Annotated in this window: 49 protein-coding genes and 3 pseudogenes (2 of these 52 cut by a window edge); 22 read left to right on the forward strand and 30 right to left on the reverse strand. The window is 68.2% G+C overall.

From position 1 onward, the window contains the following. The 3 genes and pseudogenes from ACWTPI_RS27245 to ACWTPI_RS27255 form a co-directional block, all read left to right on the forward strand. Positions 1-3124 (forward strand): annotated as a pseudogene (locus tag ACWTPI_RS27245) (efflux RND transporter permease subunit); it begins 40 nt to the left of the window's first position. Next, positions 3121-3468 (forward strand): copper-binding protein, encoded by a 348-nt coding sequence (locus tag ACWTPI_RS27250; protein ID WP_454731557.1) that lies wholly within the window; start codon positions 3121-3123, stop codon positions 3466-3468. Before ACWTPI_RS27245 ends, ACWTPI_RS27250 begins: the two are co-directional and overlap by 4 nt. Positions 3469-3891: 423 nt before the next feature. Beyond that, a complete protein-coding gene (locus tag ACWTPI_RS27255) occupies positions 3892-4056 on the forward strand; it encodes a hypothetical protein (protein ID WP_454731556.1) in 165 nt (54 codons plus the stop codon). 64 nt (positions 4057-4120) lie between these two features. On the opposite strand, the gene merA is transcribed toward ACWTPI_RS27255, so the two are convergent. From merA to merT, 4 genes are read right to left on the reverse strand one after another with little or no spacing between them, the layout of a single operon-like run. Next, entirely contained in the window at positions 4121-5806 is a 1686-nt protein-coding gene (gene merA, locus ACWTPI_RS27260) for a mercury(II) reductase (RefSeq protein WP_454731555.1), read from the reverse strand. Between the two features lie 32 nt (positions 5807-5838). After that, positions 5839-6258 (reverse strand): organomercurial transporter MerC, encoded by a 420-nt coding sequence (merC, locus tag ACWTPI_RS27265; protein WP_454731554.1) that lies wholly within the window; start codon positions 6256-6258, stop codon positions 5839-5841. 25 nt (positions 6259-6283) lie between these two features. Continuing rightward, a complete protein-coding gene (gene merP / locus ACWTPI_RS27270; RefSeq protein WP_454731553.1) occupies positions 6284-6559 on the reverse strand; it encodes a mercury resistance system periplasmic binding protein MerP in 276 nt (91 codons plus the stop codon). A 13-nt stretch (positions 6560-6572) separates the two neighbouring features. Next, a complete protein-coding gene (merT, locus tag ACWTPI_RS27275; protein ID WP_454731552.1) occupies positions 6573-6923 on the reverse strand; it encodes a mercuric ion transporter MerT in 351 nt (116 codons plus the stop codon). Between the two features lie 72 nt (positions 6924-6995). Between merT and merR the strand changes: the two genes are divergently transcribed. Continuing rightward, positions 6996-7421, forward strand: coding sequence for an Hg(II)-responsive transcriptional regulator (gene merR / locus ACWTPI_RS27280; RefSeq protein ID WP_454731551.1), 426 nt, complete (start codon positions 6996-6998; stop codon positions 7419-7421). Positions 7422-7525: 104 nt separating this feature from the next. Here the strand turns inward: merR and tnpC are convergent, their stop codons facing one another. From tnpC to ACWTPI_RS27320, 8 genes and pseudogenes are all read right to left on the reverse strand, one after another. Next, a complete protein-coding gene (gene tnpC / locus ACWTPI_RS27285; protein WP_454731550.1) occupies positions 7526-7870 on the reverse strand; it encodes a Tn3 family transposase post-transcriptional regulator TnpC in 345 nt (114 codons plus the stop codon). Further along, positions 7863-10862, reverse strand: coding sequence for a Tn3 family transposase (locus ACWTPI_RS27290; RefSeq protein ID WP_454731549.1), 3000 nt, complete (start codon positions 10860-10862; stop codon positions 7863-7865). Before ACWTPI_RS27290 ends, tnpC begins: the two co-directional genes overlap by 8 nt. A gap of 146 nt (positions 10863-11008) precedes the next feature. Continuing rightward, a pseudogene (locus ACWTPI_RS27295) lies at positions 11009-11623 on the reverse strand (IS5 family transposase); the annotation flags it as partial. 36 nt (positions 11624-11659) lie between these two features. After that, the gene (locus ACWTPI_RS27300; protein WP_454733286.1) at positions 11660-12874 is read right to left on the reverse strand and encodes a DUF262 domain-containing protein; all 1215 of its coding nucleotides are present in this window, start codon (positions 12872-12874) and stop codon (positions 11660-11662) included. Between the two features lie 211 nt (positions 12875-13085). Next, positions 13086-13806: pseudogene (locus ACWTPI_RS27305) on the reverse strand (epoxide hydrolase N-terminal domain-containing protein). A 106-nt stretch (positions 13807-13912) separates the two neighbouring features. Beyond that, positions 13913-15004 (reverse strand): mechanosensitive ion channel family protein, encoded by a 1092-nt coding sequence (locus tag ACWTPI_RS27310; RefSeq protein WP_454733287.1) that lies wholly within the window; start codon positions 15002-15004, stop codon positions 13913-13915. 178 nt (positions 15005-15182) lie between these two features. Next, the gene (locus ACWTPI_RS27315; RefSeq protein ID WP_020205477.1) at positions 15183-15824 is read right to left on the reverse strand and encodes a DsbA family oxidoreductase; all 642 of its coding nucleotides are present in this window, start codon (positions 15822-15824) and stop codon (positions 15183-15185) included. Positions 15825-15945: 121 nt separating this feature from the next. Then, entirely contained in the window at positions 15946-16878 is a 933-nt protein-coding gene (locus ACWTPI_RS27320) for a dihydrodipicolinate synthase family protein (RefSeq protein ID WP_454733288.1), read from the reverse strand. A gap of 163 nt (positions 16879-17041) precedes the next feature. On the opposite strand from ACWTPI_RS27320, the gene ACWTPI_RS27325 reads away from it, so the two are divergent. Then, positions 17042-17974: a LysR family transcriptional regulator gene (locus ACWTPI_RS27325; protein ID WP_029044139.1), complete on the forward strand. Its 933-nt coding sequence runs from the start codon at positions 17042-17044 to the stop codon at positions 17972-17974. 24 nt (positions 17975-17998) lie between these two features. Here ACWTPI_RS27325 and panE read toward each other — a convergent pair whose 3' ends face one another. Further along, complete coding sequence (gene panE, locus ACWTPI_RS27330; protein ID WP_454733289.1) at positions 17999-18922, reverse strand: 2-dehydropantoate 2-reductase; 924 nt, start codon at positions 18920-18922, stop codon at positions 17999-18001. A 207-nt stretch (positions 18923-19129) separates the two neighbouring features. Between panE and ACWTPI_RS27335 the strand changes: the two genes are divergently transcribed. Continuing rightward, entirely contained in the window at positions 19130-19945 is an 816-nt protein-coding gene (locus ACWTPI_RS27335) for a class II aldolase/adducin family protein (protein ID WP_020205481.1), read from the forward strand. A gap of 13 nt (positions 19946-19958) precedes the next feature. Here ACWTPI_RS27335 and ACWTPI_RS27340 read toward each other — a convergent pair whose 3' ends face one another. Together ACWTPI_RS27340 and ACWTPI_RS27345 are read right to left on the reverse strand one after the other, a co-directional pair. Continuing rightward, entirely contained in the window at positions 19959-20876 is a 918-nt protein-coding gene (locus ACWTPI_RS27340; protein ID WP_059411653.1) for a LysR substrate-binding domain-containing protein, read from the reverse strand. Positions 20877-20984: 108 nt separating this feature from the next. Beyond that, on the reverse strand, positions 20985-22310 hold the full coding sequence (locus tag ACWTPI_RS27345) for an MFS transporter (protein WP_454733290.1): 1326 nt from the start codon (positions 22308-22310) through the stop codon (positions 20985-20987). Positions 22311-22406: 96 nt separating this feature from the next. Between ACWTPI_RS27345 and ACWTPI_RS27350 the strand changes: the two genes are divergently transcribed. Then, entirely contained in the window at positions 22407-22571 is a 165-nt protein-coding gene (locus ACWTPI_RS27350) for a hypothetical protein (protein ID WP_454733291.1), read from the forward strand. A gap of 39 nt (positions 22572-22610) precedes the next feature. On the opposite strand, the gene ACWTPI_RS27355 is transcribed toward ACWTPI_RS27350, so the two are convergent. The 7 genes from ACWTPI_RS27355 to ACWTPI_RS27385 all read right to left on the reverse strand — a co-directional run bounded on the left by ACWTPI_RS27355 (position 22611) and on the right by ACWTPI_RS27385 (position 31905). Next, positions 22611-24212, reverse strand: coding sequence for an acyl-CoA synthetase (locus tag ACWTPI_RS27355; RefSeq protein WP_454733292.1), 1602 nt, complete (start codon positions 24210-24212; stop codon positions 22611-22613). A gap of 114 nt (positions 24213-24326) precedes the next feature. Further along, complete coding sequence (locus ACWTPI_RS27360) at positions 24327-25112, reverse strand: enoyl-CoA hydratase/isomerase family protein (RefSeq protein WP_454733293.1); 786 nt, start codon at positions 25110-25112, stop codon at positions 24327-24329. A gap of 25 nt (positions 25113-25137) precedes the next feature. Continuing rightward, a complete protein-coding gene (locus ACWTPI_RS27365; RefSeq protein ID WP_454733294.1) occupies positions 25138-27114 on the reverse strand; it encodes an acetyl-CoA carboxylase biotin carboxylase subunit in 1977 nt (658 codons plus the stop codon). A 76-nt stretch (positions 27115-27190) separates the two neighbouring features. Beyond that, a complete protein-coding gene (locus tag ACWTPI_RS27370; protein WP_059411648.1) occupies positions 27191-28345 on the reverse strand; it encodes an acyl-CoA dehydrogenase family protein in 1155 nt (384 codons plus the stop codon). A gap of 83 nt (positions 28346-28428) precedes the next feature. Beyond that, positions 28429-30045 carry an acyl-CoA carboxylase subunit beta gene (locus ACWTPI_RS27375; protein ID WP_454733295.1) on the reverse strand — a complete coding sequence of 539 codons (1617 nt, stop codon included), beginning with the start codon at positions 30043-30045 and terminating at the stop codon, positions 28429-28431. A gap of 148 nt (positions 30046-30193) precedes the next feature. Continuing rightward, positions 30194-31096 carry a phosphatidylglycerol lysyltransferase domain-containing protein gene (locus ACWTPI_RS27380; RefSeq protein WP_454733296.1) on the reverse strand — a complete coding sequence of 301 codons (903 nt, stop codon included), beginning with the start codon at positions 31094-31096 and terminating at the stop codon, positions 30194-30196. After that, the gene (locus tag ACWTPI_RS27385; protein WP_454733297.1) at positions 31093-31905 is read right to left on the reverse strand and encodes a TIGR03084 family metal-binding protein; all 813 of its coding nucleotides are present in this window, start codon (positions 31903-31905) and stop codon (positions 31093-31095) included. The genes ACWTPI_RS27380 and ACWTPI_RS27385 overlap by 4 nt, the downstream gene beginning before the upstream one ends. 301 nt (positions 31906-32206) lie before the next feature. Between ACWTPI_RS27385 and ACWTPI_RS27390 the strand changes: the two genes are divergently transcribed. After that, on the forward strand, positions 32207-33775 hold the full coding sequence (locus ACWTPI_RS27390; RefSeq protein WP_454733298.1) for a fatty acid--CoA ligase: 1569 nt from the start codon (positions 32207-32209) through the stop codon (positions 33773-33775). Positions 33776-33857: 82 nt separating this feature from the next. Next, on the forward strand, positions 33858-34388 hold the full coding sequence (locus ACWTPI_RS27395) for an N-acetyltransferase family protein (protein WP_454733299.1): 531 nt from the start codon (positions 33858-33860) through the stop codon (positions 34386-34388). A gap of 276 nt (positions 34389-34664) precedes the next feature. On the opposite strand, the gene ACWTPI_RS27400 is transcribed toward ACWTPI_RS27395, so the two are convergent. Beyond that, positions 34665-35636, reverse strand: coding sequence for a DNA-binding protein (locus tag ACWTPI_RS27400; RefSeq protein ID WP_454733300.1), 972 nt, complete (start codon positions 35634-35636; stop codon positions 34665-34667). 122 nt (positions 35637-35758) lie between these two features. Here ACWTPI_RS27400 and ACWTPI_RS27405 point away from each other — a divergent pair, with 122 nt between their 5' ends. The 4 genes from ACWTPI_RS27405 (at position 35759) to ACWTPI_RS27420 (ending at position 39304) form a co-directional block, all read left to right on the forward strand. Continuing rightward, the gene (locus tag ACWTPI_RS27405) at positions 35759-36949 is read left to right on the forward strand and encodes a tyrosine-type recombinase/integrase (RefSeq protein ID WP_454733301.1); all 1191 of its coding nucleotides are present in this window, start codon (positions 35759-35761) and stop codon (positions 36947-36949) included. A gap of 225 nt (positions 36950-37174) precedes the next feature. Continuing rightward, positions 37175-37594: a hypothetical protein gene (locus tag ACWTPI_RS27410; protein ID WP_454733302.1), complete on the forward strand. Its 420-nt coding sequence runs from the start codon at positions 37175-37177 to the stop codon at positions 37592-37594. A 167-nt stretch (positions 37595-37761) separates the two neighbouring features. Beyond that, complete coding sequence (locus tag ACWTPI_RS27415) at positions 37762-38733, forward strand: sensor domain-containing diguanylate cyclase (protein ID WP_059411639.1); 972 nt, start codon at positions 37762-37764, stop codon at positions 38731-38733. A 151-nt stretch (positions 38734-38884) separates the two neighbouring features. Beyond that, positions 38885-39304, forward strand: coding sequence for a hypothetical protein (locus ACWTPI_RS27420; protein ID WP_059411638.1), 420 nt, complete (start codon positions 38885-38887; stop codon positions 39302-39304). Positions 39305-39328: 24 nt separating this feature from the next. Here ACWTPI_RS27420 and ACWTPI_RS27425 read toward each other — a convergent pair whose 3' ends face one another. Further along, entirely contained in the window at positions 39329-39487 is a 159-nt protein-coding gene (locus ACWTPI_RS27425; protein WP_156173771.1) for a hypothetical protein, read from the reverse strand. 187 nt (positions 39488-39674) lie between these two features. Beyond that, positions 39675-40124 (reverse strand): PA2169 family four-helix-bundle protein, encoded by a 450-nt coding sequence (locus tag ACWTPI_RS27430; protein ID WP_059411637.1) that lies wholly within the window; start codon positions 40122-40124, stop codon positions 39675-39677. A 590-nt stretch (positions 40125-40714) separates the two neighbouring features. Between ACWTPI_RS27430 and cqsA the strand changes: the two genes are divergently transcribed. Further along, entirely contained in the window at positions 40715-42055 is a 1341-nt protein-coding gene (gene cqsA, locus ACWTPI_RS27435; protein WP_454733303.1) for an alpha-hydroxyketone-type quorum-sensing autoinducer synthase, read from the forward strand. Between the two features lie 22 nt (positions 42056-42077). Here cqsA and ACWTPI_RS27440 read toward each other — a convergent pair whose 3' ends face one another. Together ACWTPI_RS27440 and ribA are read right to left on the reverse strand one after the other, a co-directional pair. Continuing rightward, entirely contained in the window at positions 42078-43424 is a 1347-nt protein-coding gene (locus ACWTPI_RS27440; RefSeq protein WP_156173770.1) for a sensor histidine kinase, read from the reverse strand. Positions 43425-43547: 123 nt separating this feature from the next. Further along, positions 43548-44144, reverse strand: coding sequence for a GTP cyclohydrolase II (gene ribA, locus ACWTPI_RS27445; protein ID WP_059411634.1), 597 nt, complete (start codon positions 44142-44144; stop codon positions 43548-43550). 570 nt (positions 44145-44714) lie between these two features. On the opposite strand from ribA, the gene ACWTPI_RS27450 reads away from it, so the two are divergent. From ACWTPI_RS27450 to ACWTPI_RS27465, 4 genes are all read left to right on the forward strand, one after another. Next, the gene (locus ACWTPI_RS27450) at positions 44715-46661 is read left to right on the forward strand and encodes a hybrid sensor histidine kinase/response regulator (protein ID WP_454733304.1); all 1947 of its coding nucleotides are present in this window, start codon (positions 44715-44717) and stop codon (positions 46659-46661) included. A gap of 32 nt (positions 46662-46693) precedes the next feature. Next, positions 46694-46888, forward strand: a complete 195-nt coding sequence (locus tag ACWTPI_RS27455) for a hypothetical protein (RefSeq protein WP_454733305.1) — start codon at positions 46694-46696, stop codon at positions 46886-46888. Between the two features lie 271 nt (positions 46889-47159). Further along, a complete protein-coding gene (locus ACWTPI_RS27460; RefSeq protein ID WP_454733306.1) occupies positions 47160-48131 on the forward strand; it encodes a Bug family tripartite tricarboxylate transporter substrate binding protein in 972 nt (323 codons plus the stop codon). Continuing rightward, positions 48128-48856: an SDR family oxidoreductase gene (locus tag ACWTPI_RS27465; RefSeq protein ID WP_454733307.1), complete on the forward strand. Its 729-nt coding sequence runs from the start codon at positions 48128-48130 to the stop codon at positions 48854-48856. The genes ACWTPI_RS27460 and ACWTPI_RS27465 overlap by 4 nt, the downstream gene beginning before the upstream one ends. Positions 48857-48999: 143 nt before the next feature. Here the strand turns inward: ACWTPI_RS27465 and ACWTPI_RS27470 are convergent, their stop codons facing one another. After that, a complete protein-coding gene (locus ACWTPI_RS27470) occupies positions 49000-49833 on the reverse strand; it encodes a sensor histidine kinase (protein ID WP_454733308.1) in 834 nt (277 codons plus the stop codon). 81 nt (positions 49834-49914) lie between these two features. After that, complete coding sequence (locus tag ACWTPI_RS27475) at positions 49915-51309, reverse strand: sigma-54-dependent transcriptional regulator (RefSeq protein WP_059411628.1); 1395 nt, start codon at positions 51307-51309, stop codon at positions 49915-49917. Positions 51310-51576: 267 nt separating this feature from the next. On the opposite strand from ACWTPI_RS27475, the gene ACWTPI_RS27480 reads away from it, so the two are divergent. The 3 genes from ACWTPI_RS27480 to ACWTPI_RS27490 all read left to right on the forward strand — a co-directional run bounded on the left by ACWTPI_RS27480 (position 51577) and on the right by ACWTPI_RS27490 (position 53713). Further along, complete coding sequence (locus ACWTPI_RS27480) at positions 51577-52611, forward strand: sigma-54 interaction domain-containing protein (protein ID WP_454733309.1); 1035 nt, start codon at positions 51577-51579, stop codon at positions 52609-52611. 203 nt (positions 52612-52814) lie between these two features. Continuing rightward, entirely contained in the window at positions 52815-53087 is a 273-nt protein-coding gene (locus tag ACWTPI_RS27485) for a hypothetical protein (RefSeq protein WP_059411627.1), read from the forward strand. 155 nt (positions 53088-53242) lie between these two features. Further along, positions 53243-53713 carry an ion channel gene (locus ACWTPI_RS27490; RefSeq protein ID WP_454733310.1) on the forward strand — a complete coding sequence of 157 codons (471 nt, stop codon included), beginning with the start codon at positions 53243-53245 and terminating at the stop codon, positions 53711-53713. 38 nt (positions 53714-53751) lie between these two features. Here the strand turns inward: ACWTPI_RS27490 and cls are convergent, their stop codons facing one another. Continuing rightward, entirely contained in the window at positions 53752-55185 is a 1434-nt protein-coding gene (cls, locus tag ACWTPI_RS27495) for a cardiolipin synthase (RefSeq protein ID WP_454733311.1), read from the reverse strand. A gap of 137 nt (positions 55186-55322) precedes the next feature. Between cls and ACWTPI_RS27500 the strand changes: the two genes are divergently transcribed. Then, positions 55323-55450, forward strand: the beginning of a protein-coding gene (locus tag ACWTPI_RS27500; RefSeq protein ID WP_454733312.1) for an aldo/keto reductase. It continues 898 nt past the right edge of the window; 128 of the gene's 1026 nt are visible here — the first part of the coding sequence; it begins with the start codon at positions 55323-55325; the stop codon falls past the right edge of the window.

Consider the following 55450-nt stretch of genomic DNA (forward strand, 5'->3'; position numbering starts at 1 on the left):
TCCTGGTGCTGCTCGCCACCGTCATGGTGACCGCGTGGGGACTTTGGGCGGTACAGAGTACGCCGCTCGACGCCTTGCCAGACCTGTCCGACGTGCAAGTGATCATCCGCACGCCCTTCCCTGGGCAGGCGCCGCAGATCGTGGAAAACCAGGTCACCTATCCGCTCACCACGACCATGCTGTCGGTGCCCGGGGCCAAGACCGTGCGCGGCTACTCGTTCTTCGGTGACTCCTATGTCTATGTGCTGTTCGAAGACGGCACCGACCTGTACTGGGCGCGCTCACGCGTGCTCGAGTACCTGAACCAGGTGCAATCGCGGCTGCCCGCGGCAGCCAAGCCCGCGCTCGGACCCGATGCGACCGGCGTCGGCTGGATCTATGAGTATGCCTTGGTCGACAAGACCGGCCAGCATGACCTCAGCCAGTTACGGGCGCTACAGGACTGGTTCCTGCGCTTCGAGCTCAAATCGCTGCCCAACGTCGCCGAAGTGGCCTCGCTCGGCGGCATGGTCAAGCAATACCAGATCGTGCTGATGCCGGATCGGCTGCGCGCCTATAACCTGTCGCAAGCCAAGGTGCTGGCAGCGCTCAAGGGCGCCAACCAGGAAACCGGCGGCTCGGTGCTGGAGTTGGGTGAAGCCGAGTACATGGTCCGGGCGACCGGCTATCTGAAAACGCTGGACGACTTTCGCCAGATTCCGCTGGTGACGAGCGACGCTGGCATCCCGGTATGGCTGGGCGACGTTGCCACCGTGCAACTCGGCCCCGAGATGCGGCGTGGCATTGCCGAACTGAATGGCCAGGGCGAAGTGGCCGGCGGCGTCATCGTGCTGCGCTCAGGCAAGAATGCCCTGGAGACCATTGAAGCGGTCAAGGCCAAGCTCGCCACCTTACAGAAGAGCCTGCCCAAGGGCGTCGAGATCGTTACGACGTACGACCGCTCGGCACTGATCAAGCGGGCGGTGGCCAATCTCACCACCAAGCTGATCGAGGAATTTGCGGTCGTGGCGCTGGTCTGCCTGGTGTTTCTGTTTCACCTGCGCTCGGCGCTGGTGGCCATCGTCTCGCTGCCGCTGGGCGTGCTGGCCGCCTTCCTGGTGATGCGCTACCAGGGGGTGAATGCCAACATCATGTCGCTGGGTGGCATTGCCATCGCCATCGGCGCGATGGTCGATGCCGCGGTGGTCATGATCGAGAACGCGCACAAGCATCTCGAGCACTGGCATGCCGACAATCCGCAGCGCGAACTCCGCGCCCATGAACACTGGCGCGTCATCGGCAAATCTGCCGCCGAGGTTGGGCCTGCCCTATTCTTCTCGCTGCTGATCATCACGCTGTCGTTTATTCCGGTGTTCACACTGGAGGCGCAGGAGGGCCGGCTCTTCTCGCCGCTCGCCTTTACCAAGACCTATTCCATGGCGGCCGCAGCGGGATTGTCCGTCACCCTGGTACCGGTGCTGATGGGTTACATGATCCGCGGCAAGATCCCGTCGGAGCAGGCCAATCCGCTCAATCGCTGGCTGATTCGCGGCTACCAGCCGCTGCTCGGCAAGGTCCTTGCATATCCGAAGACCACCCTGGCGATCGCCGCCGTGCTGCTCATCGCCACCGCGTGGCCCATTATGCGCATTGGCGGCGAATTCATGCCGCGTCAGGGCGATCTGCTCTACATGCCCTCGGCGTTGCCAGGCCTCTCCGCAGGCAAGGCCTCCCAGCTCCTGCAGCAGACCGATCGGCTCATCAAGACCGTGCCGGAGGTGGCGACCGTGTACGGCAAGGCGGGCCGCGCCGATACCGCCACCGATCCGGCGCCGATCGAGATGTTCGAGACCACCATCCAGTTCAAGCCCAAGGACCAATGGCGTGCCGGCATGACCACCGACAAGCTGGTCGAGGAACTGGATCGGGTCGTCAGTGCCGACGGCTGTCCAACATCTGGGTGCCGCCGATCCGCAACCGCATCGACATGCTCGCCACCGGCATCAAAAGCCCGGTGGGGATCAAGGTCGCCGGTACCGACCTGAAGGAAATCGATCGCCTGGCCACGCGCATCGAGGAGGCCGTCAAGACGGTTCCGGGGGTCACTTCCGCGCTGGCCGAACGGCTCACGGGCGGCCGGTACATTGACGTCGATATCGATCGGGGCGCTGCGGGTCGGTACGGCCTGAACATTGAAGACGTTCAGGCGATCGTCTCATCGGCCATCGGTGGCGAAAACGTCGGCGAAGTGGTCGACGGGCTCGCGCGCTTTCCCATCAATGTCCGGTATCCGCGTGACTATCGGGACTCCATCGAGCAACTGCGCAGCCTGCCCATCGTGACCGACAAGGGGCTGCAAATCACGCTGGCCGACGTTGCGCGCATCCAGGTCGTGCAAGGGCCGCCCATGCTGCGCAGTGAAAACGCGCGACTCTCCGGGTGGATCTACGTCGACATTCGCGGCAGGGACCTGCGCTCTGCCGTGCAGGACATGCAGGCGGCGGTCGCCAAAGCCGTCCCGATGCCAGCCGGATACTCCCTGAGTTGGTCGGGGCAGTTCGAGTATCTCGAGCGCGCCACCGCGAAGCTGAAGGTGGTGGTCCCGTTCACGCTGCTGATCATCTTCGTCCTGCTCTATCTGGTATTCGGCCGTCTGGATGAGGCACTGCTCATCATGGGCACCCTGCCGCTGGCCTTGATCGGCGGCTTCTGGTTACTCTATCTGCTGGGGTACAACCTATCGGTCGCGGGGATTGTCGGCTTCATCGCACTCGCCGGGGTCGCTGCGGAATTCGGCGTCATCATGCTGCTCTACCTGAAACACGCTTGGCAAGCACGGCTCGAGGATGGGCAAAGCAATCTCGCGGCCCTGCTCGATGCCATCGAGGAAGGCGCCGTGCTGCGTGTGCGCCCAAAGGCGATGACCGTCGCTGTGATTCTGGCCGGCCTGCTGCCGATCATGTGGTCGCACGGCACCGGCTCAGAAGTGATGCAGCGCATCGCTGCGCCAATGGTCGGCGGCATGGTGACGGCGCCGCTGCTGTCCATGTTTGTGGTCCCGGCGGTGTATCTGCTGCTACGCCGCCGTCAGATCAAGCAAACTTCCCTTTCCCCCAACCTCACACCTCAGGAGGAATCGCAATGAAACACCTCAAGACCCTCGCCGCCGCCCTGGCCATCATTGCCGCACCGGCTGTGTTCGCCGTGGGTTCGATGGACGGCATGGACATGAAGGCACCCGCTGCACCCGCTGCCTCACAACAAGCGGCTCGGCCGGTGTCCGCAGAAATCAAGAAGATCGATGCGCAGACCGGCAAGGTTACGCTCAAGCACGGCCCGATTGAGAACTTGGGTATGCCCGGCATGACCATGGCGTTTCCGGTCAAGGATCGCGCCTCGCTTAGCAAGTTCAAGGAAGGCGATGCCGTGTCGGTGACCTTCGACAAGGTGGATGGCGCGCCGACGGTCGTTGACATGCAGCGCAAATAATCCGCGCCATGCGCGTACGGCTTGCTGCCAACGGCCGTGCGCGTTCTGACCCGCCGGCAGGGCCTAGCAACGTCAAGCCGGTAGGCATTGGCGCCTTTGCGCAACGATCCTGGCTAGCCAAATCCGAATCGAAATCAGACCGTGCGCCACAACCCTTTTGATCTGCCCCACGATGTCCTCGTCGTCGTCCTGAGCTCACTGGCAATCATCCTTGGTATGCTCGGACTGTTTGCTTGGTATCTGCGACGACAGCACGGCTCTCGCCGGCGAACCCCCAACCAGCATGGCACGGTCTCGCGCAAGCGCACCAGGAGGTCGACGAGACGGCGTAAATAGCGGTCGGAAAGGGGGCGTCCACGGGTTACCTGCTTGCCGCTACGGCGCGCACGGGTGGGGGCTTGGCTTCCATTGAATCATCATGGTATGGGCGACGTCGGTGCCCAGGCCGCCGCTACTTTGCTTGCATCCGGGCTAGCAACAGCTCAGGCCACCCATCATGCGCTGATGCATCAAAAGCATGCCTACCACACCAAGGATGGCAAGCACGCCGATGGCAGCGCACACAATCAAGATGACTTTCCAAATTGACGATTTGTTCACGCTTTGTCTCTCATAATGCCAGCTGATGCCGGCAAAGTGTTTCCCTTTCTCGTCATCCGGCACAACAGGATAGCTGGCTCACGTCTTTACTGAACGTCTGCGCCGCGAGCTTCAGGCCCTCGACCATTGTCAGGTACGGAAACAACTGGTCTGCCAGCTCCTGCACGGTCATCCGCGCCCGGATCGCCAATGCTGCCGTCTGGATCAGTTCGCCTGCTTCCGGCGCCACCGCCTGCACGCCGATCAAGCGGTCCGATCCTGCCTCGGCGACCAGCTTGATGAAGCCGCGCGTGTCGAAATTGGCGAGCGCGCGCGGCACGTTGTCGAGCGTCAGCAGCCGGCTATCGGTCTCCATGCCGTCGTGGTGGGCTTCCGCCTCGCTGTAGCCCACGGTGGCGACCTGCGGGTCGGTGAACACGACCGCCGGCAATGCGCTCAAATCGAACGCGGCATCGCCTCCGGTCATATTGATCGCCGCGCGGGTGCCGGCCGACGCCGCCACGTAGACGAACTGCGGCTGGTTGGTGCAGTCGCCGGCGGCGTAGATATGCGGCGCCGTGGTGCGCATGCCATTGTCGATGACGATGGCGCCCTGCGCGGTGACCCTCACACCCGCCGCCTCCAGTGCCAGCTCACGCGTGTTGGGCGCGCGGCCCGTGGCGACCAGCAACTGGTCGGCGCGGATCTCGCCGTGTCCGGTAGTGAGCACGAATTCGCTGTCGGCGTAGGCCACCTGGCTGGCCTGCGTGTGTTCCCGCACTGTGATGCCCTCGGCGCGGAAGGCGGCCGTGACGGCCTCACCGATCGCCGGGTCCTCGCGGAAGAACAGCGTGCTGCGCGCCAGGATCGTGACCTGGCTGCCGAGCCGAGCGAAGGCCTGCGCCAACTCCACAGCCACCACCGACGAGCCGATCACGGCCAGCCGCTTCGGCAGGGTGTCGCTGGCCAGCGCCTCGTTCGAGGTCCAGTACGGGGTGTCCTTCAGACCGGGGATCGGCGGCACCGCCGGACTGGCGCCAGTGGCGATCAGGCAGCGGTCAAACGCCACCTCGCGCTCCCCGCCTTCGACCACGCGCACGCTCAGGGTGTGCCCGTTCTGGAAGCGGGCCTCGCCGCGCAGCACCGTGATGGCAGGCGTGCCTGCCAGGATGCCCTCATACTTGGCGTGGCGCAGCTCATCGACACGCCCCCGCTGCTGGCCGAGCAGGCGCTCGCGCAGGATCGCCGGTGGCGTGGCCTGGATGCCCCCGTCGAACGGGCTTTCGCGACGCAGATGAGCGATGTGGGCCGCGCGGATCATGATCTTGGACGGCACGCAGCCGACATTGACGCAGGTGCCGCCGATGGTGCCGCGCTCGATCAGCGTCACCCGCGCGCCTCGCTCGACGGCCTTGAGCGCCGCCGCCATCGCGGCGCTGCCGCTACCAATGACGGCAATGCGCAGGGCGCTGGCTTGGTCCCCGCCCTTGTCGCCGCCGCCCAGCCAGCCTAGGGCCTTGTCGAGCGGGCTGCCGCGATTTTCCGCCGGCGGGGCCTCGGCGAGCATGGCCCGGTAGCCGAGTCCGGCCACGGCCGCGGTCAGCGCATCCGGCCACGTGTCGGGCTCGGCAGCGATCCGCGCCGTCCCCTTCGGGTAGGACACGACCGCCGACCGCACGCCCGGCACCTTCTCCAAGGCATCCTTGACGTAGACGGCGCACGCGTCGCAGGTCATGCCAGTGATCTTCAGGTGGGTCATGCCACAGTTCCTTCTATCATGGCCAACGCGCGTCAGCCGCGTTTGGCCAGCAGTTCACAGGCGTCCGGTGCGCCGCAGCGCTTCGCCGGCGAGACGAAGTCCCAGATCGATACCCCGACCATGAAGGCCAGGCCGACATAGAGCAGCGCTTCGCTGCACCAGCCAACCATCAAATACACCGCGGCCAGCACAAGGAGCGGGCCGATCACGCCGAGCGCGGTCCGTTGCCACTGCCGATGGTTAAGCCATCCGATCCCATTGGCGAGCAGCGCGATGCCAGCGAACGCCGGCAGCAGGATACGAATGAACAGTCCCTCGTACTGACGCAAGAAGCCCAGGCTAATGGCCGCGCCCAAGCTGGCGATAGCGGGAAAACAACTCGCACAACCCATCGCCGAGACGACGCTGCCGAGGGCACCGGCCTTGTTGACCATGCGCATGATCAGTCCCATGGCGTCGCTCCCTCGCTCCCGTGGCTTACTGCTTGACGCTGGACAGATAGCCCGCGTTCTCGGTCGCCTTGGTCAGTTTCTGCACGCTGGTCTTGGCATCATCGAAGGTGACGACGGCCTCGCGCTTCTCGAAACTCACGCTGGTCTTACTTACGCCGTCGACCTTGGAGAGCGCTTTCTTGACCGTGATCGGGCAGGTCTCGCAGGTCATGCCCGGCACGGACAATGTGACGGTTTGCATCGCGGCCCATGCGGGAGCGACGGCGGCGGCGAGAGCGAGGGCGGCAAACAGCTTTCTCATGGCGAACTCCTGATCAGTAGAACCATGGCGTGACGTAGGGAAATCCGAGCGCGACCAGAACCAGCAGGGCGACGAGCCAGTACATGAGCTTGTAGGTGGCGTGTACCTGCGGGATGGCGCAGGCCTCCCCCGGGTTGCAGACTTGCGGCGGACGGAAAATGCGCCGCCAGGCGACGAACAGCGCCAGCACTGCGGTGCCGAGGAACAGCGGCCGGTATGGCTCCAGCGCCGTTAAGTTACCGATCCAGGCCCCGCTGAAACCAAGCGCGATCAGGACCAGCGGCCCCAGGCAGCAGGTGGAGGCGAGGATGGCGGCGAGCCCGCCGGCGAAGAGCGCACGGCGCCCGGCTTGCGGTTGCGGCATGCGTTTGTCCTTTCGAAGTAGGAAAGGGATAGCGTAACCTTACTTCCGTACTAATGTACGGAGCAAAGCGATATGTGGAGCGAATTGGAGAACCTGACCATCGGCGCCTTCGCCAAGGCGGCTGGTGTCAACGTGGAGACCATCCGGTTCTACCAGCGCAAGGGGCTGCTGCCAGAGCCAGACAAGCCCGCCGGCGGGATTCGTCGCTATGGCGAAACGGCTGTGGTCCGGGTGCGCTTCATGAAATCGGCCCAGCGGCTGGGATTCAGTCTGGAAGAAATCGGCGAACTGCTTCGCCTGGAGGACGGCACTCATTGCGCGGAAGCCAGCAGCCTGGCCGAGCGCAAGCTCAACGACGTGCGCGCAAAGCTTGCCGACCTGAGACGCATGGAGGCCGTGCTGTCTGAGCTGGTGTGCGCCTGCCATGCCCGCCAGGGCAACGTATCCTGCCCGCTGATCGCATCGCTGCTAGCGGGAAAAGTTCGCCAAAGGGCGTAGTGGATGCGGCTACGCTGCTCCAGCTCGTTCCGGCTTCTGCTTCTGCCGCTTCGTCGCAGCCGGCCTCACATGTGCCGTCTCGACGGGCAAGCGACCTGGCCGAGTCAGACATCGTCGCGGGGGCGCAGCGGCTCTAGTGGGCGCAGCGCATGCACGGCGCGCTTGAGCAGCACGATCCAGTCGTCCAGTTCTTCTATGATGGCCTCGGCTTGGTCCACGAGGGTCGGACCAGTGGTTGGATACGACAATGCGGCGCCGTTGATCAGAGTATGTGCCATGCCGTGCAAGCACAGCAGATCGTCGCGCAGCCCGGCTGGCTCACAGCAACGCGCGCGGATCGCATCGAGTTGGTCCACCACGCGCAGGATGGTGGTCGTGTCGAACGTGTCCCGAAGCGCTTGCAACGCCTCGGCGTCGACCCTGCCGTAAGGGGTATCGGTGTCAGGCATGACGCGGTTTGCGGACGGAATGGGCGGGGCCGGCAAAGAGGCTGTCGCGAATCCAGGCTTCCGGCAACCGCTCCAAATTGAGTTTATAGTCGCCGAAGCGCTTGATGTTGCTGGTGAGGTAGGGACTCAGGAAGCCGATGTCGGCCACGTCGACCTTGATCCCTTCCTTCACCATCGCGCGCAGGGCCTGCATCATGTCCGCCGTGTTCTGAAGAATCACGGCCGAGGCGATCAGGTCGTTGTAGCGCAGGCGCTTCTGCTGTTCGTCGGGGTCGTTTTCGGCCAGCACGTCACCGCCGAATGAGAACCATTTGGCAAAGCCATTGTAGGACTCGATCTTGTTGGTGGTCGCGGTGATCTCCTGGCGCAACTCGCGGCTGCCGATCCATTCGAGCAGGAACGCTGTGCGCACGACCTTGCCGAGTTCCTGCGCCGCCAGAAACAGGCGGTTGCGGCGGCTTTCCGAGCCGAACCGGCGCAGCAGGAGCGGCGAGGAGATTGTTCCGGCCTGAATCGATAGCGCTACCTGCATCAGGTCCTGCCAGTGGAAGGCGATCAGCTCCCAGTCCACGATGTCCGAGAACAGCCGGTCGATGTGCTTGTATTTGGTGTTGGCATCGGCTCGGTAAAGCTTCAGATCCTGCCAGTTGCGGATGCGCGGCATCAGGTTGATGCCCAGCAGATGCGTGAAGGCGAACACCGCGGCCGACTGGCCCTGGGTGTCGGCGTGCACGGTATCGGCCTCGACACTCAAGCCGGCCTTGAGCAGACCCTCGATCACGTAGATGGCTTCCCACACGCCGGGCGGAATGAAATGCCGGAACACCGCGATGTAGTTGTCGGCCACGTGCCGGTAGGCCACCGCGCCCATCTTGCGGTAGCGGAAGTGGTAGCCGGCCAGCAGGTTGTTGTCGTAGAAGTCGTACTGAGTGCCGTCAGCCGCGACGGTCTTGCCATCCCCCCAGTGCTTGGGCAGGTCGAGCCGCAGATACAGTTCGATCAATTCCCGCTGCGCGGTTTCGAGACGCTCCAGGCTCAGATGCCGGCGGTTGACGAACGACATCATGTGCGGCGTGACCCGATCCCCCATATGGCGGGCGGCCTGGGTGGGCCCCAGGTTGCAGCCCATGGCGAAGATAGTCAGCAGGTAGCGCTCGGCGGCATTGCGGATCTTGGGGTCGCTGCCGGAGAGCGGGCCGAAGTGCCGCGTGAAGTGGGTCCAGTGCTCGATGTTGGCCAGCACGTCCAGCAGATTGCGCGTGGGCATGCGCCGGATCAGCGCCTGTTGCAGGGCCACCGCGCTGGCCGGGATCTCCCTGGCGATCGTCCGCTTGAGCACGGGTTCGCCGTCCTGGCCGATGGTGACGTGCTGGCGCTTGTCGGGAAAACTGGCATCCAGCGTACGCGCCGTGTCGGTCAGCCACTGGCGTAGATGCGCCACGAAGTCCTGCGCGTTGGCCGGCATGTCCAGCTTGGCGCAGTATTCGGGCAGGCGCCGTTCGCATTCCCGCCAGGGCAGTAGGTGCGCACGGTAATCGGCAAAGGCATCCGACCCCACCACGCACAGGTCGCCGGAGCGTAGCTCGTTGACCATATGCGAGAGCACGCAGAGTTCCAGGTAGCGCCGATTGGTGGGGGCGCCCTGGTCGTGGGGGCGGCGCACCAGCTTTCGCCAGCGTTCCGAGGCGAAGCTCACATCGACGTCGGCGGCAATCCATTCGCGATGCAGGGATTCGTTGTCCAGCACCACCGCAAGTGCCGCCAGCAGCGTGCGCGACTGGCTGGTCGACTCCCATTCAAGCACCTGCGCCAGGCGCAGCATCACGGAGCGGTGCGCGCGGAAATGCCGCCATAGCAGCGGCAGGTAGTTGTTGCCGCTGAAGGCCCGCACCTCGGCGCAGCTCTCGCGCAGCGGCTCCAGATCGCCGGACGGCGCGAGGAAGCGGCGCACCTGCCGGCCGATCAGCGCGTCGTCCTGGCCATCGGCGACGATATCGACCACGCCGTCGAGCAAGGTGACCAGCTTCTCCATCTGCGCGCGCTGACGGGACTGGATGCGCTCCATCTCATCGCGCGCCCGCTTGTGGATGGTGCCCATGCGACGGATGAACATCTCCGCGAGATCGTCGCGGGTGCGCACGCGCATATGGTTAAGCAAGGCGACGATCAGCGTGTAGCGCTTCTCAGGCAGGATCTCCCGTAGATTGGCCGCGTCCAGGCTCATGGCCTGGCTGGCCAGCGAGCGCAGCTTCGAGGCGGGCACGCCTGCGATTGCGCGAGAGAAATCGCCAAGACCGTCGAGTAAGGTCAGGTGTTCTATGAGTAGGCTGAGATGCTTGCGTGATGGACGGCGCGCGTGGCGCTTGATGTTGTTGTAGGCGGTCAGGCGGTTGGTGAATTCCCGGGTGAGAAGCCGGTCCAGCCGCTGCCGTTCCTCATCCGACAAGCGCCTTGCGACGCGTCGAAACAGCGCGGTCTGCGTGCGGGTGTGAATCTGCTCGGCGATGTTGTCTAGGGTGGAGAACGCTGGCAGCTCGACCTGGCGCAGGATCAGCGCATCGATGGTGGCATTGATGATGTCCACTTGCTGGTCCATCGTTTCCGCGGCTTCGCGCGCGGCGCGGATCGTGACCTCGTTGGCATCCGTGCCAATATAGGGCTGGACGCCGAGAAATTCGCGTACCGCCGTGTAATGCCGGTACAGCGTGGGGGACAGCTTGCGGTCATAGCCAAATGCGGCATCTAGCGCCAGACCAGCGCTGGCGCGCACATGGTCGATCACGACGACGGGAATGCTGTCCAGGTTGGGGAAGTAATGCAGTTGCTGGAAGACCTTCAGCAGCACCAGCAAGCCAAGTCGCGGACCTTGTCCACGGGTTGAGCGGGTGGCCCACTCCAGTTCCTCGGCATCCGGCGTGTAACACGCCTGTAACTCCTTGGTGGAGAAAACCTTCGGGAAACTCGGGTAGGCGGTACGCTCGACGGTGGCCATACAGGATCTCGGCAATCTCTGAAGGGCCAGCCAGTCTAGCCGAGGACGATGGCAAAGTTCCAGACCAGAGTTATAACTAACCGAAATGTTTTTGCTTATCTATATAACCCCAGGGCTTATGATCGCCGATTGGCCGCATCTTGGCATGATCCCTCCGACGCGTTCGCTGCAGTGCCCACCACGCTGTGTACCAGCCCCGAAGCCGCATCCACGCCGACATGCGCCTTCATGCCAAAGTGCCATTCATTACCCTTCTTGGTCTGGTGCATCTCCGGGTCGCGGCTCTTCTCCTTGTTCTTGGTCGAAGGTGGCGCCTCGATGATGGTGGCATCCACAATCGTGCCTTCCTTCATCATCAGCCCACGCTCGCACAGCATGATGCCGATCTCGTCGAACAGCTTTCGCGTCAGCTCATGCTCGACGAGCATGCGGCGAAACTTGAGGAGCGTGGTCGCGTCTGGCACCGCTTCGACTGCCAGGTCGATCCCGGCAAACGCCCGCATCGCCACGCTGTCGTACAGCGCGTCTTCCAGTGCCTCGTCCGACAGCCCGTACCACTGCTGCAGGAAGTAAATGCGCAGCATCCGCTCCAGACCGATCGGCGGCCGTCCGCGTTTGCCTTTGGGGTAGTACGGCTCGACCGCCGCAATCAGGCGCGACCACGGCACCACGCTTTCCATCTCCGTCAGGAAGCGCTGGCGGCGCGTCACCCGCTTCTTACCGTGGCTTTCCGCTTCCGCAAAACTGATCTGTCGCTTCATCTCCGACTCATCTCTTGGGCATGCATATGACAACGCTTACAAGCCACCCAACGATGACTTTCGTTCTGAATAAATCAGTCTTTCCCTAACAATCAACCCCTTAACCGTGTCGATATTTCTTCGCCGTTCAGCAGGAGAAGTCGCACCTCGACTGGTGTCGATGCGATTGTACAATCCGGTAAGGGCTTTCTTTACAGCCAAGGGATCGGACATAACCATTCCGTCTTTCACGGTCAACTCGTGAAAAGCGACAAGGATAATCGCAAATACCGCTGGAAACGCGTTGGTCGTCCCTCTCGTGAAGATAATATTTCGAAGCTTGGATCGGCCATTCGCCTCGCAAACGGTGAGTATCTGATCGAGGCAGAACTTGAATTCTTGAGAAAATTTATCGGCACCATATACTTCAAGGGCGTTGTTCACCCGCTCACTCTCAGCGGTCGCAGAGTCGTATATTGCGTCGAGTGCATCTTTTGAACGTTCAATTAGTTGGCCGCCTACGATGCATGCCGCGATGTCAGCGATGCATTGCTCGTCCATGCTATCCCGCAGGTCTGTTGAGCGAAGCACACCTTGCTCGACCCACACTACCTCGTCCGCCTTGACTTCGTAACCATGCTTTACCATGGGCAGATCAATGCTAATACTTGGCATCGATTTGAGAGGGAGTATATCTGCCGAAGCGTCCCCGCGGACACCGCAAGCTATCAGTCTAACCATCTGAGAAAATTCGTTTTCGACGCCAGCTTGGCGGCGCTCTTGATCGCTGAGACGATGGCCATATGTATTAATTCTACCGAATACATCATTCACCTCCTCATCCGTCGCATTTCTCATGACGGAAAGTGCAAGCGTATAATCAAGAACGGCGCTTACATCCTTTTGACTAATCCAGTTTTGAGTATCTGTGATGGAGAAAAGGCCAGCATCAGCACTCGCCTTCGCTGTCGGGAAGTGTTTGACGTCAAAAAAGTCACCATCCAGTGATGAAAAGCCAGTCTCGATAAAGGAAACAATCGCGTGCAATCGCTGGAGACCGTCAATTATTTCATAGCCATCGCCAGACTTCCTCTCCGCTATCAGGATTGCTGGAATCGGATAGCGTTTCACGATCGATTCGATGAGGCGCTGCTTTTCTTCCAGCGTCCAAACCAGTTTTCGCTGATAGCGACGATTTACGAACAGTTTGTCTTCGCGGTACATTGTGTACACGGACTGGATCGACGTCGGTTGAGATGCGAGTTCTGACATGATGCCTCGACGGAAAAAAGGCCATCTTAAACTATCTCAGGATCCCAGCGAGCCAGATATCACAATGAGCAATGCTGGCCTTTCCAGCGATCGTGCAGGATGTTCACGAATGGTAAACGGCATCCCCCACCCCTCAGAAGTCAGGGATGAGGGATGTGCCAATGACCGAGCGATCCTCCCGCCCCAAGCCCGAAAGAAGCCCAACGCCCTGCTACCGCAACGACCTAAACCCAGCCCGCAAGTCCTCAGTAAGCGCCTCCGGCTGCTCCCAAGCCGCAGAGTGCCCCCCTTCTCCGCCCAGCTGTAGTACAGCAGATTCGGGAACGCTTTCTCCACCCAGCTCCTGGGCGCCTGATAAAGCTCGTCCGGGAACGCGCTGACCGCGACCGGGATCTTTATGCCCTTGGGGACGAAGAACGCAAACTTGTTCTCCCAGTAAAGGCGTGCCGAAGACACCGCGGTGTTGGTGAGCCAGTAGAGCGTGATGTTGTCCGGCACGTCGTCCCGCGTGAGGCCTTCAGGTTTGCCGTCAAAGACGCGCGCGATGTCACGAACTGGGGCAAGGCGTTGAGCTTCGCCTCGGCTTTGCGCCAGTCGTAGTCGGTCGACCAGTATTGCGCGAGCTTGCGCATCGTCTCCAGTTGCACGCCTTGTTTCGCGTCGTTGACCAGTTCGCGGCCTGGCCATTTGGTCGCGGCGATCCGGCGGAGCAGGTCGGCGAGCTCCTTGTCGGAGGCGTGGAACCGGAACGGACGGATGGCGGTGTCGCTGGCATACTGCGCGTCCGAGGATGCTTTTGCTGCGCCTGCCGGGGCTGCCGCCGGCGTTGCGGTTGCGGCGTGGGACGCCACGGGAAAAAGAAGCGCTATCGCGCCAGCCAGCGCTGAAGTGACGAGCAGGCGCCTGTAAGCGGGAGTCTTTACGTAGGTCATCGTGATCCACCTTATGCTGTTGCTGTGCAGGTGGACGGAATACTAGATGGCGGATGTATCTCCGGTGTGTGGCTTTGTATCTCTGTGTAGCCCCCGGGGCGCGGATCTATTGTTCTGCGGGTGACTCTTGCGGTGGCGTGTTTCGCGGCGGTACGCTTTCGTCACCTTCGATGCGCAGCCTCGGCAAAAACTGCGGATACTCCCGCTGCATGAAATCAATCAGCCCTTCCCGCACCACGCAGCGCAAATCCCACGCCAGCCCCGAAGAAGCCGCGGTGCACAGCACCCGCAGCTGCATCGTCCGCTCCGTGGCATCGGCCACCACGAGGTTGAAAAAGCGCTGGTCCCACTGCGGCGCCGCGCGCACGATGCGCTCCAGTTCCGCGCGCAGCGGCGCCAGCGGCATGCCGTAGTCGACATAGAAGAACACGGACCCCATGATCTGGGCGTTGTTGCGGGTCCAGTTCTGGAACGGCTTTTCGATGAAGTACTGCAGCGGGATGATGAGGCGGCGCTCGTCCCAGATGCGCAGCACGACGTAAGTGCCGGTGATTTCTTCCACGCGGCCCCACTCGCCTTCGATGATGAGCACGTCGTCGAGCCGGATCGGCTGGGTCAGCGCGAGTTGCAGGCCGGCGATGAGGTTGCTGAACACGGGCTTGGCGGCGAAGCCGGCGATCAGGCCGAGCACGCCGGCGGAGGCCAGCAGGCTGGCGCCGACCTGGCGGGCGCCGGGGAAGGTCATGAGCAGCATGGCGGCGCCCATGACCACCACCAGCGTCATGGCGGTGCGCGCGAGCACGCGGGTCTGCGTGTGGATGCGGCGCGCGTTCATGTTGTCGGCCACGTCCACGGGGTGGCGGTCCATGATGCCTTGCGCGCAGCCGGCGATGATGCGCGCCACCAGCCAGGTGGTGGCGGCGATCATCAGCAGGCCGTTGAGATGGCGCACGCTGTCGATCCAGCGCAGTTCGTCCGGCGCGGCCTGCCAGACCGTTTGCAGCGCCAGCAGGGGCAGGACCACCGTCGACGGCGCGCGCGCTTTCCTGACGACGGCGTGCAGCAGCGGCGCGTGGCGGGTGATGCGCAACAGCAGCAGGCCGCCGAGGCGGTGCGCCAGCAGCGCAATGGCCACGGCGACCACGGCCGCGGTCCATGTGCCGAACCAGGGATGGGCGAGGAGGATTGCCATGTTCATCGGTCGGTCGTCCTGTGTCGTCGCGACTGCGGCGATTATGCAGGGAAGGACACGGGGATGGCACGGAAGTTTCGCCCGCCCCCTCGGGGCGGGCCGCCGCAGTCACGTGGGTCCGTGCGCGCGGCAATACCGGGGCAGGCCGGCGCGGGCGCCGTGGCAGCCGCGCGCCGCGCCGCGTTCAGCCTTCGGCCAGGATCTGGCGGATGGCCTGCTCGAAGGCTTCCACCGGCTGCGCGCCGGTCAGCAGATAGCGCTTGTTGAAGATGATCGACGGCACGGACTGGATGCCCATGCCCTGGTATTCCTGCTCTTCGGCGCGCACTTCGCCGGCGTAGTCGCCGTGTTGCAGCACCTGGCGCGCCTGCGCGGGGTCGAGCCCCGCCGCCTGCGCGGCCTCGACCAGCACGTCGTGGTTGCTGGGGTCCTTGCCGTCGCTATGGTAAGCGCGCAGCAGCGCGAGCTTGAGCGGCAGTTGCTTGCCGTGCAGGCCGGCCCAGTGCAGCAGGCGGTGCGCGTCGAAGGTGTTGTAGACCTGTTCGCGCGGGCCGAAGGCAAAGCCGACGGCGGCGCCGCGCTCGCGGATCATGGCCTGGGTCTCGGCGATCTGCGCGGGCGTGCGCCCGTATTTCTTGCCGAGATAGTCGACGATGGCTTCGCCGTCCGGTCCCATCTGCGGGTTCAGCTCGAACGGATGGAGCACGATCTCGGCGTCCACGGCGTCGCCAAGCCGCGACAGCGCAAGCTGGAGCGAGGACAGGCCGACGGCGCACCACGGGCAGGCGATGTCGGAGACAAAATCGATTCTGAGCGGCTGTGTCATGGCGGATCTGGTGGCGCGGCCTGCGGTGCGGCCGGCCCGATAGAAGGTCAGGATGGCCCGACAGGGTAGCCCGAATCGCCGATCCTTGCAGGATGGCGATTCGGGCATGTCCGCCGCCCGCTCAACGCCCCCAGCGCAACACCAGCGGGTCCAGCCGGCGCGCGATCTTGAGCAGCCCCGCGCGCGTGGCCGGGTACATCGGCTGGAGCGGATGGCGCACCGCGTCGGAGGCGATCACGCCGCCCTCCTTCATCAGCACCTTGCTGGTGGCCAGCCAGCCCTGGCGGTTCTCGTAGTTGATGAGCGGCAGCCATTGCTGGTAGTGGTCGGCGGCGCCCTCGGCGTCGCCGGCCTGGTAGGCATCGACGATGCGGCGGATGCCGTCCGGGAAGCCCGCGCCGGTCATGGCGCCGGTGGCGCCGGCGTCGAGGTCGGCCATCAGCGTGATGGCTTCCTCGCCGTCCCACGGGCCGACGATGGCGTCGCCGCCGAGCGCGATCAGCTCGCGCAGCTTGGCCGCCGATTGCGGCACCTCGATCTTGAAATACGACACGTTGGCGATTTCCTTCGCCATGCGCGCGAGGAACGGCGCGGACAGCGTGGTGCCGCTGACCGGCGCGTCCTGGATCATGATGGGGATGTCGATGGCGTCGGACACCGTGGCGTAGAACGCATGGATGGCGTGCTCGGGCACGCGGATGGTGGCGCCGTGGTACGGCGGCATCACCATCACCATCGCGGCGCCGGCGTCCTGCGCGGCGCGGCTGCGTTCGGCGCAGATGTGCGAGCTGAAGTGCGTGGTGGTGACGATCACCGGCACGCGCCCCGCCACGTGGTCGAGCACCGTGGCCATCAGCGTGCTGCGCTCGGCGTCGGTCAGCACGAACTGCTCCGAGAAGTTGGCCAGGATGCAGATGCCGTTGGAGCCGGCGTCGATCATGAAGTCGATGCAGCGGCGCTGGCCATCGAGGTCGAGGCCGCCCTGCTCGTCGAAGATGGTCGGCGCGACCGGGAATACGCCCCGGTAGGCGGTTTGGCGGGCTGGCTGGGTCATGTCTGTCTCCTTGTCGTGCGCAGGGGCCGTGTTCTTGTCTCGGGTGCTTGCGCAATATAAGAGCGTCCGGCGTCCGATGTATATTGAAACCTTTCCATCTGGCGATCGCTTTTACGACTCACTGGCCCGCCGGACAAGACCTGACCCTGGACGCCGCACGCCCATGAGAGCCACCCTCGACGTACTGATGTCGCGCCTGCGCATGAAGCAACTGCAGTTGCTGATCGCGCTGGACGACCACAAATCGCTGCACCAGGCGGCATCCGTCATGGCCATGACGCAATCGGCCGCCAGCAAGGCCCTGCAGGAACTGGAGAGCATGCTGGACGCGCCGCTGTTCGAGCGGACCCGGACCGGCATGCAGCCCAACCCGTTCGGCCATTGCGTGATCCGCTATGCGCGGCTGCTGGCCACGGACCTTACCGCGCTGTGCCAGGACATGGCCGAAATCCGCTCGGGCACGGCCGGGCGGCTTGCCGTGGGGGTCATCATGGGCGCCGTCACCGGCGTGCTGGCGCCCGCGCTGGCCAGCCTCCAGGCTGAGCAGCCCAACCTGTCGATCGAGATCGTGGAAGACACCAGCCTGCGCATGCTGGGCCTGCTCGACGACGGCCGGCTGGACCTCGTCATCGGCCGCGCGCTGGTGAGCGACCAACCCGCCCGCTACCGCTACGAGGCGCTGGGCAACGAGCCGATCTCGGTGGTGGTCGGCCACGCCCACGCGGCGCCGCGCGCGCGCGAACTCGCCTTTGCCGACCTGGCGAGATACCGCTGGGTCATCTATCCCGCCCAGATGCCGATGCACGCGCTGCTGCTGCGCGAGCTGGACCTGGCCGGCATGAGCATGCCGGCCAACGCCATCACCACGGCCTCCACGCTGGTCACGGTGGCCTTGCTGCAGGGCAATGCCAACCTCGTGTCGCTGCTGCCGACCAGCGTGGCCGAGCCCTACGCGCGCCAGAAGATGCTGCGCATCCTGCCGGTGAAGATGCAGTCGCGCAACGACACCTTCGGCATCGTCACGCGGCGCGGCGGCACGCTCTCGGCGGCGGCCCGGCGGCTGATCGCGGCGCTGCGGGCCGGCAAGCCGGATTGAGGTGCCGCCCGGCGGGATGGCCGGTCAGCCGCCGCGCGCGCGGCGCGCCTCGTAGGCCTTCAGGCTGGCCAGCGCCATCTGCAGCGTCGGCGCCGGCACCGGGCCGCGGCGCGCCAGCAGGTCGCCCACGATCTGGTCGGATTCGATGGCGCCACCGCGCTCGAGGTCGCGCAGCATCGACGCCGTCATCGGCGAGCCTTCCTTGAACAGCGAGGCCGCCGCCTGTTCCAGCGCCGGCGCGCGCGCGGGATAGCCGTTGGCCGCGGCGATGGCGGTGCACTCGTCGAGCAGGGCCGCGATCACGTCGCGCCCGTGCGGGGCGGCCAGGATGTCGCCCACGGCGGCCCGCATCAGGCAGGTGGACGATGCCAGCGTGGCCAGGAACAGCCATTTCTCCCACATGTCCTGCAGCATGGCCTCGCTGCGCTGCACGTCGAAGCCGGCGCCCCCGAACACGGCGGCCAGGGCCTGCGCGCGGTCGCTGCTGCCGGACGGACGCTCGCCGAAGGACAGCACGTGAAAAGCCGAAAGATGGAGGATGGTGCCCTGCTCGTCCAGCGTGCTGGAAATCAGGCAGCGGCCGCCCATGACCCGTTCGGCGCCGAAGCGGGCATCGAGCTTGTCCAGATGCTGCATGCCGTTGAGCAGCGGGATGATGACCGTGCCCGGGCCCACGGCGGGCGCGAAACCGTCCATCGCGCTGTCGAGGTCGTAGGCCTTGCAACTGAGCAGCACCACGTCATACGGTTGCGCGATCTGCCCGACCTGCACCAGCGGCGGGTTGGGGAAATGCAGGTCGCCGTGCTGGCTCTTGACCTTCAGGCCGTGCTCGGCCAGTTGGGCGGCGCGCCGCGGGCGCACCAGGAACGTCACGTCGCGCCCGACCTGCAACAGCCGCGCGCCGAAATAGCCGCCAGTGGCGCCCGCTCCGACAACCAGAATACGCATCTTCGACTCCAGAATCCGGCCCGGCGGGAGGCCGGGCGATGCGCCATTGTAGTGGCTGGCGGGCGAGGCTGCCGGCACGCCAGCGGCCACCCGGCGGGGCCCGCGGCGCGCTGCTGCCAATCCATCAACAGCCTGTGAGTATTCATCGATAGCGGCGCTTGCCGGTCTCGCCCAGAATGGGATCTGCTCAAGCCATCTGGAACCTTTGTGAACGACATCGCGAATAGCGCCCTGCAGATCCCGACGCCCATCGGCGGCGCCCTGCCCGCACCGAAGGCATTCGATTCCCTCGACGCCACGCGCCGGGACCGCAAGCTGCGGCTGGCCGCCGCGTTCCGCATCTTCGCCCGCTTCGGGCTGGCCGAAGGCATCGCCGGCCACATCACGGTGCGCGACCCGGAGCATGCGGACCGCTTCTGGGTCAATGCCTATGCGCAGCATTTCTCCGCCATCCACCCCGACGACCTGATCTGCATCGACGAGCACGGCAAGGTCCACGCGGGCACCGGCCCGGTGAACGCGGCGGCGGCAGCGATCCATTGCGGCATTCACGGCAGCAATCCCGACGTGGTTGCCGCCGCGCACACGCATTCCGTCTATGGCCGCGCGTTCTCGGCGCGGCACCGGACGCTGCTGCCGATCAACCAGGAGGCCTGCCTGTTCTTCGAGGACCAGGTGGCGTTCCAGGGCGACGTGCTGGTGCTGGCGGCGGACGAAGGGCGGCGCATCGCGCAGTCGATGGGCGACCGGCGGGCGGCGGTGCTGGTCAATCACGGCCTGCTGACGGTCGGCACCTCGGTCGACGCGGCGGCCTTCCGCTTCGTGGCGATGGAACGCTGCTGCCAGATCCAGCTGCTGGCCGAGGCGGCCGGCGAGTTCAGCGTGCTGTCCGATGAGGAAGCGCGCTCCGTGCGCCGCCAGATCGGCTCCGACTACGTGGCGTGGCTGGGTTTCCAGGGCCTGTTCGAACAGTTGCTGCGCGAGAGCCCGGACCTGCGCGCCTACCAGGCGGCCATCCGGTAGCCGCGGGCCCGCTTCAACCGGCGCCCTGCACGCGCCGGACGTAGCTGGCCGCCGCGTCGATCAGCCATGCCTCGAACCGGCGCACGGGCTCCCAGTGGCGCCGCTGCTCGGGAAACGCGAAATAGATGTTGCTCGGGCTCGGCACGAAGTGCGGGTGCGCGATAACCAGCTGCCCGCTGGCCAGTTCGCGGTCGACCAGGCTGCGCGGCAGCAGCGCCAGACCCTGCCCCGCCACCGTGGCGTTGATGGACATGACGAACATGTCGTAGTGGGGCGTCGGCGCGTCGTGCTCCAGCGGCCGCCCGACCAGCGATTCGCCCCAGTCGGTCCAGGCCGCCGGGATGTCGCGCGTGTAGATCCACGGCGCCGCGGCGATGCGCTCGAGCGGCAGCTCGCGCTGCCCGTCGCACCAGACCGGCGCGCACACCAGCACCAGGCGGTCGTCGCTGACCAGCGCGGCGCCGGTCATGCCCGCCCACAGATGCTGGCCGAAATAGATGGTCGCGTCGAAATTGGAGTCGTCGAAGAAGTTCGGCTGGTCCCGCCCGATGATGTGCAGGCGGATGTCCGGGTTCAGGTCATAGAAACTCTGCAGGCGCGGCACCAGCCACTGCGCGGCGAACGAGACGCCGACGGCCACGTCCAGATGCAGTTCGCTCTCCGAGCGGATCAGCTCGATCGTGTCGCGGCGGATCTGGTCCAGGTGCACGCGGATGCGGCGCGCGTATTCGGCGCCGGCCGGCGTCAGCACGAGGCGCTGGCGCACGCGGTGAAACAGGGCCACGCCCAGGTCTTCTTCCAGCTCGTTGACCTTCTTGCAGACGGCCCCGTGGGTCTGGGCCAGTTCCGCGGCGGCCTTCGAAAAGCTCTCGTGCCTGGCGGACGCCTCGAACGCCTGCAACGATCCCAGGCTTGGTACGCCACGACGCATTGTTTACTCCTTGCCCTGGTTGGCGGCCCTTCGGCTTGTCCGGTACGGGCAGATCAAAGGTAAAACGGGCGCGGTCCGCCGGACCGCACCCTTAGGCTGCCGACAAGGTCAGCTTACCGCTTGTGGCCTTGCCGCCGCCCCCGGCGCCCGGCTGCTCTCCAGCGCCACGACCACGCAGGCCGACACCAGCATCAGGGCGGAGACGCCATAGAACGCGATGGCGAAGTGGCCCGAGACGTCCTTGGACCAGCCAATGAAATAGGGCAGCACGAAACCGGCGCAGACTCCCAGGCTGGTGATGAGCGCGATACCCGCCGCGGCGGCGCGCTCGGCCAGGAAGCGGCTGGGCAGTTGCCAGAAGGTCGTCATTGTACAGAAGCAAGCCGCCGTTCCCACCGCGAAGGCGGCGATGGTGCCGTAGGGCGAGCGCATCCACATGGCGACCGTCAGCGCGGCGGCGCACACCAGCAGCGGCCCGGCGATGTGCAGGCTGGTGATGCGGTGCCGCTTCACGATGCGGCCCCACACCAGCATGCTGGCCACCGCGAACGCGAAGGGGATGGCGGTGATCATGCCGATCTGGGGAATCGTGTACTTGACGCCGAGCGTCTTCTCGAACGAGGCGACCACCTGCGGCAGGAAATACAGCAGGGACACGATGCCGGCGTTGATGCCGAAGTACACCACGCCCAGCGCCCAGACCCGCCCGTTGGCGATGACGGCGGCCAGGCCGTGGCCGGCCCGCGTGCTTGCCGAGGCCTGTTCCTGCGCCAGCACCGCGGCGATGGTCGATTGCTCGGACGCGGAGAACCAGCGTGCCTTGGCCGGGCTGTCCGGCAGGTAGAAATACACCACGATGCCGAGGACCACGGACGGCAGGCCTTCGAGGAAGATCATGGCGCGCCAGCCCGACAGCCCGAACACCGTCACGTTCTCCATCAGCCAGGTGGAAACCGGGGCGCCCAGCACGCCGGTCAGCGGGATCGCGGTCACGAACAGGGACATCATCCAGACGCGGTCGCGCGTGGGCAGCCAGAGCGTCAGGTAATAGACCATGCCGGGGAACAGCCCGGCCTCGAACACGCCCAGGCAGAAGCGCGCCACGTAAAGCCACTGGGCATTGGGCACGAGGCTGGTCAGCGACGACGCCACGCCCCAGGTCAGCATGATCCGCGTCATCCACAGGCGCGCGCCGAAGCGGTACATGCACAGGTTGCTGGGCACCTCGAACAGGACATAACCGAGAAAGAACAGGCTTGCCGCGAGGCCGAACTGGGCCGCCGTCATGCCAAGCTCATGGTTCATGGTCAGCGCGGCGTAGCCGATGTTGGCACGGTCGAGCTGGTTCGCCATGTACATCAGGATCATCAGCGGCGCCAGCCGCCAGGCGATCTTTCTTGCAATCTCGGGCGGCATCGCAATGGGGGCAGTCATGTCAATCCATCCTTTTTTCTGTATCTCGGACCACGAGTTGCACCAGAATCTACGTGGTGCGGCCGGGACCCGCTACGGACAAAAGATGAACGGCTTATGACGGACTTTCACAATGCGCCAGCTTGGTTAGGAAAAGCCGGCAACCGGATCTGCATTGGTGCACACGAAGCGATAGAGACGCCATCTGCGGCGGAAAATCCCGGAAATGGGGCGGTTCTGGCCGGGGAAACGCGCTTCGGTATTTACCCGGATATTGCCTGACCGGCGCGGCGAATCAACGAGCCGCGAGCCTCACGGCGGCTAGCCGCCCTGCCCGCCCTGCTCCCGCAGCCGGATCTTCAGCACCTTGCCCGTCGGATTGCGCGGCAGCGCCGCCACCATCCGCAGTTCGCGCGGCAGCTTGTAACGCGCCAGCCGCGGCTCGGCGAACGCCTGCAATGCTTCCAGCGTCAGGCTGGCGCCGGGCTTGAGCGCCACCACGGCCACCACGTGCTCGCCCCATTGCGCATCGGGCGCGCCGATCACGGCGACTTCGGCGATGGCCGGGTGGTCGTACAGCACGCTTTCCACCTCGGCCGGGTAGACGTTCTCGCCGCCGGTGATGACCATGTCCTTGAGGCGGTCGCAGATGTAGTAGAAGCCCTCCTCGTCGGTATAGCCGACGTCGCCGGTGCGGAACCAGCCGCCGGGGTAGAACGCGCCGGCGGTGGCGTCGGGGCGGTTCCAGTAGCCTTTCATGACGTTGCCGCCGCGCACGCAGATCTCGCCGCGCTCCCGCGCGGTGGCAACGGGAGCGCCGTTGAACGCGCGGATGCAGACTTCGGTGAGCATGGCCGGCGTGCCGCACGAGCCGAGCTTGTCCGCGCCGCGCTCGGGCGCGAGGAAGGTGGTGGCGGCGGCGGTCTCGGTCAGGCCGTAGCCCTGGTTGACGGGGATGCCGCGCGCGGAGAACAGGCGCAGCAGCGGCTCGGGCATGGGCGCGCCGCCCACGGAGATGCCGCGCACGCTGGAGAGGTCGGCGCGCGCGAAGTCCGGATGCTGGCTGATGAACAGCAGCATGGCGGGCACGGCGAAGCTGAGCGTCACGCGGTGGGTGGCGATGTCGCGCATCACGGCGGCGGGGTCGAAGCTGCGCTGCAGGACGAGGTGGCCGCCGGCCATCAGGATCGGCAGCGTGATGCAGCACATGCCGCCGACGTGGAACAGCGGCGCGAAGTTGAGCCCGACATCGGTGCTGGCGATGTCGCTCATCATGGTGACGTTGAGGTTGTTGATCCAGAAGTTGCCGTGCGTGAGCATGGCGCCCTTGGGGTTGCCGGTGGTGCCGGAGGTGTACATGATGGCGGCCACGTCGTCGGGGCGGGTGGCGGCCAGCGGCGGCGCGGCGTTGTGGTGCGCATTGCCGTGTGCGTTGCCGCCGCCGGCATCGGCCAGCAGCGCGTCCAGCCCTTCCCAGCCGGGCGCGGCGGCGCGGGCCAGGTAGCGCCGGCACTCCAGCCGGCCGCGCACTTCGTCGATCACGTCGGTGTAGCCGTCGTCGGCGAACAGAGTATGCACGCCGGCGTCGTTGAGGATGAAGGCCAGCTCGGGCCCGGTCAGGCGGAAATTGAGCGGCACGAAGATGGCGCCGAGCCAGCCGCATGCGAACTGCGTGACCAGGAACAGCGGGTCGTTCAGGCCGAGATAGCCCACGCGCTGGCCGGGCCGCACGCCGCCGGCGGCGAGCACGGCGGCCATGCGGCCGGCGCGGGCGACGAGTTCGCCGTAGCTCCAGGTCTGCCCGCCGCTGGTCAGCGCCGGGCGCTGCGGGCCGCGCGCGGCGCGGCGGCACAGCCAGTCGGCCATGCCGAGGGCCAGCATGCCGGCGCTGTCGCCGTCTGGTGAGGATGATGAGGCGGTCATGGTGTCTCCCATACGCGATGTCCCCTGTCTCGCAAGCTGCCGGTCGCCGCCGGCATGGTCATGTCGTCACGCTGTCATACCGCCATGTCGCCAGATCGCTATGCCGCCATGCCGTCACTTGCCGGTCCACACCGGCTTGCGCTTCTCGTTGAAGGCGGCCAGCCCTTCGCGCGCGTCCTCGGTCATGGCCAGCAGCGCGATCTGGCTTTCCGTGTAGGCAATGCCCTCGCCGAAGCTCATCGAGGCCATCGCCTGCATGGCATATTTGCCGCGCCGGATGGCGGTGGGCGATTTGTCGGCCACGCGGGCCACGAGCCAGTCGGTGCGCGCATCCAGCTCAGCGGGCGCGGCGAGGTAATTGAGCAGGCCGGCGGCCCGGGCCTCGGCGGCGGTAAACGGCTCGCCGCCGATGCACCATTCGCGCACCAGCCGCGGCGGCACCAGCGCCTGCAGCAGGCTCAGCACCTGCATGGGGAACACGCCGACCTTGACCTCGGGCAGGCCGAACAGCGCGGTGTCCGCGGCCACGGCCATGTCGGTCATGCACAGCAGGCCCATGCCGCCGGCCATGCAGGTGCCGTTGACGCGGGCGATGGTCGGCAGCGTGGCCTGCTGCGACTCGCGCAGCATGTCGGCGTAGTCCAGGTTGGGCCGGGACAGGTCGAACGCGAAGCCCTTGCCGGGCTGGAGGTCGGCGCCGGCGCAGAAGGCCTTGTCGCCGGCGCCGGTCAGCACGATGGCGCGCACGGCCGGGTCCGCGTGCGCGGCGCGGTAGCCGGCGCGGATGCCGGCGATCACGTCCTGGTTGAGCGCGTTGCGCTTGTCGGGCCGGTTGATGGTGATCCAGAACGCGGCGCCGCGCTTGTCGTGGAGGACGGCCGGGGTGTCGGCTTCGCTCATGGGTGGTCTCCCGGGATGGCGGCGCTCAGGCGGCGCGCGCTTCGAATTCGATCTCGGCGATCACGCGCATGGCGGCGGCCTGGTCGCCGACCTGCACGTGCACCGCGCCCACGCGGCCGGCGGCCGGAGCCACGTGGATGTGCTCCATCTTCATGGCCTCCAGCGTGACCATCGGCTGCCCGGCTTCCACGCGGTCGCCGGCGGCCACCATCACGTTGACCACGCGGCCGTTCATGGAGGCGCGCAGCTTGCCGTCGCCGGCGCCGGCATCGGCGCGCTCGGCGGCGGCGCGGGTGTGGTCCCGCACCCGCGCCGGCTCGCCGTCGTATTGCAGCAGCAGCGTGTCGCCGTCGCGGTGGAAGATGGCGGTCTCGGTCACGCCGTCGCAGGTGAAGCGCACCGAATGCTCGCCCAGCGCGATGGTTTCGAAGGCGTGGCGGGCCTCGCCCAGCGTGACCTCGAAGCGGCTGGCGCCCATGAACGCCAGCCACGCCTGATGCTCCGCCCCGCCGACGCGGTAGCGCAGGCCGATCGGCAGCGCCGGCGCCAGGCTGGCGGCCGGGGCACCCGCCACGCGGCCCGGCGCGGTCTCGTACAGCAGCAGCGCCGCCAGCGCCGCGGTGCGCGCGCGGCGCGCCGGGTCTTCGCGCAGCAGCGCGTCCTGGTGCTGGCCGATGAAGGCCGTGGTGGCCTCGCCCGCCACGAACGCGGGATGCGCGAGGCAGCGGCCCAGGAAGGCCTGGTTCGTCGTTACGCCGAGCGCCACCAGATCCTCCAGCCCGCGCGCCAGCCGGCGGCGCGCTTCGTCGCGGTCGGCGCCGTGGCTGACCACCTTGGCGATCATCGAGTCGTAGTACGGCGGGATGGCCGCGCCGCTGCACAGCGCGTGCTCCGTGCGCAGCGCGGGCGGCGCCTGCCACAGCGCCACGGTGCCGCTCTGCGGCATGAAGCCCTGCTGCGCATCCTCGGCGCACAGGCGCACCTCGATGGCGTGGCCGGCAAGGCGCACGTCTTCCTGCGTCAGCGGCAGTGGCTCGCCGGCGGCGATGCGCAGTTGCAGCGCCACCAGGTCCAGCCCGGTGATGGCCTCGGTCACGGGATGCTCCACCTGCAGCCGCGTGTTCATCTCCATGAAGTAATAGTTGCCGTCGCGGTCGAGCAGGAATTCCAGCGTACCCGCGCCTTCGTAGCCGATGGCCTTGACCGCGGCCACGGCGGTGGCGCCCATGCGCGCGCGCAGCTCGGCGCTCACCGCCGGCGACGGCGCTTCCTCGATCAGCTTCTGGTGGCGGCGCTGCACCGAGCAGTCGCGCTCGCCCAGGTGGATGGCGTTGCCGTGGCGGTCGGCCAGGACCTGGATCTCGATGTGGCGCGGCTCCACCACGGCGCGCTCGAGGATCACCTCGGGGTCGCCGAAGGCACCCAGCGCCTCGGAGCGCGCGCTGCGCAGCAGTTCGGCGAACGCGCGCGCGTCCGGCACCAGCCGCATGCCGCGTCCGCCGCCGCCGGCGGTGGCCTTGATCATGACCGGGAAGCCGATGCGCGCGGCCTCCGCCGCCAGCCGCGCGTCGCTCTGGTCCTCGCCCTGGTAGCCAGGGATGCAGGGCACGTCCGCCGCCATCATCAGGCGCTTGGCGCCGGCCTTGTTGCCCATCGCCAGGATGGATTCGGGCGACGGGCCGATGAACACCAGCCCGGCCTCGCGGCACGCGCGCGCGAACGCGGCGTTCTCGGCCAGGAAACCGTAGCCGGGGTGAATGGCGTCGGCGCCGGTGCGGCGCGCGGCGTCGAGGATGGCGTCGATGCGCAGATAGGACTGCGCCGGCGCGGCCTCGCCGATGTGCACCGCCTGCCCGGCTTCGGCCACGTGGCGGGCGCCGGCGTCGGCGCTGGAATAGACCGCCACCGTGCGGTAGCCGAGCGCGGCGGCGCTGCGCATCACGCGCAGCGCGATCTCGCCGCGGTTGGCGATCAGGATCTTGTGGAATGGCGTGGACTTCATGGTGCCCCGGTGTGGATGGTGTTCTCTCGATCCGGCGCCGCGCCCGGCGGGCGCGAGGCCGGCGTGCGCGCCGCGCTTACCTGCCCTGCGGGAACGTGCCCATGAACTTGCACAGGATCTGCAGCATCACCTCGTCCGCGCCGCCGCCGATGGAAGTCAGCCGTCCGTCGCGGAAGATCCGCGAGACCGGGCTTTCCATCACGTAGCCCATGCCGCCCCAGAACTGCAGGCTGCGGTCCGACACTTCGCGCACCAGCCGCCCGGCCTTGAGCTTGGCCATCGTGGCCAGGCGCGTGGCATCCTCGCCGCGCACCATCGTCTCCACGGCGCGCCAGCACAGCGCGTGCAGCGCTTCCACCTCGGTCTGCAGCTCGGCCAGCGTGTAGTGGACCCACTGGTTGTCCAGGATCGAGTGGCCGAACGCCTTGCGCTCGCGCGTGTAGTCGATGGTCAGGTTGATGGCCTTCTGGCACACGCCGCAGGTGTTCAGCGCGCCCCACAGCCGCTCCACCTGGAACTGCTCCATCTGGTAGGTGAAGCCCATGCCTTCCTCGCCGATGCGCCAGCGCTGCGGCACGCGCACGTCGTCGAAATACAGCTGCGCGGTGTCCGACGAGTCCATGCCGATCTTGCGGATCTTCTTGGCAACCGACACGCCGCGCGTGTTCATCGGCACCACGATCAGGGTCTTGTTGCGATGGGGCGCGCCTTCGGAGGTGTTGGCCAGCACGCAGCAGAAATCGGCCTGGGTGCCGTTGGTGGTCCACATCTTGCCGCCGTTGATGACGTAGTCGCCGCCGTCGCGGCGGGCGGTGGTCTTGATCGAGGCCACGTCCGAGCCGCTGCCGACCTCGGACACGCCCAGGCAGGCCACGTACTCGCCGCTGATGGCCGGCGCCAGGAACTCGCGCCGGACTTCGTCGCTGCCGTGGTGGGCCAGCGCGGGCGTGGCCATGTCGGTCTGCACGCCGATGGCCATCGGCACGCCGCCGCAGTTGACGTCGGCCAGCGTCTCGGCCAGCACGGCGCTGTAGGAATAGTCGAGCCCGGCGCCGCCGTCGGCTTCCGGCTTGGACAGGCCCAGCAGCCCGAGCGCGCCCATCTTGCGGAAGACCTCGTGCGCGGGGAAGATCTCGGCCTCTTCCCAGGCGTCCACGTGCGGATTGACCTGCTCGGCGATGAAGCGCTTGATGGTGGCGCGCAGCGCCTCGTGTTCGGGGGTGAGTTGCATGTTCCGGTTCCTGGTATGCGGTATCTGGTATCGGATGGATGGCGTGCGGTGGATGTGCTGTGACGGTGCGACGGCTGCGCGGTTCAGGGCCGGGCCACGCCGAACTGCATGGCCTGCGGCGCGCGCGCGTCGCCCTCGCGGCAGACGGCCAGCACGCCGGCCAGCACGGCGCGCGTGTGGCGCGGGTCGATCACGCCGTCGTCCAGCACGTGGGCACTGGTGACGAACACGCTCATCTGGCGGTCGAAGCGTTCGACGATGCCTTTCTGCAACGCTTCGAGCTGCGCCGCATCCACCTCCCCGCCCTTGCGCTTCATGGCCGCCTCGGAGACGATGGCCATCGTGCGCGCGGCCTGCTCGCCGCCCATCACGGCGGTCTTGGCGTTGGGCCACGAGAAGCAGAAGCGCGGGTGGAAGCCGCGCCCGCACATGCCGTAGTTGCCGGCGCCGAACGACGCGCCGCAGTAGATGGTGATCTGCGGCACGGTGGCGTTGCTCACGGCCTGGATCATCTTGGAGCCGTGCTTGATGATGCCGCCTTCCTCGTAGCTGCGGCCCACCATGAAGCCGGTGGTGTTGTTCAGGTACAGGATGGGCGTGCGCGACTGGCAGCAGGCCTGGATGAAGTGCGTGGCCTTGGTGGCGCCGGCCGGATCGATCGGGCCGTTGTTGGTGATGATGCCGAGCGGCCAGCCTTCGATGCGCACATGGCCGCAGACGGTGGCGCCGCCATAGTTCTCGCCGAATTCCAGGAAGTCCGAATCGTCGGCGATGCGGGCGATGACCTCCTTCATGTCCACCGGCCGCTTGTGGTCCATCGGCATGATGGCGAGCAGTTCCTCGGCGTCATAGCGCGGCGGCTTGAACGCGCGCGGCGCCGGTTGCTCGCGCGGCCAGTCGATCTTGCCGAGGATCTCGCGCGCGATGCGCAGCGCGTCGCGGTCGTCCTCGGCGAGGTAGTCGCCCAGGCCGGAGACGCTGGTGTGCATCACCGCGCCGCCGAGTTCTTCCTCGGTGGCCACCTCGCCGGTGGCGGCCATCAGCAGCGGCGGGCCGGCCAGGAACGCGCGGGAGCGGCCGCGCACCATGATGATGTAGTCGGACAAACCGGTCTGGTAGGCGCCGCCGGCCGTGGACGAGCCGTGCGTCACCGTGACCACCGGCAGCCCCGCGGCGGACAGCCGCGCGAGATTGCGGAACAGGTTGCCGCCGCGGATGAAGTCCTCCACCTTGTAGGTCATCAGGTTGGCGCCGGCGCTTTCCACCAGTTGCACGTAGGGCAGCTTGTTCTCCAGCGCGATCTCCTGCACGCGCAACTGCTTGTCCAGCCCCTTGGGCTGCAACGCGCCGGCGTTGATGCCCGAGTCCGACGCGCTGATCATGCAGCGGATGCCCGACACCACGCCGATGCCCGCGATCAGCCCGCCGCCGGGCACGCTCTTGTCGAGGTCCGGGTTGTCCAGCCCGAGGCCGGCCAGCGAGCACAGCTCGATGAACGGCGCGCCCGGGTCCAGCAGCAGCGCCAGCCGCTCGCGCGGCAGCAACTGGCCGCGCTTCTCGAAGCGCTCGCGCGACGCGGCGGAGGTGTCGGCGGCGCGCTGCTCGAACGCGCGGATGCGGTCGAGCAGCACCAGCATGCCGGCGCGGTTGGCCTGGGCGGCTTCGCTGGTCGGTGAAATTCTGGATTCGATATGGGCCATGAGCAATGTGCTTGACGATCCGCCGCGGGTGCGCGCCGGCTTGAAAGCATGGTAGGGGCGGCCCTGGCGCGGGTCTTGCGAGAACTGGCTGTTGCTACGCGGGCTGCGGCTGCGGCTGCGGCTGCGGCGGCTGGAGCGTGCGCGCGAGTCAGTCCGTGCGCAGCGTGACCCGGTACTTGGGCAGCAGCGCGCTGGGCGCATACGACTGCTTGGTCTGGCGGAAGTTGTCCAGCCCGAGGTCCTGCTCGAAGTTCAGCCACGCCACCGGCCGCGCAAAGGCGGTGCAGAAGTGGTGGAACATGTACTGGTAGATGCCCTTGTACGCATCCAGTCCCTTGGCGAAGCGCATGGCGAACACGGCCGGGCGGATCTCCTGCGCGAGCACGAAACCGACCGGCTGGCCGCCTGCTTCGTAGAGAAAGCCTTCCAGGCCGAGCCGCTCCGCCTCGCGCAGTGCCTCGGCGCACGGCGCGTCGTCGGCCTCCCCTTGCGCCTTGCGCTTGGCCGCCATCCACTGCGCATGGACAGTCATGGCCTGCCGCGCCAGCCCGGCGTGATAAGGCCGCGCGGTGACGGCATGCGCGGCCAGCAGCTGCTTCATCAGGTTGCGCTTCCTGGACAGCGTAGTGCCGCGGTAGCCGGCGAAGTTGGCGGCCGGATAGAGATAGTCGGCATCGGCGCGCACCGCGCTCCAGTCGAACACGGCGGGATCGAGCCGCGCCACCTGCGCGGCGGAGAGCGGGTAGAAGCAGTCGTGCCCGCGCAGCAGCGCCCGCAGGAACGCGCGCGGCGCGGTGTCGAGCGCGAACAGCGGCAGCACGTGGCGCGCGCCGTCGTAGGTCAGGCCGGTGACGCGCGGATGGCTGCCGGCGACGAAACGGTAGTCGTGCGCCTGCCGGAACAGGTAGAGGTTGGCGAAGGCGTGCTCGGACAGGCAGGTCTCGCCGGGGTCCGCGCCGCACGCGCGCAGGGCGGCGTCGATGCCGGCTGCCTGCGCGATGGCCAGCGGCGCCCCCGCCTGCGCGGCCAGCGCCAGGGCGGGGCCGTTCACCCGGCCCGCGCCGCGCGCACCACGCGCGTGCCGGCCGCCGGGCCGGTGGCGGGCGGGCCGGCGAAGCACTGCGCCTGCGCCAGCCACATCTGCGCGGGGCCCGCGCTGTATACGAGCGCGGTGTCGTCGAGGTGGCGGCGCTGCGTCACCAGCAGGCAGAAATCCTCGGCGCTGCCGCGCACGAAGTTGTCCGGCTGCGGGTCATTCCAGGTCCACGTCTGGCCGTCCGGCGCGGACAGCGCGACATGGGGCGCCGGCCCCGGCACCGCCTCGCCGCGGTTGACGAAGGTCCAGCCGTAGGTGGTGGCGCCGATATGGGCGATATGGCGCAGCCGCGCCGTGGGCTGGCGTATGCGGCCGACGGTATCCCACACATCCTGTCCGTGCGCCCAGGTTTCCATCAGGCGCGCCGTGGCAAAGCTGCGCGCGCTCATCGGCGGACCGTACCAGGGCTGCCGGGCCTTGGGGTCCAGCGCCGCCAGCGTGGCCGCCAGCCGTTCGTGGACAGGCCGCCAGTACGCCAGCAGCGCGGGGCCGTCGAGGTGGCCGTATTGCTCGCGCGCCACCGCGCTGATATGGCCGCCGGCCGCCATCAGCGCGCCCAGCGCCTGCGCGCCGCGCAGGAAGGCTTCGGGCTCGGTGGCGGACTGCAGCGCGGTCTGGTCGAAGTAGCACAGGTGGGCGATCTCATCCCACGCGCTCCAGCCGTAGAAGGCGCCGGGCTGGCGCCACTGGGCGGCGTTCAGGGACGCGGCCAGCGCGTCGAGCTCGCGGTATTCGGCCAGCAGGTCCTGGCAGGTGTCTTTCATGGGCGGTCTTGGTGGACGGTCTTGGCGGGCGGCCGGGCGGGCTGGCGGTCGCTACGATTGTGCGCCCCGGGCCAGCCAGCGGTCTTGCGCCAAGTGGTTGCGCGCGGCTTGCCCGCACGGCATGCCATATGCGCCATATCAACGCTGGCGGGCGGCAACCCCGGCCGCCGCGCATATGCACAATGCGATTGGTTATTTCCCAAAAAGCGGCCTGCCGCTTATATTCGAGGGTTTTGACCGGCCGGCGCCATGCCGCCCGGTTTCCCCCTTTTTTCCCTTTTCTCGCCGTCGGAGCATTGCCTTGAGTCACGTCCTTACGCTGAGCGACACCCTTTCCTGGCCCGCGCGCTACCTGCCGCGCAAGACCGCGCTGGTCGCCGGCATGGGCGCCGCGCGCCGCGCCTGGACCTATGCCGAGATGGAAGCCGAGGTCAACCGCCATGCCCACGCGCTGCGGTCGATCGGCATCGGCCACGGCGACGTGGTGGCGGCCTTCCTCTACAACACCCCGGCCTTCGTCTTCAGCATGCTGGCGGTGGCGCGCGTAGGCGCGATCTTCAACCCGGTCAACTACCGGCTGGCGGCGCAGGAGCTGGCGTTCATCCTCGAAGACGGCAAGGCCCGCGCGCTGCTGTTCGAGGAAGAAGGCGCGTCCGTGGTGCAAAAGGCGGCCGAGCTGGTGCCCGGCACCACGCACTGGATCTATGCCGATCCCGGCCCCGCGCCGGCTTTCGCCACCCACCGGCTGGACACGTTGACCGCCGCGCAGCCGGACCACGCGCCCGGCATCGCGGTGGACGAGAACGATCCCTGCATCCTGATGTACACCAGCGGCACCACCGGCCGGCCCAAGGGCGTGCTGCACACCCACCGCAGCAAGCTGGCGCACAACGCGATAATGCACCAGGTGATGACGCTGTCGCGCGAGGACGTGGGCCTGTCGATCGCGCCGCTCAACCACACCGCCGAGCTGCACACCAGCTTCCTGCCGCGCCTGCACCTGGGCGCCACGCAGGTGCTGCTGCGCCGCTTCGACGCCGGCGAGGCATGGGCGCTGGTCGAGCAGGAAAAGGTCACGCACTTTTTCGCCGCGCCGACCATGATCACCATGATGCTGCACCACCCCGACGTCAGCACGCGCGACGTGTCCTCGCTGCGGCTGGTCGAGTATGGCGGCGCGTCGATGGCGCCGCACCTGATCCGCGAGTGGGACCGCACCATCGGCGCCGGCCTGGTCCAGGTCTACGGCACCACCGAGATGGGGCCGTGCATGTCGGTGCTGTATCCGCACGAGCAGCTCAGCCACGCCGGCTCGGCCGGCCTGCCCTCGCTCAACCACGACCTCGTGGTGGCCGCCCTGAGCGACGACGGCGCCCCCACCGACCCGTCCCAGCCGTGCGCGCCCGGCGAAGTCGGCGAGATCCTGGTGCGCGGGCCGTGCATGATGGCCGGCTACCTCAACCGCCCGGACGCCAACGAGCGCGCCCTCGCCTACGGCTGGTACCACACCGGCGACCTCGGCAGCCTGGACGGAGACGGCTATCTCTGGGTACGCGACCGCATCGACTACATGATCAATTCGGGCGCCGAGAACGTATACCCGCGCGAAGTCGAGGATGCGCTGATCGAACACCCCGGCGTGCTCGAAGCCGCCGTGATCGGCGAGCCGGACGAAACCTGGGGCCACATCGTCACCGCCTACGTGGTCGCCAAGCCCGGCGCCGAGATCGGCGCCGAAGTGCTCGATGCCTTCCTCGTGCACGGCGACCGGCTGGCCGCCTACAAGCGTCCGCGCCGCTACTACCTGCTCGACGCGCTGCCCAAGACCACCAGCGGCAAGATCCAGAAGCATTTGCTGCGGAAGAGTTGATTCGCGGTAAATCGCATTTTAATCAGCAGGTTGCAGGTCATTTCTGGAAATGACTTGAGGTTTCACCGCCACGGAGAAACAGATGACTGACGATGTGCGCGTGCGCCGGCTGAGCGCCGACGAAGCGGCAGCCAACGTGCCGGCCCTGGCCGACGTGCTGGTCGATTGCGTCGAAGGCGGCGCCTCGGTCAGCTTCATGCTGCCGCTGCCGCGCGACAAGGCCGAGGCATTCTGGCGCGGCGTGGCCGAGGGCGTCGCCCGCGCTGAACGCGCGCTGCTGGTCGCCGAAGACCACGACGGCGGCATCCTCGGCACCGTGCAACTGATCCTTGCCCAGCCCGACAACCAGCCGCATCGGGCCGACGTTGCCAAGATGCTGGTCCACCGCCGGGCACGCCGCCGCGGGGTTGCGCAGCGGCTGATGGCGGCCGTCGACGCGGTGGCGCGCGCGGAAGGCAAGACCGTGCTGGTGCTCGATACCGTTACCGGCGGCGACGCCGAGCGGCTATATCAAAGGGCGGGATGGGAAGCGGTCGGCACCGTGCCGAAATATGCCCTGATGCCGGATGGGGCGTTTTGCGGGACGACGTTTTTTTATAAGCATCTGGATTGAAACTGGCGGCTGGCTGACGTCTGCGCCCGTGCGATTCACCTTGCCGACGGCGGTAAATTGCCGCTTGTTATCTCTCCTCTCCCATGAAGGTTGGGGGAGAGCGGGCGCTGGCAGATGGCGAAGGCCGGCACTTCGTGGTGGCGCTGGCCCTCTCCCCCGGCCCCTCTCCCGCAAGCGGGAGAGGGGAGAAAACCGGTAACGTATTTCTTTTATTTTCACCATCAAAATCAGTAGCTTATATTCTGATTTCGATGTTTCACCTGAATATTTATCCTTTCATATCTTCACCCGTGGCGCCCTAGCCGCCCGTAACTGACGACTCCTTGCCACACCCGGCCGCACCGCGCGCTGGGTCTCCGGCACAGCACCGCCACGGCTCTCCAGCAACTGCCGGTATTCCGTCAGCATCCCCTCCTGCTGCCTGAGCCGTTCTTCCAGCACCGCCACCAGATTGCCGAGCCGCGTCGCCTCGCCGGCCTGACGCGCGGCGGCGTCCGCGGCTTCGGCCAGTTTCTGTTGCGCCGCGCGGCGTTCGCCCTCCAGCAGTCGCTGCCCTTCTTTCGCCGCCACGCGCGCGGCATCGAGTTCCAGCGCCATGCGGCGCTCGTTCGCGCTGGCCCGCTCGGCCATCGTTTCGCGCTCCTTGTCCCAGGCGGCGCGTTGGCTGGCGGCTTCGGTTCGCTGGGTGTCTTTCTCCTGCTGGGCTTGCGCCAGCCGGTCGCGCAATGCTGCGTTGTCGGCCTCGCGGGCCTGCAATTGCGATTCGGCGCGAGCGGCGCGCTCGCCGGCTTCGTCGCGGGCGCGGGCCAGTTCGGCCAGCGCGCTGTCGGCGGCTTGCAGGCGGGCTTCCAGCACCGCGCGCTCCTGCGCCAGGGCGCCCCGCTCCGTTTCCAGCGTCTGCTCCGCGGCCTGCAAGGCGGCCTCGCGGTCGGCGAAGCCGGCTGCTGCCGCGGCGCGGGCTTCGGCCTGCGCGGCTTCCCAAAGGTAGCGGGCCGCCTGGTTCACCGGATCGGGCAGACTGGCCGGGGCCGCAAACGCCTGGGGGTCCTGCAGGCGCGCGCCGAGGCCGGCGAACCAGGCGTCGAGGTGCGGGCTGACGGTATTGGGCGAGCCCCGCCCCAGATGGAGGCGGATGCGCTCGATGGTCGGGCGCTGGCCGGCCAGCAGCAAGGCGTCGGCGGCCTGCCAAACGTCTTCGCGGGTGATGGCGCGAGCGCGGGTGGCGGCGGGGAAGTCGGCGTTTTGCATGGTCGGGGCAATCGTCCTGGCGGTGTTGGCGGTAGACAAGCAGATAAGGATCGATAAGGAATAGTTATCGCGCCTTATCCTGCCTTGATGTATAATTTAATACAGCTTACATCATATTTAATATGATTTACCGTAAAACGCCCCCTCATCTTGGCCGGAGCCCGGAAAACGCAGCGAAGAATGCCGCCGATGCCGCGCCGCAAGGCGTGGCGGGCCGGTCCGATCCTTCTTCCGCCCTTTCCGATGTCGACTTCCCCGCGCCGCTTCGTCCGTCCGAACTCGATCCGCTTGGCCGCCAGGCCGCTGAAGCGCTGTACCGCGAAGGCGAATCCGCCAACACGGTGGCCAGCTATCGTTCCGCACTCCGCTATTGGGCGGGCTGGTTCGCCCTGCGCTACGGTCAGCCGGTCGCCCTTCCCCTCCAGCCGGCGGTCGTCCTCCAGTTCCTGGTAGACCACGCCACACGCAGCACGCCGCAGGGCCCGGTATGCGAGCTGCCGCCGGCCATCGACGCGGCGCTGGTCGCCGGCGGGCTCAAGGCCCGGGCCGGCCCGCCCGCGCTGGCCACGCTCGCGCACCGGCTGGCGGTCATCGCCAAGGCGCATCACCTGGAGGGCCATGCCAACCCCTGCGCCGACCCGGCGGTGCGCGAACTGCTGTCCCGCACGCGCCGCGCCTATGCCCGGCGCGGCGAGCGGCCGGCGCGCAAGGCGGCGCTGACGCGCGAGCTGCTGGCGCGGCTGCTGGCTACCTGCGACGATTCGCTGATCGGCCTGCGCGACCGCGCGCTGCTGCTGTTCGCGTGGTCCAGCGGCGGCCGGCGGCGCTCGGAGGTGGCCGGCGCCACGCTGGCCAGCCTGACGCGGCTCGGGCCCGGTGAATTCGTCTATGAGCTGGGCTGGTCCAAGACCAACCAGTCGGGCGCCGACCTGCCTGACAACGCCAAACCGGTGATCGGCGCGGCCGGCGCGGCGCTGGCGGCCTGGCTGCGGGCGGCCGGGCTGAGCGAGGGGGCGATCTTCCGGCGCGTGCGCCGCGGCGGGCACGTGGGCGAGGCGCTGTCGCCCGCGGCGGTGCGCAAGATCGTCCGGCAGCGCTGCGAGCTGGCGGGGCTGGAGGGCGACTTCTCGGCGCACTCGCTGCGCTCCGGCTTCGTCACCGAGGCGGCGGCGCGGCAGGTGCCGCTGGCGGAAACGATGGCCATGACCGGCCATACCAGCGTGGCGACGCTGGTGCGCTATTTCCGCGCGGCGGACGCGCGCCGCTCGGTGGCGGCCGACCTGATCGGCACGGTGGACGGCGGCGAGACGTGAGCGCCCGGGCGGCACCCGGGCTCGGCACCCGCGCAACGTGTCGCGGCCGCCCAACGGGGCTGGACAAGCAGCATGCGCGGCATAAGAATGCCGGGCAGGCCATACGCGGACAACACAGACAAAGCGACCAATCCGCGCAGCGACCGATGCGCGCGACAGCGCCAGCGCGTGCGGCCATCCGCGGCAACCGGATGCGCCCGTGCTGGGGCGCCCACAGGAGACCCCATGCGGCACCGGCTTGTCCTGCTCGCCCTGAGCCTGAGCATCGGCGTTGCCCACGCCGGCAAATGCGTCGACGCCGGCAAGACCCTCTACACGGATACCGCCTGCCCGCCGGGATGGCGGGCCGCCGAGGTGGGCGGCAATCTCTCGCGCATCAGCCCGGAACCGGCCACCGAGGCGGCCAACCAGCAGTTCCTGAAGAAACGGGCGGCCGAGGAGCGCGCCTACCAGGCGCGCCTGGCGCGCGAGCAGAACGAGCAGGCGCGCACCGCCGGGCTCGACCAGTGCGCCACGCTGGCGCGCCAGATGCGCGATCTCGAGGCCGACTACGCGGCGCGCCGCAGCGCGCGCCTGCCCGAGGTGGAGCATTACCGGGGACGCTACTTCTTCCTGCGCAACCAGATGGAGCGTCGGCGCTGCTGAGCGCCGCGCGGCGGCCGCCTCCGGCGGGGATGGCGGCCTTCGGGCAAGGAGATGGGCGTGCGCGATGACGCGGGCGATCGAAGCGGCCGGCATACATTTCGCGCCGATTGCGCCGTTATCACTGCATGCGGCATGCCGCCAGCCCCCACTTCCGTCGCCGAAACCTCATGAAGGTACCTTCGATTCCCGCCGATGAAACGACCCGCCTGCAGACATTGCGGTCCCTCAACCTGCTCGACACCGCCGCCGAGGAACGCTTCGACCGCCTGACGCGGCTGGCGCGGCGCCTGTTCGGCGTGCCCATCGCGATGGTCACGCTGGTCGACGCCAACCGCCAGTGGTTCAAGTCCTGCATGGGCATGTCGGCCACCCAGACCTCGCGCGACATCTCGTTCTGCGGGCACGCCATCCTCGACGACGACATCCTGACCGTGTCCGACGCGCTGCTCGACGAGCGCTTCCACGACAACCCGCTGGTCACGGACGACCCGGGCATCCGCTTCTACGCCGGCTGCCCGCTGTCGGCGGCGGGCGGCTGCAAGCTCGGCACCCTGTGCCTGATCGACATGCAGCCGCGCCACTTCGGCGACGACGACCGCGCCCTGCTGCGCGACCTGGCGAGCATGGCCGAGCACGAGCTGGCGGCGCTGCAACTGGCCACCACCGACGAGCTCACGCAGTTGTCGAACCGCCGCGGCTTCTCGGCGCTGGCGCAGCACACGCTCGATGTCTGCAAGCGGCTGGGCAAGCCGGCCACGCTGCTGTTCTTCGACATGGACGACTTCAAGAGCGTCAACGACCGTTTCGGCCATGCCGAGGGCGACTACGCGCTGGCGGCCTTCGCCACCGAGCTGCGCCGCGCGCTGCGCGACTCCGACGTGATCGGGCGGCTGGGCGGCGACGAGTTCGTCGCGCTGCTGACCGGCACCGATGCCACGGCCGGCGCCCACGCGCTGGCGCGCCTGCGCACCGGCGTGGCGTCGCACAACCGCCGCGCCGCGCGTGGCTACGACATCGAGTTCAGCGTGGGCGCGATCGCGCTCGCCCCGGCGCGGCACGGCGACGTCGCCGCGCTGCTGGCGGAGGCCGACGCCGCCATGTACGCCAACAAGGCCCTGCGCAAGGCCGGGCAGCACTGATCCGCCGGGCGGCTGCCGCGGGCGGGGAACGCACCCGCCGGGCGGCCGCCCCGGTCCCGCCGCGCCGCGCTGCCTGCGCTCCCGCCGCCCGGACGGCACTGCCTATACTGGCAGGCGAGCGCGCCGCGCGACAAGAACAGGGAGAAGGGATATGCAGAACGAACAATTCCTCGCCAGGCAGGAGGACCGCCGCAGCGGGCTGCGCGCGTTGCGCGCCGCGCTGCTCAAGGCGCACAAGGAACTGATCATGCTCAGCCGCGCCGAGTACGAGCGCCTGTATGGCCCGATCCCGGCCGGGCTGTTCGTGCAGATAGTGACCGAGGAGCCGTATTTCCGCTGGCTGGACCCGCTCTCGCGGCTGATCATCGAGATCGACGAAGAGCTGGAGGCTCCCGAGCACCACGACCAGACCTGCCGCGCCGTGGCCGCCGCCGCGGAAAAGCTGTTCGGCCCGCAGAGCGAGCCCGCCTTCCGCGAGCGCTACCAGCAGGCCTTGCAGGACGAGTCGGGCGTGATCGTCGCCCACGGGCAACTGATGAAGGTCATCGGCCAGCTACGGCAGCTGGCCTGAGCGCGGCCTTATTCGAGCGCGGCCTTATTTGTCGGGCCGGTCGGGGTCCACGGCGATCGGGTCGCTGGCGGGGAAGGTTTCGCGCAGCGCTTCGTCCAGGTCGTCTTCCTGCTGGTCCTCGCCGGGTGCCGGCGTGGCGGGATGGGGCGGCGCTGGCGGCTTGGGCGCGGCGGGCTTGGTCATGGCCTGGTCCTGGACGAGGTGGATATATCTTGATCTTAGGGGGCTTTGCGGCGGGATGCCAGACGGCGCCGGCGCGCCGCCTCCGCGCATGGCGGCGGCGCGCCGTGCCGCCGCCCACCCGGAGCGGCGGCACGCGCTCGCCGTCCGGCCGGGCTGCCGCCGTAGCATCTGACGTGGACAGGTCCGCTCAGGCCGCGCGATAGCGATTGCGCAGGTCGCGGATCAGGTCGTGGTTGCGCAGCACGCCCTGGTACTGGCGCTCGATCAGCGCGCGGATGTCGAAGCTCAGTTCGCTTTCCTGCAGCGCATCCGCGTACTTCTTCTTGGCCACGTCCTCGCCCTTCTCGGTTTCTTCGAGGATGGCGAGGTCGTTGCGGTCGGCCACCGCGGTGCGCAGGCTGATCCAGCCGCGATGCAGCGCGCCGGACACGCTGCCGTGGTCCTCCGGCTTGCCCCCCAGCGCCGCCACCTGCACCTGCAGCTCGTCCACCGCGGCGGCGATCTCGCTCGCGCGGCTGGAGAACAGCGACTTCAGCTCCGGGTTCTGTGCGTCTTCCGCGGCCTTGCGGAAACCTTGCTCGCCGTCGCGCGACACCTCGATGAGGTCATTGAGTACGGAAACGTTCTTGTCAGCCATGTCAGCTCCTTGGAAGGATTCGTGTTCGACAGAGGAATGACGCCGTGAAGACGACATACCGGTCACGCTGGCCCGCGGCGGGACACCGGGACACCGATGTATGCCGCCCCGCGCCACCTCTTCACGATATGGAAGCCGGGCGGCCCCCGCTGTAGGGTGGCCCCCGGAAACGCTGTCGGCGCACGCCTACAGCGCGCGCCGGCCGGCTTGTTCCTGCCGGCATGAATGGCGCGCGCGATGGCCTGAAGGCGCCGCCGTCATGGCGGCGGCGCGCTGCGCCGAAACGCCGCTGGCGCCGGCGTCGGCGGCACCGAGGCGCCTGCGCGCATCATTCTGTGGCTTTACAGCCACTTCCCTGCGATCCCGGCGTCACAAGTGCTGACAAGCGGGCGGGAGAATTCCCCGTCCACACGGCAGAATAGCTTGTCGGCGCAACACGCGATCAGTCTCGGGCAGTCCGTTCCCTCCATCCCATACGTTGCAAACAATGGATGCGGACCGCGCTCGCGTTGCGGCGACGTTCGCCGGCCGCCTGGCAACCCTGTCGCCTCGGCCGGCATTTTCGTCGGAGTGATTCCAAGGGGAATGTAATGAACAGAATGGATACGGGTTGTCTGGAACGGGGTCGTGCAGCGGGTCAGGCGGCGGCCACACCGGCACCTTCGGCCGCGGCATGGCCCGACTTCATCACCTCGCGCGTGGCGGGGCACGAGGTCGAGCGGGTGCAGAAACGCTGGGGCGGCAGCCACCTGCTGCACGGCCGCCAGCCGGGACCCGACGCGGTGCATTTTTCCAGCAACGACTATCTGAGCCTGCTGGGCGAGCAGGAGCTGGTCATGGCCCAGACCGCCGCCATGCGCGGGCCGGACAGCGAGCTGCTGATGTCGGCCGTGTTCCAGTACGGCGACAACCCGACCAGCCGGCTCGAGCGCAAGCTGGCCGCCTTCGCCGGCGCCGAGGCCAGCATCCTGTGCCAGTCGGGCTGGGCCGCCAACGTGGGCCTGCTGCAGAGCATCGCCAGCGAGCGCACGCCGGTCTATCTCGACATGCTCGCGCATATGTCGCTGTGGGAAGGCGCCCACGCGGCGCGCGCGCGCGCGGTGCCGTTCATGCACAACGACGCCGAGCACGCCGAGCGCCAGATCCGCAAGGAAGGCCCCGGCGTGCTGGTGGTGGACTCGGTCTACAGCACCAACGGCAGCCTGTGCCCGCTGGCCGATTTCGTCGAGGTGGCGGAGCGCACCGGCAGCGTGATCGTGGTCGACGAATCCCACTCGCTCGGCACGCACGGTCCCGGCGGCGCCGGCCTGGTGGCCGCGCTGGGGCTGTCGGGCCGCGTCCATTTCCAGACCGCCAGCCTGGCCAAGGCCTTCGGCGGGCGCGCCGGTCTGGTCACGTGCCCGGCCTCGTTCAAGGGCTACTTTGCCGCGGAGTCGCGCCCCGCGATCTTCAGTTCGGGGCTGCTGCATCACGAGCTGGCCTGGTTCGACGCCGCGGCGGATTTCATCGCCAGGGCCGACGCCCGCCGCGCCCGCCTGCACGCCATTTCCGCCTACGTGCGCGGCGCGCTGGCCGGGCTTGGCTACAACGTGTCGGCGGGGTCGGAGCAGATCATCGCGCTGGAGTCGGGCACCGAAGAGCAGACGCTGGTGCTGCGCGACGCGCTGCAGTCGCGCGGCATCTTCGGCGCGGTGTTCTGCGCGCCGGCCACGGCGCGCGACCGCGCGCTGATGCGGCTGACCATGAACGCCTGCCTGACCGCCGTGGAAACCGACCGGCTGGTCCAGGTATGCGCGGAGATCCGCGACGAAGTGGGCCTGGCCGGCTGGCGCTCCAGCCAGCGCCGGCAGCGCGCGCCGGTGGCGCGCCAGGCCGCGCCGCGGCAGCCCGTGGACGGCGGCGTGCTGGAAGTGGCGGACAGCGCGGCCTGATCGCGTGGTCTGACCGCGCGGGTCACTCCGCCGCCGCGGCCTCGCGCCGCGGCGTGGCCGGCGGGAACTCCAGCACGAATTCGGTGTACTCGTGCTCGACCGAATCGCAGTGGATGCGCCCGCCCCACGCCTCGATGGTTTCCTTGCAGAAGGCCAGCCCGATGCCGGTGCCCTCGTTGCGCGGATAGGTGTGGAAGCGCCTGAAGATCGCCCCCAGCTCGCGCTCGGGAATGCCGGTGCCGGTGTCGCGGAACACCAGCCGGTTGCGCCGGGGGCCGCGCTCCAGGCGCAGGCGGATCTCGCCGTGCCCGGCGCGGGCCAGCGCGTGCAGCGCGTTCTTGATGAGGTTGAACAGCACCATCACCAGCAGCTTCTGCTCGGCCCGCACCAGGAAATCGTCGTCGAGATCGGCATGGACCCGCTCCCGCTGCCCGGCCTCGAACGGGTAGCGCGCCAGCGCTTCGCGCACGGCCGCGCCAAGCGGAAACGGCTCGCCGGGTTCGCGGTCGGCGCCGCCGCGCGCGTTGACCAGCAGCACGTCGATGCCGTGGTTCATGCGCTCCACCTCCAGCTGGATGCGCGGCAGCGCGTCCTTCATCAGGCCGAAGTGCGCGCGCGGCAGGTTGAGCGAGTTCTCGGGCGTCTCGTTCTCTTCATAGAAGCGGATCAGGCCCGGCAGGTAGCGGCCCATGCCCAGCGCCGTCGAGCCGATGCTGCGGATGGGCGTGCGCAGCTCGTGGGCCACCGTGCCCAGCGCGATGGCCATGCCGTCGAGCTTTTCCTGGATCAGGATGCGCTGGTCGATCTTCAGCACGGCGATCGTGCAGATGGTGAAGCCGATGATGGGCAGCTCCACCGGCCAGTTGACCTCCAGCAGCCCGGCCGGCGGCGGCGTCACGTAGGTATAGACCAGCCACGCCGCCGCCGTGCCCACCACCAGCGAGGCCGCGCCGCCCACCCAGCCGCTGAAGTTGAACAGGATGATCACGGCGATCACCAGCGACTGCGACCACACCAGGTTGCCGTGGTTCATCAGGTACAGATAGACGAAGAAGAACGACAGGCAGTAGGTCAGCGTGAACAGGAAATACGCCGGCAGCCACTTGCGCTCGCGCAGGTCGCGCGTGACCAGCAGCGGCAGGCACATGAGCATGGCCACCAGCCGCAGCACCAGGCTTTCGTAGGGCTGGGGGAAGCCGAACGTCCACACCGCGTAGAACACCGGGAAGCCGATGAAGGCTAGCCAGCCCAGCAGGCGGATGCGCTTGATCTGCGCCGGCTGGCGCACGTCGAGGTGGACTTCCCTGGCAAGCACCCGGCGCAGGCGCACCGCACTTTCACCGCAACTGCGTTGAATCTGGGCAAGCATGTTCAAAACCGGCTGATGATGGCGTCGAGACACGAGTGTATCTGGAGAGCCGGACATGCCGGCCAGTTTTGTGCGTCTTTCGTGGCTTTTACGCATCGCGCCGGCCGTGGCGCGGCGGCGCGCTCAGTCCAGCAGATGCCCCATCCGCACGCGCTTGGTGGCGAGGTATTTTTCGTTCTCGGCGTTGGACGGGATGACATGGCGCATCTGCTCCACCACCGTGATGCCGGCGGCTTCCAGCGCCTGCTTCTTCTTGGGGTTGTTGCTCATCAGCCGGATCGACTTCACGCCCCACTGGTGCAGCAGGTCGGCGGCGAAGGCGTAGTTGCGGGCGTCGATTTCCTGGCCCAGCGCCAGGTTGGCGTCCACCGTGTCCAGCCCCTGGTCCTGCAGCGCGTAGGCGCGGATCTTGTGGCCCAGGCCGATGCCGCGCCCTTCCTGGCCGCGCAGGTACAGCAGGATGCCGCGCCCTTCCTCGGCGATCTTCTTCATGGCGAGCTCAAGCTGCTCGCCGCAGTCGCAGCGGCAGGAGCCGAACACGTCGCCGGTCAGGCACTCGGAGTGCAGGCGCGTCAGCACGGCTTCGCCGGCGATGTCGCCCACGCTCAGCGCCAGGTGTTCGATGCCCGAGACCGCGCCCTTGAAGGCGGTGGCGGTGAATTTGCCGAAACGTGTCGGCAAGCGGGCCGAGCCGATCAGCTCGATTTCTGTGTCATTCATGTCAGTCGGTATTGGCGCCGGTGCTGGCCTGGCAGGGCAAGGCGGCGCGCTTTGGCAGCATCCAGCCCGCTAAGGTAGCACGAGCGCGCTCCCATCGCTGGAGAGCCGCGGCCGGCACCGGCGTCCGGCGGTCCGCCAGCACGGCGCGGAACGAGCCGGAAGTCTGGCCGGTTTCACTTTCCCGCACGCCGCGGCAAGCATGCCGGCGCCCGTCCGTTGCCGGACCGGGACGATGCGCGGCCCGCCCGCGCGGGACTGCGCCGCGGCCACGGTCCCGCCCACGGGCACGGCTCTTGCCCCTCGTCCCCGGTGCGGGCCGCGCGCCGCGCCGGCGGGAAAACCGGCCCGGCCGCGCCCGCCGCCGCAAACCGTTGCCGGCCGGCGGCCATCGCCGGGACCGGCATCCGAGGGGGGGAAACCGTGGCGCCCACGCCGCATGCAGAAGCTACCGGTCAAGGTCCGGGCTTCCCGGTAGTTCTTACAAACGAGACGGACCCGTTGCCGGCAGAACGGGACGGTCCGGCCGCGCCATCCGATGCCCGCTATCGCTGAGTTCGCCATGAACACGCCATGAACACATCATCACGCCCCCACGCCGCCGCGCGGCCCCTGATCCTCAACGTCGACGACAGCGACGGGCCGCGCTACGTCAAGGGCCGCATCCTGCAGCGCGCGGGCTTCGCCGTGCTGGAGGCGGCCAGCGGGCACGCCGCGCTGTCGCTGGTGCGCCAGCACGCGCCGGACCTGGTGCTGCTCGACGTCAAGCTGCCCGACATCGACGGCCTCGAAGTGTGCCGCCTGATCAAGAGCGACCCCGGCACCGCCGGCACGCTGGTGCTGCAGACCTCGGCCGCGCTGACCGAGTCGCGCCACCGCGTGCAGGCGCTCGACGGCGGCGCGGACAGCTTCCTGATCGAGCCGGTGGAAGCCGAGGAGCTGGTCTCCAGCATCAACGCGCTGCTGCGCATGCGCCGCGCCGAGGAATCCGCGCGCCACACCTCGCAGGCGCTGCGCGAGAGCGAGGAACTGCTGCGCCAGCTTGCCGAGAACCTGTCCGACGTGCTGTGGATACTCGATCCCGCCGGCGGCGAGTTCCTGTTCGTCAGCCCCGCCTTCACCCGGTTGTGGGACCGGCCGCTCGACGAGTTCAGGCACAATCCCGGCCGCTGGCTGGACTGGGTGGCACCCGCCGAGCGCGCGCGCATGGCCGCCGCGCTCGACACGATGATGGCAAGCGGCCACATGGACGCCGAGTTCCAGCTCGTGCGCGGCGACGGCGAGACGCGCGAGGTGCGCGCGCGCGCGTTTCCGGTCTCCGACGCGGCCGGCAGGTTCTACCGCGTGGCCGGCATCTACCAGGACATCACGCGGCAAAAGCGCGCCGAGCGCATGCTGCTGGAAGAAGACCGGCGCAAGGACGATTTCCTCGCCATGCTCGCCCACGAGCTGCGCAACCCGCTCGCGCCGATGCGCAGCGCGGCCGACCTGCTGATGCGCTGCGCGCCGACGCGCGAGGACACCTTCAAGGCGCGCGACATCATCGCCCGCCAGTTGCACCACCTCACGCGGCTGGTGGACGACCTGCTCGACATCTCGCGCTTCACGCAGGGCCGCATCGTGCTGCGCGACGACGTGGTGGAGCTGCGCACCGCGCTCGGCACCGCGGTGGAAGCCGTGCGCCCGCTGATCGATTCGCGCGGCCACACGCTGCGCCTGAGCGTGCCCGAGGGACCGATGCCGGTGCGCGGCGACCTGGTGCGGCTGACGCAGATCTTCAGCAACCTGCTGCACAACGCCGCGCGCTACACCCAGCCCGGCGGCCAGCTGGCGATCGAAGTCGCCAGCGACGGCAAGCTGCTCACCATCAAGGTGCGGGACAACGGCCCCGGCCTCTCGCCGCAGGCCCTGCTGGACATCTTCGACCCCGCCACCGCGCATCACGGCGACAAGCCCGCCGCGGCGGGCGGCCAGGAAGGCATGGGCATCGGCCTGTCGCTGGTGCAGAAGCTGGTCAAGCTGCACGGCGGCGAGGTGCATGCGCAGAGCGCCGGCGCCGCGCTGGGCTGCACCTTCGCGGTCACGCTGCCGGCCCAGCCCTGGCAGAGCTGGCAGCCGGAAGCCGGCCGGCCGCGTCCCCGGCCCGGCACGCCGCGCACGGTGATGGTGGTGGACGACAACATCGACGCGCTCGAGGCGATGGCCCTCACGCTCGAAGCGATGGGCCATACCGTGGTGACGGCCATCGACGGCCCCGCCGCCATCGTGCGCGCGGTCAAGGCGCAGCCCGACGTGATCCTGCTGGACCTCGGCATGCCGGCGATGGACGGCTTCGAGATCGCGCGGCGGCTGCGCGCCATCCCCGAACTGCGGCGCGTGCGCCTGGTGGCGCTGACCGGCTACAGCCAGCCGGCGGACCTGCGGCGCACCAGCGCGGCCGGTTTCGACCGCCATCTGGTCAAGCCGGTCGACCTGGAAGCGCTGGCGAAGATCCTCGAAGAACTGGACGAGGCCGCCTGAGCGCGGCCCCGCCGACGAACCTGGAGAGAACGATGACGGCACAGCGCCTCCACATCACGCCCGAACCCGATCCCGCGCCGCCTGCGCCGGAGATCCCGCCGCCCGAGGTGCCGGACCCCGACCCGCCGGCACCGGTCAGCGACCCGCCGCCGGGCGACCTGCCGCCGCCTCCGCCGCAGCGGGCGCGGTCCGCGCAGGAACGGCGGGCCTTGCGCCTGCGCGGGTAAGGACTGTCTCCCTGCCATCCCGCCTTTCCGCCGGCGCCGCATGGCGGGACCGGCCGTGGACCGATGCGTCCCGTTGCCCCCGAAGCTGCCCGCCCCGGGGCTGCGATCTCGGCTCCAAACCATAAGATATTATTATTGATAATCTTATTGATCAAAACAGGGTCGGCCTCTATACTCCACGCGACACCGTTTTGCCCACGGTGCAGACCTCGCCAACAACAAACACAAACACCGCCGTTTCACACAGGTGGGGACATGGAGACAACCCCGGATGAACCGCAAGCGATTTCTGGCTGCCCTCGCAGCGATCCTGATGTCGATGACCGCGCCGGCGATGGCGCAGCAGGCGTGGCCGGCCCGCCCCGTGACGCTGACCGTCATGTATGGCGCCGGCGGCTACATCGACCTGCTCGCGCGCGCTTTCGCCCAGCGCCTCGAGACGGCGCTCGGCCAGCCCGTCGTCATCATGAACCGGCCCGGCGCGCAGGGCGCGCTGGCCCTGGACCTGGCCAGGCGCCAGGCGCCCGACGGATACAACCTGACGATCGTCACCGGATCGTCGATGGCCGTGCTGCCGCACCTGATGGCGGTGAACTTCACGATCGACGACTTCGCCTATGCCGGCGCGTTCGCGATGCCGCGCTACGGCGTCGCCGTGCAGGGCAAGTCGGCGTACAAGACCATGGATCAACTGATCGCGGCCGCCAAGAGCGGGCCCGGGGTGTTCATGGGTTCGTCCTCCGCGCTCAACACGCTGATCCTGGCCGACATGAACCACCGCTTCGGCACGCACTTCGAGGTCGTTGCCTACAAGTCCGCCCCCGAGGTATCGAACGCCCTGCTCAGCGGCCAGGTCGCGGTGATCGTCAGCAACCCGCCGGACATCGTGCCCTACCTGAAGGACGGCAAGATGCGCCTGCTTGCCTCGGCGAGCCCCGCGCGCTGGCCGCACACCCCGGAGGTTCCGACCCTCAAGGAACTCGGCTTCCATTCCATCGATGCCGATTCGTGGGTCGGCCTGGCGGCGCCCAGGGGAACGCCGAAGCCGGTCATGGCCAGACTGGAGGCCGCGCTGCTCGACATCTGCAAGAACAAGGAATTCCGCGACGTCCTGGAAACCCGCGGCACCGACGCGCTCTGCGCGAACGGCGCCGACATGGACAACTACCTGAGAAAGCGCCGGGTCGAATGGGGAGAAGCCATCCAGCGCGCCAACCTGCCAAGAGAGGAAGCACCACGATGACAACCCGCCCCCGAGCCATACTCGTCACCGGCGCATCCAAGGGAATCGGCCTGGCCCTCAGCCACATGCTGGCGGCGGGCGGGCAGCAAGTCGTCGGACTCGCGCGCACCCGGCCGAAGGATTTCCCCGGCGATTTCTGGTCCTGCGACCTTGCCGATCTCGCCGCCACGGCGGAAGTCCTGGCGGCCGTCAACCGCAGGCATTTCATCACCGGCGTGGTCAACAACGCCGGCATCGCCCTGCCCCAGAGCCTGGCCACGCTCGACTTCTCCAGCCTGGCCACGGTGCTCGACACCAACCTGCGCGCCGCCGTCCAGGTCACGCAGGCCTGCCTGCCGTCGCTGCTCGAGGCAAACGGCGGGCGCATCGTCAACGTCTGCAGCCGCGCCATCCGCGGCGCGGCGGACAGGACCGCCTATTCCGCGGCCAAGAGCGCGCTGGTCGGATGCACGCGCACGTGGGCGCTGGAGTTCGCCCGCTTCAACGTCACCTCGAACGCGGTCTCGCCCGGGCCGACCGAGACCGCGCTGTTCCGGCAGAAAAGCCAGTCCGGCAGCGAGGAGGAGCGGCGCATGCTGGCCTCCATCCCAATGGGACGGATCGGCCAGCCGGAAGAGGTGGCGTCGGTGATCGCGTTCCTGCTGTCGCCGGCGGCGGCCTACGTGACCGGGCAGGTCATTGCCGTCGATGGCGGCGGGAGCCTGGGCGGACGGCCGTCGGCGTGAAAGAGATCGGGGCACGGTAGACGCCTCGGTTTCCTCCCCGCTCCCGCCTGCGGCGAGCGGGATGTCGAACGGCCGCATGCGCCCGCGCGGCGCCGTGCAGTTTATGCCGCGGCCGGTAAAAACTACGGGGTCGCGGCGCCCGCTCAGGCGCGCGGCGCCTGCACCGGAAAGCACACGGCGATACACACCGAACCGGTGTCCGGGCCGCCGCCCGCCCCTTCGGCCTCGATGCGCGCGCCGTGGGTTTCCACCAGCCGCCGCACCAGCATCAGCGCGGTGCCCTGGCGCGCGCGCGCCGCGCCGCCTTCGGGCGGCGGGCGCCGCAGGAAGAAATCCGACAGCACGGCAATGCGCTCGTGCCGGCGGGTTTCGCTGGACAGGCGGCTCTCGGTGATGCGCAGCGTGACGTGGTCCGCTCCGGCATGGAGCGCGGCCTCGACGGCATCGCCGGTGCGCGCGTGGCGGACGCAGTGGATCAGCAGGTGCCGCAGCAGCGGCGGCAGGCGGCGCGGGTCGGCGTCGATGGCCACCGGCGCGGATGCCGACGCGGATGCGGGCGCTGCCCCGGGCGGATCGGGCAAGTCCACGCCGCGCGTCTGCGCGAACGGGCGCACCGCCTCGATGGCCGCGCGCAGCGCCGCGTCCAGGTCGGTGCGCTGCCACTGCGGCGCGCTTTCATCGGCCAGCAGCGCCACGGCTTCTTCCATGTGCTCGATCAGCGCGACCTGCTGCTGCATGCCGGTGCGGATGCCGGCCAGCGCCCGCTGCGCACTGGCCGGCGGCGTGTCCAGCGTGTGGTCGAGCACGTAGGCCCAGCTCTGCACGCCGTTGAGCGCGGAGCGCAGGTCGTGCGCGACCTGTCCGATCAGGCCGGCCACCTCGGCGCTGCTGCTGACCTCACCGGGCGTGTGCGTGTGCGCGGGCGCATCGCCGTCGTTGCCCCGGGCGCCGTCGGAAGGAGAATGCGGTTGCGACATCGATGTTTTCCGGGCTGCATGCCCGCCCCCTTGCCATCACGCAATAAGCATGCCGCCTGCGTCCGCATTACCGCAGCAGCACTAGCCCGGCGGCACCGCACCGCTGCCGTTGGCGCGCAGCGATTCGGGCAGCTCGCCGCGCGCGGCGTATTCTTCCAGCCGGTTGTAGAGGGTCTTCAGGCTGATGCCGAGGATCTCGGCGGCATGCTTCTTCACGCCCGCGCATTGCTCCAGCGTGGCGAAGATCAGCTGGCGGTCCGCCTCGGCCAGCGACATGCCGACCGGCACCGACACCATCGCCGTGGCCGACGAGGTGGTGGCCGCCATCTGCAGCGGCACGTGGGCGTCGGCGATCAGGTCGTGGTCGGCCATGATGTAGGCGCGCTGCACGAAGTTGCGCAGCTCGCGCACGTTGCCGGGCCACGCATGCAGCAGCAGGCTGTCGAGCAGCTCGGGCGCGAAGCGGCGCTGCGTGCCGTGCTCGCCGTTCATCTGCGCGAGCAGCGTGTTGGCGATCTGCACCACGTCGTCGCCGCGCGCGCGCAGCGGCGGCAGCTCGACCGGGAACACGTTGAGGCGGTGGTAGAGGTCGGCGCGCAGCTTGCCTTCGGCCACCGCTTCCTCGGGATTGCGGTTGGTGGCGGCCACCACGCGCACGTCGGCATGCAGCTCGCGGTGGGTGCCGACCCGCATGAACGCGCCGGACTCCAGCACGCGCAGCAGCTTGACCTGCAGCTCCACCGGCATCTCGGTGATTTCGTCGAGGAACAGCGTGCCGCCGTTGGCGCGCTCGAAATAGCCTTTGTGCTGGCGCTCGGCGCCGGTGAAGCTGCCGCGCTCGTGGCCGAACATCTCGGACTCGATCAGCGTGGGCGAGATCGCGCCGCAGTTGACCGCGAGGAACGGCTGGCGCCGGCGCGCCGAGAGTTCGTGCAGGGTCTGCGCGGCGAGTTCCTTGCCGGTGCCGCTTTCGCCGACCAGCAGCACGGTGGCCTCGGTCGGCGCGACCCGGCTCAACTGGTCGTAGACCACCTGCATCGCCTCCGAGCTGCCCAGCAGCCGGCCGAAGCGGCCATAGCGGCGCAGCTCGCCGCGCAGCGAGTGGATCTCCGCCTTGAGGTCGCCGGTGGTGGCGATGCGCTTGAGGATGGTGCGCAGGCGCGTGACGTTGATCGGCTTGACGAGGTAGTCGGTGGCGCCCAGGCGCAGCGCGTCCACGGCGGACTCCACGCTGGCGTAGCCGGTCATCAGGATCACTTCCACGCCGGCGGTGCCGACTTCGCCGAACAGGTCCATGCCGCTGCCGTCGGGCAGCTTGAGGTCGGCCAGCACCGCGTCGGGCATCTGCCAGCCGACCTGCAGGCAGGCTTCGCGCAGGTCGCCGGCGGTGGCGGAGGTGAAGCCCTCGGCCGCCACGATTTCCGACAGCGCGGCACAGGTGTTTTCGTCGTCGTCGACGATCAGGATGTGGGGCATATCGTCCGTAGGGGAGCCATCGGCCAGCGCGCGGCTGCCGCCGGGAGGCGCCGCCGGCACGGCGGCGGCCGGGCCGGAGCAGGTCACGGCGCCAAGGGGGAAAACCGGGGTATGAACCATTCTATGCGGGGGCGGCGGGCGGCGATGCCGGTGTCTGTCTGACAACGCCACGCCTTGACGAACAAGTTCGCACTCTGGCCGCAAAAGGGTGGCCTCGGGCTTCCGCAAGCGATAGCATTGGGCCAGATTGCCGCCCTGCCCCCGCCGATGCCAAGCAGCCAGCCCGACACTTCCGCCGCCCCCGTCCCCGACCGTGCCCCGGCACCGCCGGTGGACGGCGGGCCGCGCGTCGCGGTCCCGGGGCCGGCGGCGCTGCTGTGGCAGAGCGCGTCGCCGGCCATGCGGCGCCTGCTGGCCCAGATCGAACGCGTGGCCGCCACCGAAGTGACCATGCTGGCGGTGGGCGAAAGCGGCACCGGCAAGGAACTGGTGGCGCGCGCCGTGCACGAGCGCGGCGCGCGCCGCGGCGGCCCGTTCGTGGCGGTCAACTGCGGCGCGATCCCGGCCGCGCTGATCGAGTCCGAGCTGTTCGGCCACGAGAAAGGCGGCTTCACCGGCGCCGTGCAGCAGAAGGCCGGTTATTTCGAGCAGGCGCGCGGCGGCACGCTGTTCCTCGACGAAGTCACGGAAATGGCACCCGACATGCAGATCAAGCTGCTGCGCGTGCTGGAGACCCGCACCTTCCACCGTGTCGGCGGCGACACCCAGATCGCGTGCGACGTGCGCATCCTCGCCGCCACCAACCGCGATCCCGTCGAAGCCGTGCGCGACGGCCGGCTGCGCGAGGACCTGCTCTACCGGCTGGCCGTGTTCCCGCTGCACATCCCGCCGCTGCGCGAGCGCGGCGAGGACATCGCCCTGCTGGCCCGGCACTTCCTGGCCGAGTTCAACGCCATCGAAGGCACCGACAAGACCTTCTCCGCCACCGCGGTGGAGCGCCTGCGCCATTACGGCTGGCCCGGCAACGTGCGCGAGCTCAAGAACACGGTGTACCGGGCCTTCATCCTGGCCGACCGCGTGATCGACATCGCCAACCCGAACATCGCCAGCCAGCCGCCGCGCCCGTCCACGCTGGACGGCGTGGTCAACGTGCGCATCGGCACCTCGCTGGCCGACGCCCAGCGCGAGATCATCCTCGCCACGCTGGCCCGCCACGAGGGCGACAAACGCCAGGCGGCGCGGTCGCTCGGCATCAGCCTCAAGACGCTCTACAACCGCCTGGACAGCTACCGCGCCGGCTGAAGCCGCACGCCGAGGCCGGCGGGTCGCATGCGTCGCCTCGTTCGCATCTTCCCGGACCGCCCTTCCCGTCCGGCGGCGTCCTGCGCGCGGCGCGCACCCGAAACCACCCCCCTCGCCAGGGGGGAAGCAATGCGGCGCCGAACTGCGCAGACTCAGGATTCCATGCCATCGAGCCAATGCGCCCGGCGCGCGGAACCCCCGCAATGACCCCAAAACAACAAGATACCTGCCCCCTCTGCGGCATGCCGGCAGAAACCCGCATCCGCCGCGGCAGTTACGGGCAATGGGTGCTGTACGGCTGCCGCAACCCCCAGTGCGGCCCGACCGAGATCAGCACCGGCGCGCGCCGCAACCTGCGCGAGCCCGCCCGCCAGGCCGAGCTGCGCGCGCTGGCGCGCACCAGCCGCGAGCACGGCAAGCTGCCGCGCCTGGGCTATGACGGCCCGCGCGGCGAGATCTACGTGGAGTTCGACTAGCCACGGTCCGGCGCCGCGCCATGCGGCGTACTGGCAATCCTCGTGATCCGCCGTTACATTCCAGACAGTCCGTGACGGCACGGATACGCGCGCGGGCGGAACGCACCGGGCGCGGCGGCGGTCACTATGCCTACTGGCAACGCGAGGACAGACCGATGCAATTCAGCACCCACGATCTTCTGGCGCTGCTCTGCGCCAGCGTGCTCACGGTGATGGTGGTCGTCATCCACTACGAGGCCCTGCGGCTGCTCTCGGCGATGAGCCCGCACCGCTGGTCGGGGCGCGTCAACGTGGGCGTGCTGATCCTGTGCATCATCGTGGCCCACTGCCTGGAAGCCATCGTGTTCGGCGCGGGCTACTGGGTGGCCGGCCACGTGCTCGGCCTCGGCGGGCTGGGCGGGCCGCAGCCGGTCCAGCCCATCACCTACATCTACTTCTCGCTGGAGACCTACACCACGCAGAGCCTGGGCGACATATCGCCGATCGGCGCGACGCGGCTGATCGCCAGCATCGAGCCGCTGGTGGGCCTGATCCTGATCGGCTGGTCGACCTCCTTCACCTACATCATCATGCGCCGCGACTGGCCTACCGCCGTGGCCTCGCAGGCGACGCAGGGCGACCTCTGAGCGCCCGCCGCTCGCCGCGCGACGGTGCTGCGGCGGCGCTACAGGATCGGCGCGAACAGCGTGGCCACGTGCATGGCCACGCGCCGCAGGCGCGACCCGCCCAGGTATTCGTCGGGCCCGATGCGGCGCGCCTGGGCGAAATCCGCCTCGAGCATGGCGGCCACGCCGGCGGCGAAGCCGCGGTCCGCGGTCATCACCATCAGCTCGAAGTTCAGGCGGAACGAGCGGTTGTCCAGGTTGGCGCTGCCCACCGCGGCGGCCTCGTCGTCGATCAGGATCACCTTCTGGTGCAGGAAACCCGGCTGATAGCGGTAGATCTTCACGCCCGCGCGCACGGCCTGGTAGGCGTACAGCGTGGAGGCGGCGAACACCACCAGGTGGTCCGGGCGCGCCGGCAGCAGGATGCGCACGTCCACGCCGCGCAGCACGGCCAGCCGCAGCACCGCGAACACGGCCTCGTCGGGCACGAAGTACGGGCTGGTGATCCACAGGCGCCAGCGCGCCGACTGGATCGCCTCGACGAAGAACAGCGAGCAGGTCTCCTGCGCGTCGGCCGGACCGGACGGCACCACCTGGCAGGTCATGCCGCCGGCGGCCGCGGCCGGCGGCGGCAGCAGCAGCGGCACCTCGCGCGCGGCCCAGTACCAGTCCTCGGCGAACACCATCTGCAGGTCCAGCACCGCGCTGCCGCGGATCTCGATATGGGTGTCGCGCCACGGCGCCAGCGGCGGCTTCAGGCCCAGGTATTCGTTGCCGACGTTGTGGCCGCCGGTAAACGCGCGGGCGCCGTCGACGATCACCAGCTTGCGGTGGTTGCGGAAATTGAGCTGGAAGCGGTTGACGAAGCCGCGCCGCGTGGCGAACGCGCGCGCCTCCACGCCGCCGGCCAGCAGCCGCTTGACGTAGTGCCCGGGCAGCGCGTGCGAGCCGATGCTGTCGTAGAGGAAATAGACCTTCACGCCGGCCGCGGCGCGCTCGCACAGCAGGTCCTGCAGGCGCCGGCCGAGCGCGTCGTCGTGGACGATGAAGAACTGCACAATCACCACCTGGCGCGCGGCGGCGATGGCCGCGAAGATCGCCGCGAAGGTGTCCTCGCCGTCGACCAGCAGGCGCACCGCGTTGTTGGCCAGGCACGGCATGCCGGTCAGGCGCGGCAAGGCGCGCAGGCAGGCCTGCTCGGGCGCGTGCACCACGCAGGCGTCGCGCGCGGCGCGCTCGCCGGGGTCCATGTCGTGCGTGACCTCGCGCAGGCGGTCGTTGTTGAAGCGGCGCGCGTTGACGTAGCCGGCGAAGTTGCTGCTGCCCAGGATCAGGTAAGGCACCAGCGTGAAGTACGGCATCATCACCAGCGAGCCGGCCCACGCGATGGCGCCGGGCGCCGTGCGCACCGTCATCACCGCATGCAGGGCCGCGAGCACGCCGAGCGCATGGAAGGCCAGCACGATCACGGCAATCAGGGAAGGACTCGGCATGGCCGTCGGAGAGCGCCTGGCGGCGGCGGATCGCAATGCCCGCCATTCTGGCATAGGCCCGGCAGAATTTCGCGACTAGCGTTAAGCTGTAGCGCTTTTCGTTCCGCCGCAGTACCGCATCGTCAAGGAAGACCGCAATGTCAGAGTTCAAGATGGAATACCGGCGCCTGGGCGCCAGCAACCTGAAGGTATCGGCCCTGTGCCTGGGCACCATGATGTTCGCCGACCAGACCGACGAGGCCGAAGCCGGCCGCATCGTCGACAG

It is taken from the genome of Cupriavidus ulmosensis, assembly GCF_977008105.1.

What these genes read in the sequence shown, in the direction of transcription:
- ACWTPI_RS27385 (WP_454733297.1), bottom strand. Translation starts at nt 31,905, where the DNA reads ATGAAAGACACCTGCCAGGACCTGCTGGCCGAATACCGCGAGCTCGAC.
- ACWTPI_RS27290 (WP_454731549.1), bottom strand. Translation starts at nt 10,862, where the DNA reads ATGGCCACCGTCGAGCGTACCGCCTACCCGAGTTTCCCGAAGGTTTTC.
- merC (WP_454731554.1), bottom strand. Translation starts at nt 6,258, where the DNA reads ATGGGACTGATCATGCGCATGGTCAACAAGGCCGGTGCCCTCGGCAGC.
- ACWTPI_RS27350 (WP_454733291.1), top strand. Translation starts at nt 22,407, where the DNA reads ATGACGGACTTTCACAATGCGCCAGCTTGGTTAGGAAAAGCCGGCAAC.
- ACWTPI_RS27440 (WP_156173770.1), bottom strand. Translation starts at nt 43,424, where the DNA reads ATGCTTGCCCAGATTCAACGCAGTTGCGGTGAAAGTGCGGTGCGCCTG.
- ACWTPI_RS27325 (WP_029044139.1), top strand. Translation starts at nt 17,042, where the DNA reads ATGAGAGCCACCCTCGACGTACTGATGTCGCGCCTGCGCATGAAGCAA.
- ACWTPI_RS27300 (WP_454733286.1), bottom strand. Translation starts at nt 12,874, where the DNA reads ATGTCAGAACTCGCATCTCAACCGACGTCGATCCAGTCCGTGTACACA.
- ACWTPI_RS27365 (WP_454733294.1), bottom strand. Translation starts at nt 27,114, where the DNA reads ATGAAGTCCACGCCATTCCACAAGATCCTGATCGCCAACCGCGGCGAG.
- ACWTPI_RS27315 (WP_020205477.1), bottom strand. Translation starts at nt 15,824, where the DNA reads ATGACACAGCCGCTCAGAATCGATTTTGTCTCCGACATCGCCTGCCCG.
- ACWTPI_RS27340 (WP_059411653.1), bottom strand. Translation starts at nt 20,876, where the DNA reads ATGCGTCGTGGCGTACCAAGCCTGGGATCGTTGCAGGCGTTCGAGGCG.
- merT (WP_454731552.1), bottom strand. Translation starts at nt 6,923, where the DNA reads ATGCCGCAACCGCAAGCCGGGCGCCGTGCGCTCTTCGCCGGCGGGCTC.
- ACWTPI_RS27355 (WP_454733292.1), bottom strand. Translation starts at nt 24,212, where the DNA reads ATGACCGCCTCATCATCCTCACCAGACGGCGACAGCGCCGGCATGCTG.
- ACWTPI_RS27460 (WP_454733306.1), top strand. Translation starts at nt 47,160, where the DNA reads ATGAACCGCAAGCGATTTCTGGCTGCCCTCGCAGCGATCCTGATGTCG.
- ACWTPI_RS27345 (WP_454733290.1), bottom strand. Translation starts at nt 22,310, where the DNA reads ATGACTGCCCCCATTGCGATGCCGCCCGAGATTGCAAGAAAGATCGCC.
- ACWTPI_RS27310 (WP_454733287.1), bottom strand. Translation starts at nt 15,004, where the DNA reads ATGAACATGGCAATCCTCCTCGCCCATCCCTGGTTCGGCACATGGACC.
- ACWTPI_RS27485 (WP_059411627.1), top strand. Translation starts at nt 52,815, where the DNA reads ATGACCCCAAAACAACAAGATACCTGCCCCCTCTGCGGCATGCCGGCA.
- ACWTPI_RS27475 (WP_059411628.1), bottom strand. Translation starts at nt 51,309, where the DNA reads ATGCCCCACATCCTGATCGTCGACGACGACGAAAACACCTGTGCCGCG.
- ACWTPI_RS27375 (WP_454733295.1), bottom strand. Translation starts at nt 30,045, where the DNA reads ATGGCCCATATCGAATCCAGAATTTCACCGACCAGCGAAGCCGCCCAG.
- ACWTPI_RS27455 (WP_454733305.1), top strand. Translation starts at nt 46,694, where the DNA reads ATGACGGCACAGCGCCTCCACATCACGCCCGAACCCGATCCCGCGCCG.
- ACWTPI_RS27470 (WP_454733308.1), bottom strand. Translation starts at nt 49,833, where the DNA reads ATGTCGCAACCGCATTCTCCTTCCGACGGCGCCCGGGGCAACGACGGC.
- ACWTPI_RS27255 (WP_454731556.1), top strand. Translation starts at nt 3,892, where the DNA reads ATGGGCGACGTCGGTGCCCAGGCCGCCGCTACTTTGCTTGCATCCGGG.
- ACWTPI_RS27360 (WP_454733293.1), bottom strand. Translation starts at nt 25,112, where the DNA reads ATGAGCGAAGCCGACACCCCGGCCGTCCTCCACGACAAGCGCGGCGCC.
- merR (WP_454731551.1), top strand. Translation starts at nt 6,996, where the DNA reads ATGTGGAGCGAATTGGAGAACCTGACCATCGGCGCCTTCGCCAAGGCG.
- ribA (WP_059411634.1), bottom strand. Translation starts at nt 44,144, where the DNA reads ATGAATGACACAGAAATCGAGCTGATCGGCTCGGCCCGCTTGCCGACA.
- ACWTPI_RS27395 (WP_454733299.1), top strand. Translation starts at nt 33,858, where the DNA reads ATGACTGACGATGTGCGCGTGCGCCGGCTGAGCGCCGACGAAGCGGCA.
- ACWTPI_RS27405 (WP_454733301.1), top strand. Translation starts at nt 35,759, where the DNA reads ATGATTTACCGTAAAACGCCCCCTCATCTTGGCCGGAGCCCGGAAAAC.
- ACWTPI_RS27370 (WP_059411648.1), bottom strand. Translation starts at nt 28,345, where the DNA reads ATGCAACTCACCCCCGAACACGAGGCGCTGCGCGCCACCATCAAGCGC.
- ACWTPI_RS27430 (WP_059411637.1), bottom strand. Translation starts at nt 40,124, where the DNA reads ATGGCTGACAAGAACGTTTCCGTACTCAATGACCTCATCGAGGTGTCG.
- ACWTPI_RS27400 (WP_454733300.1), bottom strand. Translation starts at nt 35,636, where the DNA reads ATGCAAAACGCCGACTTCCCCGCCGCCACCCGCGCTCGCGCCATCACC.
- ACWTPI_RS27415 (WP_059411639.1), top strand. Translation starts at nt 37,762, where the DNA reads ATGAAGGTACCTTCGATTCCCGCCGATGAAACGACCCGCCTGCAGACA.
- cls (WP_454733311.1), bottom strand. Translation starts at nt 55,185, where the DNA reads ATGCCGAGTCCTTCCCTGATTGCCGTGATCGTGCTGGCCTTCCATGCG.
- ACWTPI_RS27425 (WP_156173771.1), bottom strand. Translation starts at nt 39,487, where the DNA reads ATGACCAAGCCCGCCGCGCCCAAGCCGCCAGCGCCGCCCCATCCCGCC.
- ACWTPI_RS27320 (WP_454733288.1), bottom strand. Translation starts at nt 16,878, where the DNA reads ATGACCCAGCCAGCCCGCCAAACCGCCTACCGGGGCGTATTCCCGGTC.
- merA (WP_454731555.1), bottom strand. Translation starts at nt 5,806, where the DNA reads ATGACCCACCTGAAGATCACTGGCATGACCTGCGACGCGTGCGCCGTC.
- ACWTPI_RS27420 (WP_059411638.1), top strand. Translation starts at nt 38,885, where the DNA reads ATGCAGAACGAACAATTCCTCGCCAGGCAGGAGGACCGCCGCAGCGGG.
- cqsA (WP_454733303.1), top strand. Translation starts at nt 40,715, where the DNA reads ATGAACAGAATGGATACGGGTTGTCTGGAACGGGGTCGTGCAGCGGGT.
- ACWTPI_RS27480 (WP_454733309.1), top strand. Translation starts at nt 51,577, where the DNA reads ATGCCAAGCAGCCAGCCCGACACTTCCGCCGCCCCCGTCCCCGACCGT.
- panE (WP_454733289.1), bottom strand. Translation starts at nt 18,922, where the DNA reads ATGCGTATTCTGGTTGTCGGAGCGGGCGCCACTGGCGGCTATTTCGGC.
- merP (WP_454731553.1), bottom strand. Translation starts at nt 6,559, where the DNA reads ATGAGAAAGCTGTTTGCCGCCCTCGCTCTCGCCGCCGCCGTCGCTCCC.
- tnpC (WP_454731550.1), bottom strand. Translation starts at nt 7,870, where the DNA reads ATGCCTGACACCGATACCCCTTACGGCAGGGTCGACGCCGAGGCGTTG.
- ACWTPI_RS27250 (WP_454731557.1), top strand. Translation starts at nt 3,121, where the DNA reads ATGAAACACCTCAAGACCCTCGCCGCCGCCCTGGCCATCATTGCCGCA.
- ACWTPI_RS27410 (WP_454733302.1), top strand. Translation starts at nt 37,175, where the DNA reads ATGCGGCACCGGCTTGTCCTGCTCGCCCTGAGCCTGAGCATCGGCGTT.
- ACWTPI_RS27450 (WP_454733304.1), top strand. Translation starts at nt 44,715, where the DNA reads ATGAACACATCATCACGCCCCCACGCCGCCGCGCGGCCCCTGATCCTC.
- ACWTPI_RS27490 (WP_454733310.1), top strand. Translation starts at nt 53,243, where the DNA reads ATGCAATTCAGCACCCACGATCTTCTGGCGCTGCTCTGCGCCAGCGTG.
- ACWTPI_RS27465 (WP_454733307.1), top strand. Translation starts at nt 48,128, where the DNA reads ATGACAACCCGCCCCCGAGCCATACTCGTCACCGGCGCATCCAAGGGA.